Origin of the sequence: Aureimonas altamirensis, assembly GCF_023702225.1 — a bacterium.
Taxonomy (GTDB): domain Bacteria; phylum Pseudomonadota; class Alphaproteobacteria; order Rhizobiales; family Rhizobiaceae; genus Aureimonas; species Aureimonas altamirensis_B.
On sequence record NZ_JAMQCO010000006.1, the window covers coordinates 115,343 to 171,987 of the forward strand.

Genomic DNA, 56,645 nt, shown 5'->3' on the forward strand with positions numbered 1-56,645 from the left:
AAGCCTCCAGACCGGTTGCGAAACTATCGAATCCGTATGCGATGGCGCGGGTGTAGTCAGGGAGGCGATGCAGTTTCAAGCGGACGCGCACCACGATGCCCAAGGTGCCCTCGGATCCGATGAAGAGCTGCTGAAGGTCGGGGCCTATGGCCGCGCGCGCATAGCCGCCCAGTGTCACCAGCTCTCCGTCAGCCAGCACGACATCCATCCCGTAGACCATGTCTTCGATCTTGCCGTATCGCGTGGACAATTGTCCTGCGCCCCGGCATGCCACCCAGCCACCGACGGTGCTGATGCCGAAGGAGGAGGGCCAATGGCCCATGGTCATGCCGTAGGACTTCTGGATCGTATCCTCGAAGACGTCGCCGAACATCCCGGCTTCCACTTCGACGATCTGGCTGTCCGCATCGAACCCGACCAGACGGTTCATGTCACATACGTCCAGCACGATGCCGCCGCGTAGCGGCAGGGCTGCGCCCGTCACATTGCTGCGGCCGGCCGAGACGGTCAGCGGCAGGCGGTGGCGATGGGCAATGGCCATGACGGCCTGCACTTGCTCCACCGTCGATATTCGCACGAAGACACCGTCCACCGCCGCGGGCGTGCCGTCCGTTTCCGCGATCATGGTGCCGGCCCACCAGTCGCGTGTATTGACGACCAGATCGTCCCGCGTGGTCAAGACCTCGTCCGCCGCGTCACGCAACTCCGCAACGACGTCCGGCGAAACTTCTACGGCATTGCGGGCAAGGCCGGCTGAAGCGCCGATCGTCTCTATAGCCTTCGCGTAATGCGGTTGGGTCGGCGCTCCGACGACGTAGTTGCCGCGATTGTATCCGCGGCGCACCGCTTCCTTGCTCATCATATCAATATTCTCCCGTAAGGATCGATTTTTCTTTGTGTATCGCCGCCTCGTACCCGGCGATCTGACTGGCGATCTCGTTGGACGAGAGCTTCAGTTCCCGCCCGATGATCTGCCCAACACGCGCCGCCGCCCGGCCAGAGGCATCGCGGGCCATCAGACGGGCCCGCATACGTCGCGACAGGACATCGTCCACCGTCGCCGCCATCTCATGCCGCACGGCGTACAGGACTTCCGCTTCGGTGAAGGGAAGCCCTTCGACGATGGGCGTGGAGAGGTCCGCGTCCTCGGCCATAAGGTCGCTGACGAAGCGGGCTTCGGTGCCATAACGCTCTCCTAGATGGGCCTCCATCCCGCCAGAGGCGACAATGGCTTGCGCATCGTAGCCGGCTGCGCCCAGCAGCCAGGCCTTTCGGGACGTGCACTTGCGCCGCTCGCCCAATACCTTGCCCACGGCATCCACCGTCTGCTCCGCCATGTGACGCGCGGTCGTCAGCTTTCCGCCGACGATGGAAACCACGCCGTCTTTTCCGAGATGCACCGTATGGTCGCGTTTGACATCCATCGTGCTGCCGCTTGGCGAGGCCGAAACGAGCGGGCGGCAACCGGCGATGCTGCCGACGACGTCCTCCACATCGATGTCGATCTTCAGTGCCGAACGGGCGCCCTCAAGCAGAAAATCGAGCTCGGCGCGCGTGCAGTGAACATCATCGAGACTGCCTTGATAATCCTCGTCCGTCGTGCCGAGATAAGAAACGTTTCCCCACCTCGTGATGGTGGCTCGTCGGCTGCGCCCCGGGACGGGAATCGTCACGGTGCAGTCGTTGCGGACTTTCAGCCAGGGAATTGCGACGTGCACGCCCTTGGCCGGCCTGACATGGAGCGGCCTCTCGTCGTCGCTCGCTCCCATCCAGTCCCGCATCCAGACGCCGGTCGCCATGACCACGGCCTTTGCGCGGACACGTATTTCGCGGCCGGACGCGGTCTCGACGAGCGCGCCATCCGCCATTCCTCCATTGCGCGTCAGCGCCATGACGCGCGCATGGTTGAGAATAGCTGCGCCGTGGTGGGCGGCGGACCGCGCTAGCGCCAGTGTCAGCCGGGCATCGTCGACGCGGGCATCGAAATACATGAAACCGCCGCGCAACTGCTCGTCGCGAAAAGTCGGACAGTGAGACAGCACCTCTGCTGCGCTGAGCCGCTGATGAAGGATGCCCTCGCGCCACCCACCGGCCAGATCGTAACTCCAGAGCAGGCCCTCGAACGCCTTGGCCATTCGGGCATCGAAGATGCCGTCGCGCTCCAGGATCGGGAACAGGAACGGCAACCGTTGCACCAGATGCGCGGCGTTGCGGCGCAGCCTCTGCCGTTCCAGAAGGGAATGCCGGACAAGTCCGAGATTGCCCTGCTCGATGTACCGCAACCCACCATGGACCATCTTGGACGACTTGGATGAAGTGCCGGACGCGAAGTCGTCTTTCTCGATCAATGCGACGCGATAGCCGCGCAGCGCCGCATCGAAGGCGCAGTAGCATCCCGTAACGCCTCCGCCGACGATCAGGAGGTCGAAGGCCTCGTCGGCCAGCCTGTCTTCCTGCTCGGCGCGTACGATCCGCAAGGGCTCGGTGCGGGCAAGACCCTCGCGGTCACGGCGGGCGCGACGGCCGGGAAGTCGAAACATGGAATACCTCATCGGTCCGTCATCCGCCGCTGCGAGCCGGGGGCAGATGGTTTTCATAGGCGCCGGCACGGGTGCGGCCGATTTCGTCAGAGATGGCCGCTTGCCAACCGGCCCTGCGCGCGAGACGCTCGTCATCCGACAGGGAGGGCTCGAAGGTCTCGCCGCGTGGAAGCGTGGAACGGGCCTCCGAAAGATCGCTCCACATGAGGCCGCGCGCGCCGGCCATGAACGCCGTGCCACGCAGGCTTGCGCGCTCGGCGTCGGGCATTCGGCGCACGGGGACGCCGCCAAGATCGGCCTGCATGCGCAGCAACGGATCCGAAGATGACAGTCCGCCACCCGCAACCAGCTCGTGCATGCGTTTGCCGGCAACCAGTTCGTCCGCCTCCACGCAGGAGACGACAGAGTGGGCGATACCTTCCAGAACCGCATAGGCCAGTTCCTCGCGCGTGTGGGTCATCGAAAGCCCGGTCAGGGAGGCGCGGGCTGCCGGCTCCATGACTGGCTGCCGAAGTCCCGTCAGCGTCGGAACGAAGCGGATGCCACGCGCCCCGTCGGCCATCGCCGCCAAGGCGCTGATCTGGCGCGCATCGTCGAACCAGCGCATGTCGTTGCACAGCCAGTTGAGAGCGGATCCAGTGGTGGCCGCATAGGTTTCCACCGCAAGGTTGGAACGCCCGCCCTTGCGCCACGCGGTCATCGTGAACGTGGCCTCGAAAGCGCCGGGCCGCGCCGGGCGCTCCTGGCCGATGACAAGATCAACGAAGCTGCCGGTTCCGTGGACGCACATGGCCTGGCCACTGTCATGGCAGCCGAGGCCGACAAGACCCGCCAGTTGGTCGCCCATCGAGGCCATGATGGGTACGCGCATGCCAAGGATGTCGCGGCGGGTATGACCGAAGTCGTCGGCGTCTTCCCTGAGGACCGGAAGCAACTCTTCCGGAAACTCCTGCGCGCGAAGCCACTCGTCGATATAGCTATGCGTGCGGAGATCATATGCGCCGCAGGAGGTGGCGTTGGTCGGCGTCGTCACCACCTGCCGCACTTCGGAAAGATGCCACAGAAGCCAGCTGTCGACCGTTCCGAAGGCGAGGCGGTTTTTCTTCAATGCATCCGAAACGCAAGGCGTGTTGCGCATGTGACGCGCGGCCCACAGATAGATAGCGCGCGCACCGATGGGCCGTCCGGCGCGCTCGATCAACGCCCGATCCCAGTGCGGCGAGAGGGCCTTCAACTCTTCGGAGAAGCGGGTGTCCTGCCATACCATGGCCGGGACGAGAGACCGTCCGGTTTCCGTGTCCCAGAGGACCCCCGTCGCCCGTTGCGTCGTCAGCGCCAGGGCGGCGATCTCCAGGCCTTCGGCGGGAGCCGAGGCGATGACCTTCCGGCACATCGTCAAAGTCGTTTCCAGAAGCGCATCGGCGTCCTGTTCGACGACGCCGTGGCGCGGCGTCGTCACCTTGAGCGGGGCATAGGCGGGGGCGGTGACACCGCCATCCGCCCGCACCAGGGCAGCCCGTGTTCCGGACGTGCCTTCGTCTATCGCCAGTATGGCTTGCTGCAGCATCGTCATCTGGTCCCCTCAGTCGCCGGCAAACTGTGGCGCATCCGGCTCGTTGTCCGGATTAACGGAGGAGCGGGTCGGATCCCACCGGATGACGCTGCAGACGATGCAGGCCGCCAGCGGAACTGCCGACAGGATCAGGAACGTCGTCCCCAGCCCATACGCCTCCCTGAAGAGCGGGAAGACGAGTAGGCCGATGGCCGCGCCGGTTGCACCCATAGCGCCGATGATCCCGTTCGCGCCGGCACGCAATTCGCTTCGGAATGACAGGGAAGACAGGCTCTTTCCGTTGGCGCCGGGGCCGCCGGAGTGAAACAGGATGAAGAGCGAGGGAACGATCACCGCCAGCCAGACCGGCATCGTGTCGTGGAACAGTCCCATGATCACCAGCATGCAGAAGACGGCGCCGAAGCCGATGGCCGAAGCCCTGCGTAAGCCGAAAAAGCGTCCGATCGCAGGCGACATGAAGCCGCCGACGACTCCGAAGACGTTGAATACGAGCGTGCCCAGCATGGCGTTGATGAAGTCGGTGCCGAACAGCGATGCGCTGATGAGCGGCAGATACCAGCCCACGGCAAAATACTGGATCGACTGGCCGATCTGCACCGTCGCGGCCAGGATGGTGCGCGGCAGGTATACGCCCCGGAAGATCAACGCGATGTTGCGGAAACCGCGCTTTGCCTGGTTTATGACCGGCAGGCGCTCGGCCGGCGGAGCCGCGACGAAGCCGAGGCCGTAGATGCGGCTCATGGCCTTGGCAGCGTCGTCCAGCCTTTCCTTTCGCGCGAGCCAGACGGGGCTTTCGACCATGAAGACGAACTGCAGCAGCATGATCGTCAAGGCGAAGACGCCTGTCGCCGCGACGGAATAGCGCCAGATCGTATCGCCGACGTCCCAACTGTAGAACATCATCGCCAGCAGGATATTGGTGCACACCGCAAGGTACCAGATGCCTTGCCAGGTGTTCAGGCGGCTGCGCAGTCGGGCCGGGGTAAATTCGGCCAGCACGGCCATGGCGATGGCGAAATCGATGCCGTATGCCGCGCCGACGAAGAACCGGCCGAAGATGATCATCTCGTAGCTTTGTGCCGTTGCGACGAGCACGGCGCCGATCAGGGCCAGGAGCTTGGCGAAGACGAGCGGGCGCATGCGCCCCCAACGGTCGGCCATCCAGCCGCCGATCGGGTTGAAGACGATCGCGACCCAGGATGCGAAAGACGTCATCAGTGCCACTTCGCGGGCGTCCAGCCCCATATCCCGCGTCATCGGACCAAGGCCCGCGCTCAGCGCCGAGTTGGCGAAGGCGTCGAGAAACAGGCCGCCGAGCGCCAGCCACCAGATAAGGCCGGCGCGCCCGCGGATACCGTCGCTCTTGTCGATGAACGAAATAATGTCTTCGATGCCCCGCAGGGCATACTTGCTCCCGTGCATGTCACTACTCCTCCCAGAGTAACAGACACATCCACATAAGGGTCGGGGCAAGTTTCGGACGAGCGAAGACCATCATGCAGATGGTCTTATATCTTCGTCTGCAATTCGATCTTTATCCGCCTGCCGAAATCCTGTCAATCACCGCGGAGGCGGGTGCATCAACGTTCAGCCGCGGCAAGGATGGCTTCCTGCCGGATTTCCTCGGTAAGACGGGCGCGCAGGGAGGAGAATTCCGGGCTGGATTTCACCGTGTAGTGACGCGGATGGGGCAGGTCCACGGAGATGATCGACTTGATCCGGCCCGGGCGCGCCGACATGGTGACGACGCGCGAGCCGACGAAGATCGCTTCCTCGATGTCGTGGGTCACGAACAGGACCATCTTGTGCTCGCGCTCCCAGATGCCGAGAAGCAATTCCTGCATCAGGCCGCGCGTCTGGTTGTCGAGCGCGCCGAAGGGCTCGTCCAGAAGCAGGATCTTGGGGTCGTTGGCGAGGGCCCGGGCGATGGCGGTGCGCTGCTGCATGCCGCCCGAAAGCTGCTTGGGCCAGTGGTTCTCGAAGCCCTTCAGCCCGACATCGGCAATATACTGGGCGACGATCTCACGGCGCTCGGCCTCGGGAACGCGCTTTTCGCGCAGGCCGAAGCCGATGTTTTGCTCGACCGTGAGCCACGGAAAAAGCGTATAGGACTGGAAAACCATGCCGCGGTCCGGGCCCGGCCCACGGATTTCCACGCCATCCAGCGTCACGCGGCCGCTCGTCGGCCGATCCAGCCCGGCAACGATGCGCAACAGTGTCGACTTGCCGCAACCGGAGGGGCCGAGGATGGTGACGAAGTCGTTGGCCGGTACCGTCAGGCTGGTCGGTTGCAACGCCGTGACGGGCGCACCGCCCCGCACGCCGGGAAAGATGCGGCCGACGCCGTCGATGACGAGTTCGCTCATGCGAACCTCCAGGCGAAGACCCAACGGTTGAAGGATTTGAACAGGAAGTCTGAGATGAGCCCGATGATTCCGATGACGATGATGCCGAAGATGATCTGCCCCGTCGCCATGAGTGCCTGGCTGTTGATGATCATGTACCCGATGCCGGAGGATGCGCCGATCAGTTCCGCAACGATGACGTAGGTCCACGCCCAGCCAAGCACCAGCCGAAGGATCTCGGCGATGTCGGGCGCGTTGGCCGGCATCAGAACCCGTGCGACTACGCCCCTGTCACGGGCGCCCAGCGTGTATGCCGCCTCGACGAGATCCTGCCGTGTCGAGGCGACCGACCCCGCGACCATCAGCACGATCTGGAAGAAGGCGCCGATGAAGATGACCAGCAATTTCTGCGTCTCGCCGATACCCGCCCACAGGATCAGCAGCGGCACGAAGGCCGAGGCCGGCAGATAGCGCGCGAAGGAGACGAAAGGCTCCAGCAGCGCCTCGATGGGCTTGTAGGCGCCCATGGCGATGCCGATCGGCACGCCCAGCGCAGCCGCGACGGCGAAGCCGCCGACGACGCGCCACACCGTCATGCCGATATCGTATAGAAAGCCGCGTTGCATGAGGCTCCACCCGTCCGCCAGCATGGTGAGCGGATCGGCAAGGAAGGTGCGCGACACGAAGCCGCCCAGCGTGGCCACCGCCCAGAGGGCGACGAAGGCCACGAAGAAGGATATGCCGAGGACGACGCGCGTTGTGGCGCCGACCGGCTGAAACGGACGAAGCATCATGATCCTGACGGCGCTGAACCTGGCCTACTTTATGTACTGATCGTCGTAAAGCGTTGTGACATCCGGCTTTTCGCGGATGACGCCGATCTCCAGAAGCAGGTCTGCCGCGGCCTCGGAGAAGGTCTTGAACTCACCCTCGAAAAAGGTCGCATTGGCGGCCTTGTCCTGCCAGCGAAGATGCTGTGCCGAGCTGGCGAACTGCTCGGCCGTCTGGTTCACGTCGGCCCCCATGATCTCATAGGCCTTGTCGGGGTCCGCCGCGATCAGTTCCAGCGCCTCGAAGTAGCTGTCGGCAAGGGCCTTGCCGGCTTCGGGATTTTCTTCGAGGAAGGCCGGCGTACAGCCCACCGTGTCCATGACGGCCGGGTAATCGAGCGTCGTTGCGAGGATCTTGCCGGAATCGGGCGCGTCGCGCACCGTCGACAGATAGGGCTCGTAGGTCATGGCGGCGTCGTTCTGTCCGGCAACGAAGGCCTGGGCGGCGGGGCCGGGCTCGAGATTCACGATCCGTACGTCGCGCATCGTCATGCCGTTTTCCTTCAGCATCCAGGCCAGCAGGAAGTAAGGAGACGTGCCGGGTGCGGATGCGGCCACCGTCTTTCCTTCAAGGGCCTTGAAGTCGGCGATGTCTCCGCGGACCGCGATGCCATCGGCGCCATAGGACTTGTCCAACTGGAAGATCTGCGTTGCGGGAACGCCGTTGGCGCTCCACGCGACCCAGGTTTCCACCGTCGTCGCGGCGCACTGGATATCACCCGAAGCCATTGCGAGATGGCGGCTGGCTTGCGGGATCTTGGACAGGGTTACGTTTAGCCCATGCTTCTCGAAGATGCCGGCCTCTTTCGCCAGCGTGAGGGGTGCGAAACCCGTCCAGCCGGAGAAGCCCAGATTGACGTTCGTCTGCGCCATGGCTGGCGCAGCCGCCAGGGATGCGAACAGGCCTGCCAGAATTCCGTATCGCGCAACCATGGGTCCCTCGTTGGTGGATTGCATATGTCTACACATAACCAATGTCGCGGCTCCGGATTCAAATCAAGGCCACGGCGATCAAATTTGATCATTGGATAGGCGTGGACAAAAGATATGCACTTCACATTCGCTCGACCGCTTTTGCGATCCACGCTTTCAACCCCGCTGCCATCGCACTAGTGTTCGTCGTATCGAATGACAATTGCGCAGGTTGAACAGATGTTGACGTCCAGCAATTCCGGCACGGCTACGCTACGGCTCTCCGACCCTAACCTCCTGAAGCAGCAGTGCCTCGTCGATGGCGCATGGCGTGATGCTGCCGGCGGCGAAACGATCGCGGTGACGAATCCGGCCGATGGATCTTCGGTTGCCCATGTTCCCGTCCTGTCGGCCAGCGAGATCGAGGACGCGATCAAGGCAAGCGCCAGGGCGCAGAAGGGCTGGGCGGCGCTTGCCGCAAAGGAGCGCGCCGCGATCCTGCGCAAATGGTTCGACCTCATGATCGCGAATGCGGACGACCTTGCCGCCATCATGACGGCCGAACAGGGCAAGCCGCTGGCCGAGGCGAAGGGCGAGATCACTTATGCGGCGTCGTTCGTGGAATGGTTCGCCGAGGAGGCCAAGCGCGTCTACGGCGAGACGATACCGGCGCCGGCATCCGACAGGCGCATCACGGTCATACGCCAACCGGTCGGCGTGACGGCCGCGATCACGCCGTGGAACTTCCCGGCGGCCATGATCACCCGCAAGGCGGCTCCCGCGCTGGCGGCCGGGTGCAGCATGATCGTGCGCCCGGCGGACCTGACGCCGCTGACGGCGCTGGCGCTGGGCGAACTCGCGGTGCGGGCCGGCATCCCGGCCGGCGTGCTCCAGATCGTGACGGGCAAGGCGCGGGAGATCGGGGCGGTGCTGACCGCCAGCGAAACCGTGCGCAAGCTGTCCTTCACGGGGTCCACCGAGGTGGGGCGTCTTCTGATGGAGCAGTGTGCGCCGACCATCAAGCGCATGTCGCTGGAGCTCGGCGGCAACGCGCCTTTCATCGTCTTCGACGATGCGGACCTGGATGCCGCGGTGGACGGCGCCATGCTGTCCAAGTACCGCAATGCCGGGCAGACCTGCGTTTGCGCCAATCGGATCTACGTGCAGAAGGGCATCTACGATGCCTTCGCCGAGAAACTGGCCGCGAAGGTGGCCGCGCTCAAGGTCGGCAACGGCACCGAGCCGGGCGTCGCCATCGGGCCGCTGATCGAGGAAAAGGCCCTCCGAAAGGTGGAGGAGCATATCGAGGATGCGGTTTCGAAAGGGGCCACGCTTCTGTCGGGCGGCAAGCGGCTCGGCGGCCTGTTCATGGAGCCGGGCATCCTGACGGGCGTCACGCAGGACATGCGCGTATCGCATGAGGAGACGTTCGGTCCGCTGGCGCCGCTGTTCCCCTTCGATACGGAGGAACAGGTGATCGGCATGGCGAACGACACGATCTTCGGACTGGCGGCCTATTTCTACACGCGTGACTTCTCGCGGTCGGTGCGCGTGGCCGAGGCCCTGGAATACGGGATCGTCGGACACAATACCGGCATCATCTCCAACGAGGTCGCGCCGTTCGGCGGCGTCAAGCAGTCCGGCCTCGGCCGCGAGGGTTCGCACCACGGCATCGAGGAATATCTCGAGATGAAGTATGTCTGCAGTGCCGTCTGACGCCGTCCGGACGGAGGAGGGCGTCTCGCCATTCTCCTTCCGCACCGTGCCTGCGATGCTGGCCGAATGGGGCGGCGCACGCCGCCTCGGCGGCATGCTGGCGGACTGGCGGCCCGAGAGGAACCTGCTTCTGGTCACCGATGCCGGGCTGCACCGTGCCGGCGTGCTGGAGCCGGCCAGGCGCTCTTTGGCCGCCTCCGGTTTCCGCGTCACCGTCTTCGATGCCGTCGTCGCCGACCCGCCGGAAACCGTATTGCTGGCATGCGTCGACGCTGCGCGGGCGGCGGGCTGCGACATCGTGGTTGGTCTGGGCGGTGGCTCGTCCATGGATGTCGCCAAGCTGGCCGCCGTGAAGATCGGCTCATCCCAACCGCTTTCCGACATGTACGGCATCGACAGGGTCGTCGGCGCGAGGGTACCGCTGGTGCAGGTGCCGACGACGGCGGGCACCGGTTCGGAAGCCACAAACATCACCATTCTCACGACCGGCGAGACGACCAAGATGGGCGTCGTTTCCGCCCAGCTCTACGCGGATCTCGTGCTTCTGGATGCGGAACTGACGGTCGGGCTGCCACCACTGCATACGGCAGCCACCGGTATCGATGCCATGGTGCATGCGATCGAGGCCTATACGTCCCGCCACAGGAAAAACCCGTTGTCCGATGCGCTTGCACGCGAGGCCCTGCGGCTTCTGTCCGCCAACCTCGTCGATGCCTGCCGCGACGGGCAAAACCGGCCGGCGCGCGAGGCCATGCTGCTCGGCGCAAACCTTGCCGGACAAGCCTTCGCCAATGCGCCGGTGGCCGCGGTCCATGCGCTGGCCTATCCGCTGGGCGGGCATTTCCACATCCCGCACGGCCTGTCCAACGCGTTGATGCTCGGCCCCGTCCTGTCCTTCAACATGAAGGCGGCCGCGCCGCTCTATGCCGAACTTCATGATGTCGTGGCAGGAGCGTCCCGAGGCGATACTGCCGAGCGGGCGCGCGGGTTCGTCCAATTCATGGAAGAGCTGATGAACGCTTCCGGGGCGCCGCGCCGCCTGCGCGATGCCGGCGTAGCCGTGGAAAGCCTGCCCATGCTGGCGGCCGACGCGATGAAACAGACGAGGCTTCTGGGCAACAATCCCGTCGAGGTCACCGAGGCCGACGCACTGAACCTCTACCGGCAGGCGTTCTAGTAGCCGATGGCCGCGCCGGCCGTGGCGCGGCTGTCGATGGCGCCATAGTAGCGCGCCGTACCGGTGCCGGCCTCGATCTCGGCCAGGTCGCGTCCGCCCACGAGAATGCCGGCCGCTTCGCCCCAGATCGTCCAGTCCGGATCGATGCCGACTTCGTATCCCATGCCGGCCAGCAGCCTCAGCGTGTCCGGCGACAGGGCGTAGGGCTCGATGGTGACCTTGTCCGGCAGCCATTGATGATGGATGCGCGGCGCGTCGATCGCCTGCTGGATATCCATCCCATGGTCGATGACGTTCATGATCGCCGCCAGGGTGATGGTTATGATGCGGGAGCCGCCTGGACTGCCGATCACCATGAAGGGCCGCCCTTCATGGGAGACGATGGTCGGGCTCATGGACGAGAGGGGCGACTTGCCGGGCTCGATGGCATTCGCTTCGCCCTGCACGAGGCCATAGAGGTTCGGCACGCCGGGCTTCGAGGTGAAGTCGTCCATCTCGTTGTTCAGGAGTATGCCCGTCCCTGCGGCCACCTTGCCCGTGCCGAACGAGCCGTTCAGCGTATAGGTGACGGCAACCGCGTTACCGTCCTTGTCGATGATCGAGTAATGCGTCGTCTCTTTCGATTCCGTCGCCCCGGCAGGTCTGAGGTTTTCGCTCACGCCGGCGCGGTAGGGGTCGATGCGCGCGCGGATTTCCTCCGCATAGGCCTTGCTGGTCAGTTTTTCGACCGGGTTGTCGACGAAGTCCGGATCGCCCAGCGCCGTGTTGCGGTCCACGAAGGCATGGCGCATCGCCTCCACCATGAGGCGCGTCGTCTCCGCCGAGCCGTAGCCGAGATAGGAGATCGGATAGCCCTCGAGCACGTTGAGGATTTCACAGATGATGAGGCCGCCGGACGAGGGTGGCGGGGACGACACGATGTCGTATCCTCGATAGCTGCATTCCACCGGCTCCAGCTCCCGGACGCGATACTCTTCGAAATCGGGCTTGGCGAGGATTCCGCCGTTCGCCTGGCTGGCCTGGACGATCAGGTCGGCGATCTCGCCCTTGTAGAAGGCGTCCGCTCCGCCCTGCGATACGGCCTCGAGCGAGCCGGCAAGGTCGTGCTGCACCAGCCTGTCGCCGAGGCGGAGCGGCTCCCCGTCCTTCAAAAATATCGCCGCTGCGGCCGGATCCTGCGCAAGCATGTCGTTGCCGTCGGCAAGGGAGGCGATGTCGCCCGGCTCCAGCACGAACCCCTCTTGCGCAAGCCGCAGGGCCGGGGCGATCAAACGTTCACGCTCCCAGGTGCCGTATTTCTCGCGTGCGGCCTCGAAGCCTGCGACCGAGCCGGGAACGCCGATGGCAAGATACGTATCGGTGCTGGCGCCGGGGACCGGTTCGCCCGACGCGTCCAGATACATGTCGCGCGTCGCGGCTTTCGGGGCGCGCTCCCGGAAATCCAGGAAGGTCGAGGTGCCGTCGGCAAGGCGGATGGTCATGAACCCGCCGCCGCCGAGATTGCCTGCCGTGGGATAGACGACCGCCAGCGCATAGCCGACGGCGATGGCAGCATCCACCGCGTTGCCGCCCTGCCGGAGCACCTCGACACCCACCTGCGATGCAAGGTGCTGGGCGGTGACGACCATGCCGTCATTTCCCTCGACCGGCGCCGGCGAGGCGGCATGAGATTGCCAAGGATGGGCGACGGCGAGCGTCGAAACGAGAAGAAGCATCCTGAGTGGTGCAGGCATTCGATACCTCCCGGTTCGGCAATCAGCCACCGATTGCAGATCGGAGGCGAGGCCGCACGGCTTGTCAAGCGCCGGGGCAGGCGTGGTGCGCCCTTATGCGATCCTTATGCCGGCCCGGATACTTCCTGATCGAAAACTTATGCGGCTTGGCTCACATGGATTGCGGCCCTGAAAGGAGGGGCCCGCAATGTCCGATCTCTTCTATCTCGCCATCGGCATCGGCGCGTTCGTCGCGCTTGCGGCCTACGCCCGCGCGCTGGCATCGCAATGACCGGCTTCGACCTTGTCGTCGGCGGCTTCGCGGCCGCCTTCGTTGCCGTTTATCTCGGCTACGCACTGCTGCGGCCCGAGCGCTTCTGATCCAACCCGACCCAATCCGGAAAGCCAAACCATGACGCTTGTCGGCTGGTTGCAGATCATCGCCATTCTTGCCTCGTGCGTGATCTCCGCCCTCGTTCTCGGTCGCTCCATGGCCCGCGTCTTTGCGGGCGAGCGGACCCTCATGTCACCCATGCTGGAGCCCTTGGAGCGCGCCATCCATCGCATTGCCGGCATAAACCCCGCCAGGGAACAGGGCTGGCTCGCCTTCGCCCTGTCGATGCTGGCCTTCAACCTTGCAGGATTTCTGGCCCTGTATGCCCTGCTGCGGCTGCAGGGCCTTCTGCCGTTCAACCCGTCGGGCCTTGCGGGGCTGGACGCCGACCTTGCCTTCAACACCGCAGTCTCCTTCGTAACCAACACCAATTGGCAATCCTATGCGGGCGAGGCTGCGATGAGCGACCTCAGCCAGATGGCGGGGCTGACGGTGCAGAACTTCCTGTCCGCCGCAACGGGTATCGCGCTGGCGCTCGCGCTGGTGCGGGGGTTTGCGCGCGGCAGCGTCTCGACCATCGGCAATTTCCACGTGGATGCGATCCGCGCGATCCTCTATGTGCTCCTGCCGCTCGCCATCGTCACCGCAACGGTGCAGGTCGCCCTCGGCACGCCGCAGACGCTGGAGGGGCCGGTTGCCGCCACCACGCTCGACGGCGGTACGCAGATCATCGCGCGTGGGCCGGTGGCCTCCCAGATCGCCATCAAGCAACTAGGCACAAATGGCGGCGGCTTCTTCAACGCCAATGCCGCACATCCCTTCGAGAACCCGTCGCCGCTGAGCAACGCCCTGACCATCTGGCAGATGCTGGTGGTGTCTCTCGGCCTTGTCTTCGCATTCGGCCGCATGATCGACGACACGCGGCAGGCCCGCGTGCTCGTCGCCGTCATGGGCTTGCTGCTGATCGCCGGGGTCGGCGCCGCCTATTGGGCGGAAAGCGCCGGAACGCCCATGCTGGCTGCTGCCGGACTCGACCCCGCCGGGGGCAACATGGAGGGCAAGGAGGTGCGCTTCGGCATTGCCGCCTCGGCGCTGTTCGCCGCCGTGACGACCGGGCTGTCCGACGGCGCGGTCAATGCCATGCACGACTCCTTCACGCCGATCGGCGGTATGGTGCCTATGGTGCTCATCATGCTCGGGGAGATCCTGCCGGGCGGCGTCGGTTCCGGCCTCTACGGCATGCTGGTCATGGCCATCGTCGCGGTGTTCGTCGCCGGCCTCATGGTGGGCCGCACGCCGGAATATCTCGGCAAGAAGATTGAGGCCGGGGACATCAAGCTCGCCGTCCTCGCCATCGTCGTGCTGCCGATGGCGATGCTGGGCTTCGCCGCCCTATCCGCCGTCAATCCCGCTGCGCTGGCCACGCTCAACAATGCCGGGCCGCACGGCCTTTCCGAAATCTACTACGCCTATGCCTCGGCGGCGGGAAATAACGGCTCCGCCTTTGCCGGGCTGGGCGCGGATAATCCCTGGTGGAATACCACCCTCGCGCTGGCGATGCTGGTGGGCCGGTTCGCCTATGTCGTTCCGGTCGTCGCCATCGCCGGCCGTCTGGCCGCCAAGCCGAAGCTTGCGCCGTCGCCCGGCACTTTCCCCACACATGGGTTGCTGTTCGCCGGACTTCTGGCTGGCGTGATCCTCATCCTCGGCGGTCTGCAGTTCTTTCCCGCGCTGGCGCTCGGCCCGATCGCCGAACAGGTCCAGATGCTGTCCGGCAAGACCTTCTGACAGACGCCAAACGGAGTACCCTACAATGCCTTCGCAGGCTCGAACATCCATTCTCCAGCCGGACCTTCTGGCGCGATCGGCGCTGGAAGCGTTCCGCAAGCTCAATCCAGCCGCGCTGATGCGCAACCCCGTCATCTTCGTGACGGAAGTGGTCGCCTGCGCGGCAACGCTGCTCCTCATTCGCGACATCGCCGCCGGCAGCCCGATCTCATTTACCGGCCAGATCGCGGCATGGTTGTGGTTTACGGTGCTGTTCGCCAATTTCGCGGAGGCGGTTGCCGAAGGCCGCGGCCGCGCCCAGGCCGAGAGCCTGCGCCGCGCACGCACCGACACGGTGGCGCAACGCCTTGTTGATGCAAACGACCGATCCTGCGTCGAAACGGTTTCGGCGCTCGACCTGAAGCTCGGGGACCGTGTCCTGGTCGAAGCCGGCGGCCTGGTGCCCGGTGACGGCGAGATCGTCGACGGTATCGCATCGGTCAACGAGGCGGCTGTGACGGGCGAGTCCGCGCCCGTCATCCGTGAAGCCGGCGGCGACCGTTCTGCCGTGACCGGCGGAACGAGCGTCGTTTCAGATTGGATCGTGGTTCGCATCACCGCGGAGCCCGGCTCTTCCTTTCTCGACCGCATGATCGCACTGGTGGAGGGCGCGGAGCGCCGGAAGACACCGAACGAACTGGCTCTTACCGTCCTTCTGGTCGGTATGACGCTGATCTTCCTCGTGGCGGTCGTGACATTGGCCGGTTTCGCGTCCTATTCCGGCGTGCTCGTCTCGGTTCCGGTGCTGGTGGCGTTGCTGGTTACGCTGATTCCCACCACGATCGGCGGGCTCCTTTCGGCCATCGGTATCGCGGGGATGGACAGGCTGCTTCGGCACAACGTGCTGGCCATGTCCGGCAAGGCCGTGGAAGCGGCAGGCGACGTCGATACGCTGCTTCTCGACAAGACGGGCACGATCACCTTCGGCAACCGCATGGCGGCCGAAATCCTGCCCATGGGTGGCGCCTCGCCCCGCCAGGCAGCCGAGACCGCCAGCCTCGCCAGCCTTGCGGACGAGACCCCGGAGGGGCGCTCGATCGTGGCCCTGGCTCATGAGGCCCATGGCATTACAGCCGAGCATGCCGGCAACGCGACAAGCCGCTTCGTCGCCTTCAGCGCCGCAACCCGCCTGTCCGGCGTCGACATGGACGGACGGCGGATCCGAAAAGGGGCGGTCGATGCCATCCGTGCCTTCGTGGCCGAAGAGGGCCGCGCGACCGCTCCCAATGGTTTCGATGCGGCGGTGGACAGGATAGCCCGTTCCGGCGGCACGCCGCTGGCGCTGGCGGACGGCGGCCGCATCGTCGGGGTGATCCATCTCAAGGATGTGGTGAAGCCGGGCATCAAGGAGCGGTTTGCCGAATTGCGCCGCATGGGCATCCGTACCGTCATGGTGACCGGCGACAACCCCGTCACGGCAGCAGCGATCGCGTCGGAGGCCGGCGTCGACGATTTCATCGCCGAGGCGACGCCCCAGGACAAGCTGGCCTATATCCGGGCAGAGCAGGGGCAGGGACGGCTCGTCGCCATGTGCGGCGACGGCACCAACGACGCGCCGGCGCTGGCCCAATCGGATGTTGGCGTGGCCATGCAGACCGGCACCCAGGCAGCGCGCGAAGCCGGCAACATGGTCGACCTCGATTCCGATCCGACGAAGCTGATCGAGATCGTGGGCATCGGCAAGCAATTGCTGATGACGCGCGGCGCGCTCACGACGTTTTCGATCGCCAACGACGTGGCGAAATATTTCGCGATCATTCCCGCCTTGTTCGTCGCCGCGATTCCGGAACTCGGCGTCCTGAACATCATGGGGCTCGCCTCGCCGCAGAGCGCCATCCTGTCGGCGGTCATCTTCAACGCGCTCATCATCATGGCGCTCATTCCGCTGGCCCTGCGCGGCGTCGCCTATCGCCCGGCCGATGCCTCGTCGGTGCTGGCCCGCAACCTCGCGATCTACGGCATCGGCGGTATCGCCGCGCCCTTCGCCGGCATCAAACTCATAGACATGGCCGTATCGGCCATCGGTCTGGCATAAGGAGGCCGACCCATGATCGCGCAACTTCGCAGCGCCGTGACGCTTGTCGCGCTGTTCACGCTTCTCGTCGGCATCGCCTATCCCATGGCGATGACGGGCCTTGCCGGCGCTCTGTTTCCGTATCAGGCGGCCGGCAGCCTGGTGGAGCGTGACGGACGGATCGTCGGATCCACTCTCATCGGCCAGCCCTTTGCCGGGCAGGGCTACCTTCATCCGAGGCCGTCCGCGGCCGGGTCAGGGTATGACGCCTCGGCCTCGGGCGGCAGCAATCTCGGCCCCACCAGCGCGCGGTTGCAGCAAAGGATGGCTGCCGATACGGCGATGCTGCAGGCACGGTACGGCGCAGGCCCGCTGCCGGCCGACGCGGCGACGGCCTCCGCAAGCGGGCTCGACCCACATGTCTCTCCGGCTTATGCGCGAATGCAGGTTGCGCGCATAGCGGAAGCGCGCGGAATGGAGCCGTCGCGGGTGCTGCGCCTGATAGACGCGATGACGGATGGACGTACATTGGGCATTCTGGGAGAGCCGCGCGTGAACGTGCTATCGGTCAATCTGGCGTTGGACGAAATGGCGGCGGGCCGCGATGGTGGATGACGAGGGGCCGAAGGCGTCGGCCGACGCGCTGTTGGCCGACGCCGAGCGGGAGGGGCGGGGCAGGCTGCGCCTTTTTCTGGGCGCGGCTCCCGGCGTCGGCAAGACCTATGCGATGCTGCAGGCCGCGCGTGCCGCCGCGGCAGCCGGGCGTGATGTCGCCATCGGCGTGGTGGAAACGCATGGGCGCGCGGAAACGGAGGCGCTGCTGTCGGGCCTCGAGATCTTGCCGCGTAGGGGCATCGCCTATCGCGGACGGCTCATCCCCGAATTCGACCTGGACGCCGCGCTGAAGCGTCGGCCGCAATTGCTGCTGATCGACGAATATGCCCATTCCAACGTGCCGGGGAGCCGGCACCCGAAGCGCTGGCGCGACGTCCAGGATTGCTTGAAGTTGGGCATCGACGTCTGGACCACGATGAATATCCAGCATGTCGAGAGCCTGAACGATGTGGTCCAGCGCATCACCGGAGTCCGCGTGCGCGAAACCGTGCCGGACAGCCGCATCCAGATGGTGGACGAGATCGTGCTGGTCGATCTGCCTTCGGACGAGTTGATCCGGCGTCTGGGCGAAGGCAAGGTCTATGTCGAGGATACGGCAACCCGCGCCAAGCAGAACTTCTTCCGGCCGAACAACCTGACGGCGCTTCGCGAACTGGCGTTGCGGCAGGTTGCCGCCCGCGTCGACAGCGACCTGATCGAGCGGATGCAGGGCAGCGCCATAGAGGGGCCATGGGCGGCGGGCGAACGGTTGCTCGTCGCCATCGGGGCGGACGTCGCGGCCGAAGGGCTGGTGCGCGAGGCCGCCCGGCTTGCCGACCTGCTCGGCGCACACTGGTTTGCCGTCACGATCGACAGGCCCGGCCATCAAGCGAGCGACGATCAGCGCCGGTGCATAGACCGGGCGATGAAGCTGGCCGCCGATCTCGGCGCCCAGACGGCCAGCCTTGTCGGAGCGGACCTGCCGGGCACCCTCCTCAAATTCGCGCGGGTTCAGAACGTAACGCAGGTCGTGGTGGGCAAGGCACGCCGGCACGGGCCGCTGAGCCGCCTTTCGGCGCATTGGCCGCGCGCCACCCTTGCCGATGCCCTGGTGGGACGGGCCGAAGGCATTGCCGTTCACGTCCTGACCGGGGCGCCTTCGGCGACGGAGCCGCGGCGCCTGATGCGGCCGGCCTTAAGGCCGGCGGGCGGATACGTCGTCGCCGCGGCCTGTGTGGCGGCGGCGACGCTGGCGGGCCTTGCGGTCAGCCATGTCGTCGATCTGCCGAATCTTTCGATGCTGTATCTTCTGGCGGTGGTGATTCCGGCGATCCGCCACGGCGTGCTGCCGGCGATCCTGGCGTCGATCCTGTCGTTTCTGGCCTACAATCTCGTCTTCATCCAGCCGACGGGAACGCTGACGATCGCGCGGCCGCACGAATTTCTGGCGCTGGCGATCTTCCTGATCATCGCCGTCAGCATGGCGACGCTGGCCGGCCGCCTGCGCGAGCAGAACCGCTCCGCCGTGCGCCGCACGCGGGCGGCGCGCCGCCTCTACCAGGTCACGCAGCGCCTGTCCGCCCTGCCGGACCCGCAATCGGTGGGCGAAGCGGCGGTCTCCGAAGTTCATGCCGCGCTCGAGCGCGCAACCATCCTGCTGGGGCCCGATGAAGATGGCGGCGTCACGATCGTCGCCGCCTGGCCGCCGGAAGACAGGCTCGACATGCCGTCCCGCATGGCTGCGCTATGGGCTTTCGAGCACGATGAACCTGCGGGATCGGGTACGGAGACGCTGCCGGCCAGCAACTGGCTCTTCCGTCCGCTCAACGCCGATGGCCGGCGCGTCGGCGTTCTCGGCATCGAGACGGATGAGGCGATGGCGCCTCTGGACGGGGAGGGACAAGTCCTGTTCCAGACGCTGGGCGAGCAGGTGGCGGCGGCGCTGCATCGGGCGCGCCTGTCTACGGAAATCCGTGGCGCGCAGGCCGCTGCGGAAACGGAGCGTGTGCGCAATACGCTGCTTGCATCGATCAGCCATGATTTTCGTACGCCATTATCGTCGATCCTCGGTTCCGCCACCAGCCTTATCGATTATGGGAGCCGCATGGACGCCGCCACACGGGCCGACCTTCTCGGCCAGATCCGCGACGAGGCCGGCCACCTCGACGGGATGGTGCGCAACCTGCTCGCGATCACGCGGCTGGAGGCGGGCTCGCTCGACCTCCGGCGCGACTGGGTGGATATCGGCGATATCCTCAACCGGGCCGCCGCTGCCGCGCGCCGTCGGGGGGCGCTCCAGGAGATCGAGGTTCGCGTGCCGCCGGGCCTTCCGCTGGCCTACGCCGACCAAAGCCTTCTGGAGCAGGCGGTGGGCAACGTTCTCGGCAACGCGTTGCGCCATGCCGGCGCCAAGGCGCACATCGCCTTGCGCGCCGAGCAGGACGGCCGGGATATCGTCATGCGCGTGTGCGACGACGGCCCCGGCATCCCGCCGGAACTGGCCGAACGCATCTTCGAAAAGTTCGTCGTCGGCGGCGGCGCCCGGACTGCCGACGGCAGCGACGGGGCCGGTCTGGGGCTGGCCATCGCGCGGGGCGTCATGCAGGCGCATGGCGGAAACGCCATGCTGGACGTTGCCGATGCCGGCGCCGGGGGCGCGCGGTTCGTGTTGCGGATGCCGATCGACGAAAGGAGGGGCGGGGCATGAGCGGAATCCGAATCCTGCTGGTGGACGACGAACCGGCCATCCACCGCTTTCTGCGGCCGACGCTGACCGCCGCCGGGTACGAGATCGTGCCTGCGACCACTGGCCGGGAGGCGATGCTTCTGGCGGCAACGCAGCAGCCGGATCTGATGATCCTGGATCTGGGCCTGCCCGACATGGACGGAAAATCCGTCATCGCACAGCTTCGCGGCTGGACGGCGCTACCGATCGTCGTACTGTCGGCCCGCGACCGCGAAGCCGAGAAGATCGAGGCTTTGGATCTCGGCGCCGACGATTTCGTCAACAAGCCGTTCGGTGTCGGCGAACTCATGGCGCGGATCAGGACGGCGCTGCGCCGCGTCGCGGCGCGGCCGGAAGAGTCGCCAGTCCTGGAGCTCGGCGATATCGTCATCGACCTGCCGCGCCACCGGGTGGCCAATGCAGGGGTGGAGGTGAAGCTGACTCCGCGCGAATTCGAGCTGCTCGTCTATCTCGCCAGGCACCCGGGCAAGGTACTGACCCACAGGCAGATCCTGAGGCACGTTTGGGGCGTGGCGCACGAGGGCGACGTGCAGTATCTGCGCGTCTATATCGGCCAGTTGCGCGCCAAGCTGGAGGCCGATCCGGCGGCCCCGACGATCGTCATTACGGAGCCGGGCGTTGGCTACAGGGTGGCCGAGCCGGAGCCCGGCCACCCTTGAGATCGCGCCGTCAGGCGGCAGCGCGGCTGGCCTGCGGGGCCGCGCCGCGGTTGGCGAACATGGCCACCAGCACGACGGCAAGCCAGGCTGCCGCCAGGGCCCACCAGATGCCGCCGCTTATGAGCGCCATGCCGACAAGGCCGGCCTGCAGCGTATAGTAGGCCATCGGGATCAGCGTCATGCGGATGATGTCGCCCTCCCGGTCGGTCAGGCCGACGACAGCGGATGCCGCGACCACATTGTGCACGCAGATCATGTTGCCGGCGGCTCCGCCGACTGCCTGCAGCGTCACGACCGCGATGGTGCCGAGACCCGTCAGCCCGATCTGCTCCGCCGCCGAGAACTGGAACAGCGAGAACATCATGTTGGAGACGGTGTTGGAGCCGGCGATGAACGCGCCCATCGCGCCGATCAACGGTGCGAAGAGCGGCCACAGGGAACCGGTGACGCTGGAGATCGTCTCCGCCAGCACCAGCGGCATCGATTCCAGCTCGCCGCGCCCCGTGTTCAGGAACACCTGCACCATGGGGACGGCGATCAGCAGCGCGGGCGCCGCCGCCACCATCGTCCTGGCCGAGTTGCTCCACGCCCGGCCATAGGCCTTGCCGCTCATTCCGAAGATGAAGAAGGCGATGATCGACGTCAGGATCATGATCGCGCCCGGCGAATAGAGAAGCTGGGCGCTGGCGTTGATGCCCGAACCGAAGATGTCGGTCAGCGAGAGTGTCGCCGCCGACGACGTCAACGCGGCTTTCAGGGGTGCGATGGTGCGCGTTGCGACCAGCAGGACCGCGATGACCACGTAGGGCGACCAGGCGCGAAGAAGGCCGATATGCCGGCCTTCGCCGGTTTCCTCCGACCGGGCGTCCGCCGGAGCCAGCGTGCCGAACCAGTTTTCGTTCCAACCGGCGCGCTGCGGGAATTCGAACGTCGTCTTCGGCAGCAGGAAACCGCGCTTGGCAGCCGGAATGACGATCATGAGACCGATGAGACCGCCGAGAAGCGACGGAAATTCCGGCCCGAGCAGAAGCGCCACGAGGTAATAGGGCACCGTGAAGGCGAAGCCGCCGAACAGGGCGAACGGCCAGATCGCGAATCCTTCCTTGAAGGAGCGGTTTGCGCCGAAGAAGCGCGTCAGCATGCCCACCATGATGAGCGGGATGATGAAGCCGACCAACGCGTGGACGAGCGCGACGTTGGCTGCAACCTGCACGACGTATTCGGACAGGGTCAGCGGCGCGATGCTGTTGACGACGCCTTCATTGTTTGACAGGCCCGTTCCGACGCCGACCAGCATCGGAGTGCCGACGGCGCCGAAGGACACCGGCGTCGACTGGATGATGAGCGTCACCAGAACCGCCGCCATGGCGGGGAAGCCGATTGCCACGAGAAGCGGCGCAGCCACCGCAGCCGGCGTTCCGAAGCCGGAGGCGCCCTCGATCATGGAGCCGAAAAGCCAGGCGATGATGACCGCCTGAACACGCCTGTCCGGCGACAGGTCGGTGAAGCCTTGCCGGATAGCGCGGACCGCGCCGCTTTCCTGCACCGTCTGCAGGACGAGAATGGCGCCGAAGATGATGAACAGCAGCGTCAGCGCGGTGACGAGGCCGTTGATGGTGGCGCCGCCGATGACCGAAAGATCGAGACCCCATACCGCAAGCGCCAGAACGACGGTCACCAGATATGCGACCAGCATCGACAGCTTGGCCGAGCGCCGCATGATGACGAGTAGGACGAGAACGATGGCGATCGGCAGAAGCGCCATGATGAATAAGGCAGATTGCGGCAACAGAATCCCCTCCCAGGATTGAAATGCGAAATTCTCCTCGCAGAGTTTGGTTAGCGCTCCACGCTTCTTGAATTCACGTTTACTTGATCGTCCAATGTCCCCCGGGCGATCCGCTCCTCCAGCGGAAGGTCCTGACGGTCCAGTACGCCCTTGAGCGCATCCTCTCCGACAAGCCCCTCGATGCTGCCGCCGGACATATAGGCCGCCCGGCCCAGAAGATGCCCGGCCACCGGCACGGTCAGGAGAAGGAAGGCGATGACGAACAGGCCGATGAGCGTCGGGCCCAGGCCCTGCATGGAACACATGACGCCGAGGACGGTGAAGATGGCGCCCACGGTGCCGGCTTTCGTGGCCGCATGCATGCGCTGGAACGGATCGCGGAAGCGGATCAACCCGAGCGCCGCCGCAAAGACGAAGGCGACGCCGACCAGTTTGAGGATGACGGCGAGGAGGAGGAGCACGGTTTCCATCAGCGCCTCCGCTCCAGGAATGCGGCGAAGGCGCATGTCGCCACGAAAGAGATCAGCGCAACACCCACCGCCACGTCGAGGAACTCGCGCCGGCCGGACAGGCTGGCGGTCAGGGCGGCTATCGCGATGGCGATGCCCGTCAGCATGTCGACGGCGATGAACCGATCGGCAAAACCCGGTCCGCGCGCCATACGCCAGAACGTCATCGCCAGCGGCACGACGAGGGCGGCGATCAGGACGCCGTCCAGAATGCCGAGGATCTGGTCGAGCTGTTCGATCATGGCTCCATTTTCCGTATCCGGTCCTCGAAGGTCGAGACTATTCCCCTGACGACGCTTTCCGGATCGGGCGCGTCGAGAGCGTGGACATAGATCCATTTTCGATCGTCGCTGACATGCAGCGAGCAGGTGCCGGGCGTGAGGGTGATCATGTTGGCGAGCGTGGCGATGCCGAGATCCGTCTTCAACGTGACCGGAACCGCCACGATGGCCGAGCGCGTTTCCGGGGCGCGGGCGAAGGCGGCGCGCGCGACGGCCCAGGACGAGGTTACCAGCTCGCGGAAGAAGACCGCCAGGAGCACCGCTCCGGCGCCGGTTCGGGAGACCATGGAATTCGCCATCAGTCGAGCCTCGTCCCCATCACCGTTTCGATATAGTGCGTCGGATCGGCCAGTTGTTGCGCGGCGGCCTGGGCATAGGCCACGAAGGGCTGGGCGAACAGGCCAATGGCGACCGTCAGGGCGGCAAGGAGCGTGATGGCCGCGTAGAAGGCCGGCGGAATGGGGCGCTTGCGCCCGTGCCATTCCGGCGCCGGCTTCCAGAAGCCTTCGGCCCATATCTTGCTCATCGAGTACAGCGTCAGCAAACCGACGAAGAGCGCCAGTCCGGCGAGCCACCAGCCGCCGGCGCCGAAGGTGGCGTCGATGACCATGAACTTTGCCCAGAAGCCGGACAGGGGCGGGATGCCGCCCAGCGACAGCGCCGGTATCAGGAACAGAACGGCCAGCAGCGGGTGGGCCCTGAGGAGGCCGCCGCCCTTGCGCAGGTCGAAGCTGCCGGACCCGCGGTGGATCGCCCCCGCAATCAGGAACAGGTTGGCCTTAACGATGATGTGGTGGACGGTGTAGAAGATGCCGCCGGCAAGCGCCGCCGGGGTGGCGAGCGCCAGCCCCAGCAGCATGTAGCCGATCTGGCTGACGATGTGGAACGACAGGATGCGCCGCACGTCCCACTGCACGGCCGCTCCGAATACGCCGAACAGCATGGTGCCGGCCGCGATGACGGCCATGATCGGCGCAAGGCCCGACGTTTCCATCGGCAGGATCAGCGTGAAAACGCGGAAGCAGGCATAGACGCCGACCTTGGTGAGCAGGCCGGCGAAGATCGCCGCCACTGTCACGGACGCCGTATGGTAGGAGGCCGGAAGCCAGAAGAAGAGCGGGAAATAGCCCGCCTTGATGCCGAAGCCGCAGAACAGGAGGACGCCGACGATGACGAGCGTCAGAGAAGGCTCCTGGTCCCGCAGGCGCAGGGCTATGTCGGCCATGTTGAGCGAGCCCGCGACCCCATAGAGCATTCCGACGGCCATCAGGAACAGCAGCGTCGAGAACAGGTTGAGCACCGCGTATTTGAACACGCCGTCCAGTTGGGCCCGCGTGCGGCCGATGGCGAGAAGGCCCATCGCGGTGATGAGCATGATCTCGAACCAGACATAGAGGTTGAAGATGTCGCCGGTCAGGAATGCGCCGTTGACGCCTGCCAGCATGCCGTGGAACAGCGGATGGAAGCCGGCGCGCTCCTCCCGCTGGCGGATGTCGGCCGTGCCGAAGATCATCGTGGCCAGCGCCATCAGTCCGGTGATGGCGGCCATGGCCGCCGCGAGCCTGTCGGCGACGAAGGTGATGCCGAAGGGAGCGGCCCAGGCGCCGAACTGCACGGCGACGACACCCTCGGCGTCGACCCGCCGAAGAAGATACAGCCCGGCGGCGAATGTCAGCAGCGTGCCGACGCACGAAATGACCTTCTGGGCTGTCCTGAAGTTCCACAACAGGGCCGCAAGCGCGGCCGTGGCGATGGGCGCCAGGACCGGCCACAGAACGGCATTTGCGATGAACCAGCCGCTCACGCCTTGTCGCCCTTGCTGGTGAAGGGGTTGCCGAGGCGCTCGGCATCGGTGAGGTCGTCGGTATCGACCGTCCCGTTGGAGCGAAGAAGCTGCAGCGCCAGCGCCGAGGCGAAGGCCGTCAGGGCGAATCCGATGACGATCGCCGTCAGGATCAGCGCCTGCGGCAGCGGGTTGGCGGCGTCGAGCCCCAGTTCGGATACATCGGCCGGCATGACGGGCGGCAGGTTGCTGGCGATACGCCCGCTATACAGGATCACGAGGTTGACCGCCGCCGACAGGATGGCGACGCCGATGATGATGCGGATGACGTGGCGAGACAAAAGCATGTAGACCCCGCAGCCTGCCAGCGCCGAGATCGCCAGCGCGAAGATGAGGTTCATGCTTCGGTTTCCTCATAGAAGCGCAGCACCATGGCCATGATGCCGCCGATCACGACGAGATAGACGCCGATATCGAAGATCAGCGCCGTACCGGCGTGGAAACTGCCGATATGGAGCCACCAATGCGTGAGATAGGATTGGTCGGTGAAAAGGCCGGGCAACCCGCTGGCGATGGCCATGACGAGGCCGCAGCCCGTCAGGGCGATCGGATGGAAATGCAGGGCCTGGCGCGCCGACGTCGCACCGTTGGCCAGCGCCAGGACCGCGAAGCCCGAGGCCGCGACCAGCCCGCCGACAAAACCGCCGCCGGGAAAATTGTGCCCCCTGTAGAGGATGAACAGCGAAACGCCGAACATGATGGTGAAGATGATGCGCGAGAGCGCCGACAGAATAAGCGAATTCATGCGGCACGCCCTCCGTTGCGCCCGGCGCGGATACGCAGCATGCCCCATACGCCGGCGGCGGCGAAGCAGATGACGGCGATCTCGCCCATCGTGTCCAGCGCCCGGAAGTCCACCAGGATCACATTGACGACGTTGCGGCCGTAGGCCTGCGCATAGGAGGTCTGTCCGTAGAACTCCGACAGGGTCATGTCCAGCGGTACGCCCGTCATGGCGATGAGGCCGCAGAAGACGAGGCCGGCGAAGGCGATGGAAAGGACCGCGTCCCAGCGGCGCTCGGCGATGGTGCGCGACGCCGCCGTGCGGACGGGCATGCGCAGCAGGAGCGCTGTCAGGATAAGCACGACCAGCACCTCGACGGAGAACTGGGTGAGCGCGAGGTCGGGCGCGCCGTTCATCAGGAAGATCAACGCCGAGCCGAAGCCGATCATCCCCATGGACACGACGGAAGCCATCAGCGAGCGGACCTTGGCGGCGATGATGCCGCCGGCCACCATCAGCGCCAGGACGGCGGCCGGGGCAAGGCGGAAACCGTCCAGCGACAGGTCTGGCCGTGCGGGCGGGGCAACGAAAGCGAGCGTGCCGGCGGCAATGGCAAGAACAGCGGCCACGACGATCGCGGTATAGCGATGCTGGTCGCCATTCTGGAGGATGCGTGTGGAAGCACCGGCCAGCGTCAGCGTTCCGTCGAAGAGGCGGTTATAGCCGGCATCGCCCAGCAGGTTCGCCAGGAAGCGGCTGCGACCGATCGTGCGCAACGAAAGGGGCCAGGCCAGGAACAGGACGATTCCCAGGGCGACGACGGCCAGGCTGAGCATCAGCATGGGCGTGAACCCATGCCAAAGGTAGAGTGAGAAGGTGACGGGCGTGCCTGCGATCGCGCTGGCCGCGGCGTTGGTCAGCGGCGCGGCCATACCCGGAAACAATCCGAAGAACAGGCCGGCGGCGCCAAGCAGGAGCGGGCCGGCGACGAGGCCGGGCGACTCCCGATGATGGATCTTGGACGGGGTGTCGGGACCCATGAAGAACGGGCGCAGGGCCGCCGTCAGGCCGATCATGACGAAGGCTGCGTTGCCCGCCACCACGGCTGCCAGGAGCACCGCTCCGGCGCCATCGTCCAGCATCGCCTCGAAGATCGTTTCCTTGGCGATGAAGGCGAAGAGCGGCGGCAGGCCGGCCATGGCCAGAGCCGCGAGCACGCACGCGGTTGCCGTCAGCGGCAGCCCGCGGCCAAGACGATGCATGGCCATCACGTCGGGCTGGTGCGTGGCGTGGATGGCGGTGCCGGCACAGAAGAACAGGGCCGCCTTGTACAGCGCATGGGCCAGGATGAAGCCGACGACGGCGACGCTGGCGACCTCTCCGCCAAGACCGATCAGCATGACCAGGAGACCCAGGGAGCCGACTGTGGATTGAGCGAGGATCGCCTTGAAGCCGCCCTGCATCAGGGCCCGCAGGCCGGCGACGAGAAGCGTCAGCGCCCCGAAGAACACGAGCAGGGGGCCGAAGGCCGGCATGGACGACATCGGCGCGTCCAGCCGGGCCAGCAGATAGACGCCCAGCTTCACCATGGTGGCCGAATGCAGGAAGGCGGAAGCCGGTGTCGGCGCGGCCATGGCATTCGGCAGCCAGAAGTGGAACGGGAATTGCGCGGACTTGGTGAAGGCGCCGATCAGCACCAGCACCAGAATGGCCGGAGCCAGCGGCGAGGCCGCCAGCTCGGGCCCGCGTGCGGCAATCTCCGACAGCGACCACGTATCCAGTGTCAGCCCGATCAGGAGGATGCCGCCGAACAGGGCCAGGCCGCCGCCGGCCGTGACGATGAGAGACTGCAGCGCCGCCTTGCGGGCGTCCTTCTTGCTCGAGTCGAAGCCGATGATGAGGTAGGAGAAAAGGCTCGTCAGCTCCCAGAAGACATAGAGGCCGATGAGATTGTCCGACCAGACGGTGCCCAGCATCGCGCCCATGAACAGAAGGATGAGGCCGATGAAGCTGGCGCGGCGCGTGGCCGGCGCGTCGCCGAAATAGGCGTTGGCATACAGGACGACCAGCGTCCCGATACCGGTGACAAGCAGGGTGAACAGCAACGAGAAGCCGTCCAGCCTGAATGTCAGGGCGACATCGAGCGACGGAACCCATGGGATCGTCTCCACCACCTCGAAACCGTTGCCGATGCCGGGCAGGTATGTGGCGAACCATGCGAACAGGGCAAACGGGACGAGGGCAGCCATCGCGCCAAGGCGCGCGCCCGTCAGCCGGAGGAACCAGAAGCTTGCGCCAGAAACAACGAACAGCAGAGTTAAGCTTATGGCCACGTGTGGACAGTTCCCGGATTCATTGCGTTGCGGGATAGCGGGCACAAGCGCGCCGCGTCAACGCACTCACGAAGAATCTATGCTTTCGTCAAACTCGGATGCGGACGATCGAGCCGGTACGAGCCTTATTTCGACCAGATGTCGCTGTCGATCCGACCTTGCAACTCGGGATAGTCATCCGCGACGAAGACGGGCGATTTCCCGGCCGCCCGCTGGCGGAAGTAGTCGCGCGTCAGTTTGGCGACCGTGCCGGACAGAAGCATGATCGCGATGAGGTTGATGGTCGCCATCAGGCCCATCGACGCGTCGGCCGCATTGAAGACGGTGGCGACGCTTTCATAGGCGCCCCATACGACCATGGCCAGAACAGCGAGGCGCAGGATCGTCATCGGCACCTTGCTATCGGCCCGCAGGAAGGTCATCGCGTTTTCGGCGTAGGCGAAATTGCCGATGATCGAGGTGAAGGCGAAGAAGAAGATCGCGACGGCGATGAAATACAGGCCGAAGGCGCCGAACTGGTCCTGCAGGGCACTTTGCGTCAGCGTGGCGCCCTCGATCTCGCCGCCGAACTGATACACGTCGGACAGCAGGATCATGATGGCGGTACAGGTGCAGATGACGATGGTGTCGATGAAGACACCGAGGGCCTGCACGAATCCCTGCGATGAAGGATGGTGCGGCTGGGGCGTCGCCACCGCCGCGATGTTGGGCGCCGAGCCCATGCCCGCCTCGTTCGAGAACAGACCGCGCTTCACGCCGTTCAGCATGGCCGCGAGAACGCCGCCGGTAATGCCGCCCGCCGCTTCCTGCAGGCCGAACGCGTGCCCGAAGATCAGCGCGATGACGCCCGGCACTTCGGAAATGTTCAGGATGACGACGACGATGGCGAGCAACAGGTACAGGCCCGCCATGACGGGCACGACCACCTGCGCGACACGGGCGATCTGCCGGATGCCGCCGAAGATGACGATGCCGGCCAGGATTGCGACGGCGACGCCGACCCACAGCTTGTCGAAGCCAAATGCGCCCTCCATGGCGTCGGCGATGGAATTTGCCTGTACGGCATTGAAGACGAGGCCGAAGGACAGGATCAGGAAGACGCAAAAGAGGCTGCCCGCCCAGCGGGCCCCGAGCCCGCGGGCGATATAGAAGGCGGGTCCGCCGCGATACTGCCCTTCGGAGTTCTCGACCTTGTAGAGCTGGGCCAGCGTCGATTCCGCGTAGGCCGTGGCCATGCCGAGGAGCGCCACGATCCACATCCAGAAGATGGCGCCCGGACCCCCGAGCGACAGGGCTACCGCGACACCGGCGATGTTGCCGGTGCCGACGCGCGAGGCAAGCGAGATGGTCAGCGCCTGGAAGGGGCTGATGCCATGCCTGTCCGTTTCCTCCGACTTCGCGATGACGCGGAACAATTCCGGAAAATGGCGAATCTGCAGGAAGCCCAGACGAACGGTGAAGTAGATGCCGACCGCCAGCAGGCCATAGACGAGAACGTAATTCCACAAAACGCCGTTCACGGCATCGATCAACGCGGTCACCTGAGCATCTCCCCGATAGATTCCCCACATTGGGAATTGTGGCGGAAATGCGCAAAGTCCAGTCTACGGGCGGGCCACCTCGCGGCGGAAAAACGACAGAAGCGCATCGGCGCCGACGATCTCCGACGCCAGCATCGGCAGACGGCTAAGGAGGCGCTGGCCGGCTGCTTCTTCCATCTGCTCGACATAAGGGCGTTCGCTGGCCCGGCGCGCCGCGATGAAGGGTTCGGCCCCGGACGGGGCGAGGCGGTTCAGGATGAAGCCTGCAACGGGGATGCCGGCGCGTCGCAGGCGCTCGTCGAGTTGCAGGCTTTCGAGGACGGGCAGCCGCTCCGCCGCCAGGACGATCAGAAACGCCGTCAGCGCGCGGTCGGTCAGGGCCTTGCGCATGGCCATGAACATGTCGCGACGGCGAACGAGGACACGGCGGATCGTCTGCTCCCGCGTTTCGCCATCCTCGTCGACGGCATCGGCCCGGAATTGGCCGAGCGCCTGCCGGAACCGGTCCGCACGGTCTCTGCGGCCGAGCAACCCCTCGGTCCATGCGGCCATCTGCTCCGGCAGCTCAAGGAGGCGCGAGGTGTGGCCCGAGGGCGCCGTATCGAAAATCACCACGTCATGGGTTGCCAGGCCTGTCTGCACGATCTCGGCCATCTTCTCCAGCAAGGCCGCTTCCGCCATCCCCGGCGCGTCGCGCGCCAGTTCCAGGTGGCGGCGCATCGGCTCTCGCAAACGTTCGGGCAGGAGAGGGCGGAGTGTTTCCGCGACCGATGCCAGATGGGCGTCCACCGTCTCGCCGGGATCGATCTCCAGCCCGTCCAGCCCGGCCGCAAGGCGAACCGGCCGGGGGCCGACGTCGCGCCGCCATATATGCCCGAGATTGTGCGCCGGGTCGGTCGACGCAAGCAGCACGCGGCGGCCGTCATCGGCAAAGCCTGCGGCGAGCGCCGAGGCCAGTGTGGTCTTTCCGACGCCGCCCTTGCCCCCCAGGAAGATGAGTCTGCGGCCTGCCAGCGCCGTCAGCAGCATCGGAGCCCATCGAGCGGAGAACGTGGCAGCCCCATGCGACGGTGCCAGTCGTGATAGCGGTCCAGTATTTCGGGAAGCAACTCCAAAGTGTAGTAGGTCGCCGGGTTCGGCACACCGAGCGCCTCGCTCATGGCCAGCATCATGAAGAGGTCTTCTTCTTCGCGCGCGGCGCGCGCGAAGGTGCGACGGTAAGGTGCGACATAAAATTCCCGCAGGCCCTCGGAGACGGCGGAAAAGAAGGTTCGCTTCATTCCGCCGCCTGCGCCGCCTGGGCTTCCCGCTCCCGCTTCATCGCTATGACCGCCTCGAAGGTAACGAACATCGCCGCAGCCAGGACCGCGAGGTTGAGCGTGACCAGCAGCCATTGCCCGTTGGCGACGAAGGTGCCGAGCTGGATGAAGAGCGCGAAGATGGACACGGTCAAAAGGAAGACCAGGGGAATCAGGACATAGATCACCGGGCGCCGGAGCCGCATCAACATGACCGCAATGATGGACAGGGTCAGCCCTGCCAGAAGCTGGTTCGTGGTGCCGAAGAGGGGCCATATCAGCATCCCGCCGGCACCGCCCGAACCTGCGCCGAAGGCGAGGGCCAGACAGCAGGCGAGGGCGATGAGCGTCGCCCCGGTGCCGCTTTTCAGCGGCGCGGCATTGGTGATCTCCCCGACTTCCTGGACGACGTAGCGCTGCAGGCGCAGCCCGGTATCCATCGTCGTGCCGGCAAACAGGGCCGCCATGACGGTCAGGATCGTGGCCGAAATGCCGACGTCCAGCCCTAGGCCGTTGGACAGGATGTTTGCGCCGCCCTCCACGAAGGCATTCACGCCGCCGGCGGAGAACTGGGTGTAGACGCCCTTCCATGCTTCCAGCGAGGCGAAGCCGGCGGTGGCGCAGACGATGGCGGCCAGGGCCAGCATCCCTTCCCCTACGGCGCCGAAATAGCCGACGAAGCGGGCGTCGGTTTCCTTGTCCAACTGCTTGGACGAGGTGCCGGACGAAACGAGGCCGTGGAACCCGGACACGGCGCCGCAGGCGATGGTGACGAAGAGCAGAGGAATGAAGCTCGGGGTGCCCGGCGGAACGTCGGTGTTGAATGCGGGCACCACGATGCTCGGTCCCGCCAGGACCGTCGCGCCGTAGAGCAGGATCAGGCCGACGAAGAGTTGCAGACCGTTGATGTAATCGCGTGGCTGGAGCAGCACCCATACCGGCAGCAACGAGGCGATCCCGGCATAGACGAAGAGCAGGAGGATCCATTGCGTCGTCGGGTTCATTCCGAAGACGCTGTCTGGGAGGCTGATGGGCACGGCCTGACCGACCCAGATGAGCGCATAAAGCACGATGACGCCGATGACCGAGGGCCACAACAGCCCGACATGGTGCCGGTAGATCAGTTGGCCGATGGCGAGCGCCACGGCGATCGCGCCCCAGATCGGGATGACCGATGTCGGGAAGTTGACGAGCAGCCCCGCAATCACCACGGCGAAGACGGCATTGACCATCAGCAGCAGCAGGAAGATGACCAGCATGAACACGTTGCGTGCCCGCGTGCCGAGCACGTTGGCGGTCAACGCGCCGATCGACTGACCCTTGTTGCGCACGCTGGCCCACAGGGCGCCGAAATCATGCACCCCGGCAAAGAAGATCGTGCCCAGCACGACCCAGGCGAAGGCTGGAGCCCAGCCCCAGATAACGGCGATGGCCGGCCCGACGATGGGCGCTGCCCCTGCCACGGACGTGAAATGGTGGCCCCACAGGACGAACCGATTGGTGGGTACGTAATCGACGCCGTCCTTCATGGAATGGGCTGGCGTCACGTAATTCGGATCGAGAGCGTAGATCTTCTCGGCGATGAATTTCGAATAGACGAAATAGCCGATGGCAAAGCACACCAGGCCGATCACGATCAATAATGTCGCGCTCAAGAAACCCTCCCTCGATCAAGGGCTCAGGCCCGGCATGCTTTGGCCGGTACCTGAATCCCTTTCGCTAGGTCTGTTTCAGAATTTCAGCAGGGGCAATGCGTTTGACGGAAATCTCAAGCGATTGTGAAATGGCGTTGACCGCGACCTGCGATCGTTTCGACGACGCGGCAGGGGGCGTTACCGCGCGGCGGGCTCATGGATGGGGCAACGATTATACTTTGCCCGGAAGGCCGACGAGTGCCTGTAGGCATCGCGCCTGGCCCGGTTTATATTGCCGAGGGGGCGGTGCGCCGACAGCCCGGTCCAGACGCTGAACCGCATCTCGCCGTCTACCGCCTTCACCTTGTCGTCGGACCAGCTATCCTGCGGGCCGGCTTCGATGCGCGCGACGGTGACGAACGGGGCCTCGTCTTCGGCCCAGGCCGTCGTGGGATCCTCGACGGGCTGCCTGTCGAGGTCGCGGCAAAGCTGAACTCGAAATTCCCATACCGGGGCGCGCGTCTTCATTTCGGCCTGCACCGTCTCGCGGATGCCGTCGGGGCGACCGTCGGTATCGACGATATTGCCTTTCAGCGCCAGGAGGTCGTCGGATACGGGCGCAAGGCTGAACTTGGCGATGTAGTCGCCGTAGCGAAACGGCGTCACGCTGTAATACGTCTCGCCGAGTGGATCGACATTCGGCGCTCCACCCAGCGAATTGATGGCGGCGCTTTCCACCCCTACCGACTTCAACGCGGCGCTGACGCCGCGCAGGATCGTGGACAGCGTCTTCTTGGTGCCGTCCAGCCGGTCGGTCGTCAGGGCAAGACCTTTCAGGCTCCGCAGGAACTGGTCGGCCGTCTTTGCCTGGAAAACCTTGCCGTTCACCATGACGAAATCCTGGGTTTGTCCTTCGGCTTCCGGCAGGCGGTCGCCGGCCACGCCGACGACTTTCATCGCCAGGCCGCGCGGCAGCGAGATCGCGTCGTCGAGGATGTCGCCGGCATTGGTGGAAAGCCTCAGGAAGACATCATACGCACCCGGCGTCGCGAAGAGGCCCTGGGCAAGCTCCGGCGGCAATCCCTCCGGAACGGTCATCCGCCCCTCTATGATGCCATGCGCCTTGGCGTGCACCGCACGCACGGCATGCCCGTAGTCCGTCGCGGTCGTCTCCAGGACATGGTCGAACGTCCTGTTGATCGCCGCAACCGTGTCGTCCTCGTCGGGACGGATCTGCTCGACATCGTCGCTGTAGGGAACGGGCGGAGAAAGTGTCATGAACGCCTCCTGTCTGACATGGTTCTAAACAGGGCCCCAGACGCATTCGTTCCGGCCGCAAGGTGAAACCCAAGGTGTCAATCGGTGGCAGAATCACGATAGTGTCAGGCCATGATTCTTGTGGGGGGGACGATACGGATGGTTGAGGAAACCGGCGACAGGCGGCCGCTGGCCTCGCGGCAGACGGCGTGGGCCGGTTCCCTTGCGCGCCTTCTCCTGAAAACGCCGATAACCCCCAACACGATCTCCGTTGCCGGAGTAGGATTTGCGCTGGCGGGCGGCTTCGCCCTGTCTGCCGCGCCGCTTCATGGGTGGTTGTTCCTGCTGGCCGCGCTGATGGTGCAGTTGCGCCTTCTCTGCAATCTCATGGATGGGATGGTCGCGGTGGAGGGGGGGAGGCACTCTCCCTCCGGCGCCCTCTACAACGAGGCTCCGGACAGGCTGGAGGATGCTGCGTTCCTGATCGGTTGCGGTTACGCCGCGCTGATGCCCGAACTCGGCTATCTTGCGGCGCTGGGCGCGGTGGGTACCGCCTATATCCGGGCCTTCGGAGCCTCGCTCGGGTTCGGGCAGGATTATCGCGGGCCCATGGCCAAGCAGCATCGGATGGCCGCGCTGACGGCCGGATGCGTCATCGGGTTTTTCGAGATCAGCTTCCTTGGTACTCTCTACGCGATCCAGATCGCACTGGTGGTCATCCTGTTCGGCACGGCCGTCACCTGCATCCGGCGGCTGCACCGCATATCGGCGCTGCTGCACGAGCGGCCTCGATGATCGGAGCACTGGTCGTCGGGCTGGCGCGCTTTCTGGTGGGCGGGCGGCCGGAATGGGCAGGCTCCCTGCCATCGGGCCGCTCGCGCATTTATTTCGCCAACCATGGCAGCCATCTCGATACGGTGCTTCTCTGGGCGGCGATCCCGGAACATTACAGGCCGCGCACCCATCCTGTCGCGGCGGCGGATTACTGGGGGCGCAATCGCCTGACGCGCTTCGTCTCGCTCGGCGTCCTCGGCTCCGTGCTGGTGGACAGGCGCGGCGGCGCCGACGTACTCGCGCCGCTGGAGGCGGAGCTTGCCAAAGGCGACTCCCTGATCCTTTTCCCGGAGGGAACGCGCGGCGCGGAACGCCTGCCCGGTCCGTTCAAGAGCGGCCTGTACAGGCTGGCGCAGGCCTATCCGCAAGCGGAGCTCGTACCCGTCTATCTGGAAAACCTGTCCCGTGCATTTCCGCGCGGGGCATTCCTGCCGGTTCCGATCTCCTGCCGGGTGCGCTTCGGCGTGCCGCTGGAGCGGATCGGGGGCGAAGACAAGGACGCGTTCCTCGCGCGTGCACGCGGCGCGGTCGTGGCGCTGGCGGAGGACCGGTGATGGACAGGACGCTTCTGTGGTTGCTGCTCGGCCTCGTCATCCTCCTTTCGGTGGCGACGGGGGTCGGGCGGCTGCTCGCGCGGCGCGCCAGCGAACCAAGCGCCATCGCCACGATGGATAATCTGAACAAGCGTATCCGCGCCTGGTGGTCGATGGTCGCCGTGCTGGCGATCGCCTTCTTCTTCGGCAAGGCGGTCACGCTGGTGCTGTTTGCGCTGACGTCTTTCTATTGCCTGCGCGAGTTCATCTCCCTGACGCCGACGCGGCCGGCCGACCATGCGGCGCTGGCGGCGGCCTTCTACGTTTTCCTGCCGCTGCAATACATCCTGATCGGTATCGACTGGCAGACGCTCTTTACCATCGCCATTCCGGTCTACGCCTTTCTCGCCCTGCCGGCGCTGGCCGTTCTGAGGCACGAGACGGACGGCTTTTTGGAGCGCAGCGCCAAGGTGCAATGGGCGCTGATGCTGACCGTCTATTGCATCAGCCATGCGCCGGCATTGCTGCTTCTGAAGATACCGGGGTTCGAGGGGCGCAACGTGCTGCTGCTGTTCTTCCTGATCTTCGTGGTGCAGGCGAGCGACGTTCTGCAATACGTGTTCGGCAAGCTGTTCGGCCGCCATCGGATCGCGCCGGTCGTCAGCCCCAACAAGACGTGGGAAGGCTTCGTCGGCGGCGGCGCGACCGCCACTCTTCTGGGCGCCGGCCTGTGGTGGGCGACGCCGTTCGCCCCGCTGCAGGCGGCGGGGCTGGCCCTGGCCATCGTATTGGCCGGCTTCTGCGGCGGGCTGGTATTATCGGCCGTCAAGCGGTCGATGGGCGCGAAGGACTGGGGCACGATGATTTCGGGCCATGGCGGAGCATTGGACCGGATGGACTCCGTCACCTACGCCGCGCCGCTGTTTTTCCATCTCGTCAACTTCTACTTCGTGCCGTAAGGCCGGCCGCAGCGTCTACGGAAGAAGAGAGGCGATGCGATGCTTGGCGTGCGGCGGCGAGCAGGGTCGGGAAATCATCGGGCGGCATGCCGTCCGCCAGCATGGAGCGGAAGACGGCGTAGGCATCTACACGGCTGCCATAGCTGCGCAACGTTTCGTCGTCGTTGACCCACCCCAGTACGATGATGCGGGCGGTGCTGTCGAAGCGATAGAACAGCCTAAATTGTTGAAAGAATTTTGCGCGAAACCAATGCCTTCGTGACGGTCCCAAAGTGTCGCCCTGCCGGAAACGAGCTCCGCCGGGATCGTCGGGAATGTCCTGCGTCATCAGCTTCAGGATCGCAGCCAGACGTTTCGAACAGTTCTTTCGCTCGTATCCGAAGGGCTGCCGCGCCTTGGACGCGGAAACCTCTTCCAGCAGAAGTTCGAGCTGCTCGATGAAGACGGGGTGTGCGAAGATGGACCAGCCATTGACGATCAACGGTCGTCGATCAGAGGCGGAGCTCATTATTCGTCTTCGGCAGGCAGCGGCTCATCCAGGTCGATCTCGACGTGGCCGACAAGCGACTTCATCCTGTCGAGTAATCCGCCATCCAGAGCCACTATATGCTCCGGATGTGCCTCCATATCGCGCTGGATAAGATCAAGGAAGGCGCGCATGGCCGGGTCGCATTCGTCATCCCGCGCCGCTTCGATGTAGATGCGGCCGCCTGCATCGGCCCGGTAGCGGATGCGGTCGCCCTTGCGGAGGCGCAGTTGCCGGCGCACTCCGCTCGGAACGGTCGTCTGGTACCGGTCGGTCAGCCTGGACTCTTCCTGCAAGCTCATGACATCAATCCCGACAATCTCACCACAATCAGGTAATGCACTTGCATTGCCGCGTCAATCTGCGTCGCTCAATCCCAGCTGAGCGCACCGCCATTCTGGTATTCGATCACGCGGGTCTCGAAGAAGTTCTTTTCCTTGCCGAGGTCCATCGCCTCGCTCATCCACGGGAACGGGTTTTCGGTCGGCGCGAAGACCGCCTCGAGACCCAGTTGCGCGCAGCGGCGATTGGCGATGAAGTGCATGTAGCTTTCGCATTGGCCGGAATTCAGCCCCAGCATGCCGCGCGGCATCGTATCGCGGCCATAGGCGGCCTCCAGTTCGGCGCCGCTGCGGATCATGTCCCGCACTTCCTGCTGGAAGGCGTCCGTCCACAGATGCGGGTTCTCGACCTTGATCTGGTTGATGACGTCGACGCCGAAATTCAGGTGCAGGCTCTCGTCGCGCAGGATGTATTGATATTGCTCCGCGATGCCCACCATCTTGCCACGGCGACCCAGCGACAGGATCTGTGCGAAGCCGGTATAGAACCACATCCCCTCGAAGACGACGTAGAAGGCCACGAGGTCGCGCAGCAGGGCGCGGTCGGTTTCCTCGGTGCCGGTGCGGAAGGCCGGGTCTTCGAGGCTTTGCGTATAGGCCAGCGCCCAGGCCGCCTTGTCGGTGATGGACGGCACCTCGCGGTACATGTTGAACAACTCGCCTTCGTTCAGGCCGAGGCTTTCGACGATGTACTGGAAGGTATGGGTATGGATCGCCTCTTCGAAGGACTGGCGCAGCAGGTATTGCCGACACTCCGGATTGGTGAGTTGGCGATAGATGGCAAGGACGATGTTGTTGGCGACCAGCGACTCGGAAGCCGCGAAGAAGCCGAGGTTGCGCTTGATCATCCGACGCTCGTCGTCGGTCAGCCCGTCCGTCGATTTCCAGAGCGCGATGTCCGCCTGCATGGACACTTCGGTCGGCATCCAGTGATTGTTGCAGGCCGCCAGATACTTGTCCCATGCCCATCGGTATTTCATGGGCAGCAGTTGGTTGACGTCGGCGCGGGCGTTGATCATCCGCTTTTCGTCGACGGCGACGCGGCCGCCCGCGCGGTCGATCTGGCCGAGGCCGGTGGTGGAGTCCGCAGTTGCGGACTCCGGTCGTTCGATGAAGTCGAGCATGTTCTGTCTATCCCGGGTGTCTGTCGGATTTCAGGTTACTGGCAGGCTTCGCAGTCCGGATCGTCGATGGCGCAGGCCATCGGCGCGGACACCGCCACGGCATTCAGCTTTCCGTCGCTGCGCGTCAGGGTCGACTTCTCGACATGGCTGGCCGAGCGCGTGCGCAGGTAGTAGGTCGTCTTGAGGCCGGAGTGCCAGGCAGAGCGATAGAGCGCATCCAGCGCCTTGCCGGATGGGTTCGCCAGATAGAGATTCAGCGACTGGGCCTGGTCCAGCCATTTCTGGCGGCGCGCCGCGGCCTCCACAAGCCAGCGGCTTTCGATCTCGAAGGCCGTGGCATAGAGGTGCCGCAGGTCGTCGGGCACCCGCTCGATGGGCCCGAGCGAGCCGTCGTAATATTTCAGGTCCGATATCATGACGTCGTCCCAGAGGCCGCGGGCCTTGAGGTCGCGGACGAGATAGGGGTTCACCACCGTGAAATCGCCCGACATGTTCGCCTTGACGAAGAGGTTCTGGTAGGTCGGCTCGATCGATTGGGAGACGCCGCAGATATTCGAGATGGTGGCCGTGGGCGCGATGGCCATGCAGTTGGAGTTGCGCATGCCCTGGTTGCGAACCTTGCGGCGAAGCGCATCCCAGTCCAGCCGTGCCGAATCATCGAAGGTCGCGCCGCGCGCCTCGGCGAGGAGGCCGAGCGAGTCGATCGGCAGGATGCCCTGCGACCAGAGCGAGCCCTCATAGGTCTCGTAGCGCCCGCGCTCCGCAGACAGGTCGCTGGAGGCGGCGATGGCGTGCCACGAGATCAATTCCATGCTTTCGTCGGCAAAGCGCACCGCGGCCTTGCTGGCATAGGGAATGCGAAGCGCCTGCAACGCATCCTGAAAGCCCATGAGGCCGAGGCCGACGGGGCGGTGCCGCAGGTTGGATCGGCGCGCCTCCGGTATTGTGTAGAAGTTGATGTCGACAACATTGTCGAGCATTCGCATCGCCGTGCGCACCGTGTCGGCGAGGAGGTCCGCGTTCAGCCCCTCGTCGGACAGGTGCGCCACGAGGTTGACCGAGCCGAGGTTGCAGACGGCCACTTCGTCGGCTGACGTGTTCAGCGTGATTTCCGTGCACAGGTTGGACGAATGGATGGTTCCGGCATGGCGTTGCGGCGAACGGATGTTGCACGCGTCCTTGAAGGTGATCCATGGATGCCCCGTCTCGAACAGCATGGTCAGCATCCGCCGCCACAAATCGACGGCGCGGACCTTGCGATGCACCCGCAACCGGCCGCTGGCGGCATCGCCCTCGGCGGCCTCGTAGGCGGCCTTGAACTGCGCCCCGTACAGATCGTGAAGGTGCGGCACCTCGTCCGGAGAGAACAGTGTCCATTCGGCGTCGGCCTCGACCCGCTCCATGAACAGGTCCGGCACCCAGTTGGCGGTGTTCATGTCGTGCGTCCGGCGGCGGTCGTCGCCGGTGTTCTTCCGCAGGTCGAGGAACTCCTCGATATCGACATGCCACGTTTCCAGATAGGCGCAGACCGCGCCCTTGCGCTTGCCGCCCTGGTTGACGGCGATGGCCGTGTCGTTGGCGACCTTCAGGAAGGGCACGACGCCCTGGCTCTTGCCGTTGGTGCCGCGGATATGCGCGCCGAGGCCGCGCACCGGCGTCCAGTCGTTGCCGAGGCCGCCCGAATACTTCGCCAGAAGGGCGTTGTCGCGCACCGCCTTGAAGATCTGGCTGAGATCGTCGCCGATGGTGGTGAGGAAACACGAGGATAATTGCGGGCGCGGCGTACCCGAGTTGAACAGCGTCGGCGTCGACGCCATGAATCGGAAGCTGGACAGAAGCTCGTAGAACTCGATGGCGCGCGCCTCCCGGTCGGTTTCGCGCAGGGCGAGGCCCATGGCCACCCGCATGAAGAAAGCCTGGGGCAGTTCGAAGCGGGTATCGTCGCTGTGCAGCAGATATCGGTCGTACAGCGTCTGCAGCCCGAGAAACTGGAACTGCCGGTCGCGTTCCGGTTTCAGCGCCGCGCTCAGGGCGGCGATATCGTAACGCGCAAGCTCCGGATCGATCAGCCCTGCCTCGACGCCATGGGCGAGGTAGCGCGGAAAATAATCGGCATAGGCGTCCTGCATGTCGGCGGCGGTGGCGTGCGTCGGCACACCGTTGACGAAGCCGAGGGCCTCCGCTCGAAGCTTGTCCATCAACAGGCGCGCGCTGGCGAAGGCGTAGTCCGGATCGGTCTCCACCAGCGCCCGGGCCGCCAGGATCGGGGCGTCCGACAACTCGCCGCGCGAGATGCCATCATAGAGGTTGCGCCTGGTTTCGCTGACGATCCGCGCCGCGTCCGCGCCCGGCAACCCTTCGACCGCCTCGGCCACCACCGCCGACAGGCGGTCCATGTCGAGCGGCGTGGCGCCGCCATCCGGCTCGCGCACCATGATCGCCGGCGCGGCAGGCGCGGCTTGTGTTTCCAGCCGCGCCCTGGCCCGCTCTTCCCGGTAAAGGACATAGGCGCGGGCCACCTTGTGATGGCCGCCGCGCATCAGCGCCAGCTCCACCTGATCCTGCACGTCCTCGATGTGGATCACATGGTCGCGGCCGGCGCGGCGCTGGACGGCCGAGGCGACCTGGTCCGTCAGTTCGTCGACGATGTCGTGCACCCGCGACGAGCCGGCTGCCTCGCGTCCTTCGACGGCCAGGAAGGCCTTGGTGACGGCGACGCTGATCTTGCCCGCGTCGAAGACGTCGCTCTGGCCGTTGCGCTTGACGACGCGGAGGGGACTGGCCTGTACCTGGGCGCCTGTTCGGGCGGTCGGGAATTCTGCGGAAAGTGACATCGGCTGTTCCTGTCGGATAGGATGGACAGGCCAGGCGGACACGTGGTGCATACCGGCGCTGCAAGACGCCGGGCAAGCCACACGATCCGCCGGGACACCCCGCCCAGGGAAAGGTTCGTCGCCACGGCAGGTCTCCTGACTTACGGGTCTTCGCCCGGCACCCGGCCTTCCCGGAGCGAGGCTCCAGTGGCGCGAATGGGTGCAGGCTACCCGTCTACAGTTGCGGGGGCAGCTTCGGATTGACCACTCGCGTGGGGAACCGAATTCCCTCTTAGCTTCCATATCTTGTGGCTATGGAAGACCGTGACCACAAGAGATTGTTAGATGGGGCGATTCCTGTCAACCCGTCCGCATCGGTTTTCCACCGCGGAACAGTCGCTCTGCAACTTCCTGATTGTGGTTCCTCGCGCGGTGCGGCATTGAGTGCGTCATTGCAACAAACTCCAGGTTCCGATGGCGATCACCCAGAAGCAGTTCTATGCCCGCACATTCGCTTTCCTGGCTGCAGCGCTGCTTTTGCTCCTGGCGATCGTCGGCGGCTCCCTCTACCTGACGCGGCAGACGCAGGAGAATTTCGACAAGGTCGTGATGACACGCTCGGTGCGCAGCGCTGCGGCCGATCTTCTGGCTCGCGTCACCGATGCCGAAACGGGGCAGCGCGGCTATCTCCTGACGCGGGACCAGCGTTACCTCGAGCCCTATCGCCAGCAGATCGGGTCCATCGCCTCCAGGGTCGAACGTCTGCAGGAGGCGCTCGACCAGTTGATGGGCGGTCGGGTGGACCTCTCGGAACTGCGCCAGCGCGTCACCGCCAAGACGGCGGAACTGGATTCGACCGTCTCGCTTGCGCTCGGCGGCCAGTACGACGAAGCCGTCGCGGAGGTTGCTGGCGGCACCGGTTTTTCCCTCATGGAAGAGATTCGGCAACAGCTCGGCATGATCCTCGATCAGGCGGAAACGCAGCTACGGGCCGGCATAGAGCGGCAGGAGAACATAGGGTCCACCCTGCGCCACGTGACGGTGATCGGCGCGCTCGCCATCATTCTCATGGCCGCGGCCGCCGCCTGGACGATCCTGCGTTATACGCGCGAAGTCGCCGAGGCCCGCGCCGAGATAGAGGCCGCGAATGCGGCCCTGGAAGCCCGGGTGGAGGAGCGGACGACCGATCTCATCAAGGCGAACGAGGAGATCCAGCGCTTCGCCTATATCGTGACGCACGACCTGCGCGCGCCGCTTGTGAACATCATGGGCTTCACGAGCGAACTGGAGGCTACCTTCGCACCGGTGCGCGACTACATGGCCAGTCTGCCGCCCGGCGAGGACGCGCTGCGCCGGCAGGCCGAGGAGGCGATCGACCAGGAAGTTCCGGAGGCCATTTCCTTCATCCGCTCGTCCACCCGCAAGATGGACGGCCTCATCAACGCCATCCTGAAGATATCGCGGGAAGGGCGGCGCAGCCTGAAGCCCGAAAAGGTGGATCTTCGCGCGCTGATAGAAACGGCGACGAATGCCGTGCACCACCAGGGCGCCGAGAACGATGGCGAGATCGAAACCGACGTAAAGGCGACATCCATCGTCACCGACCGCCTCTCGCTTGATCAGATGCTCGGAAACCTGCTTGATAACGCAATCAAGTATCGGGAGCCGTCGCGACCGCTGCGGATCATGGTGCGCACACGCAAGGATTCCTTCGGCCGCATCGTCATCGAGGTGGAGGACAATGGGCGAGGCATTTCGCCGGCTGACAACGAACGGGTCTTCGAGCTCTTCCGGCGGTCGGGAAAACAGGATACTGCGGGTGAGGGGATCGGGCTCGCGCATGTGCGGACGCTGGCGCGCAACCTTGGGGGCGACATCGGCCTCAAATCGGAACTCGGTACGGGCTCGACCTTCACGATCGTCCTGCCGGCCAATCTTTCGAACGTGAAGCGGAGCATGAAATCGTGAGCAGGACCGCAAAGCCTGTCCAGATCGTGATGATCGAGGACGACGAGGGCCATGCCCGGCTGATCGAGAAGAACATCCGGCGCGCCGGCGTCAACAACGAGATCCTGCCGTTCGGCAACGGCACGGACGCGCTGTCGTTCCTGTTCGGCGCCGACGGCTCGGGCGAGGACAGTGCCGGACGGCACCTTCTCATCCTGCTCGACCTGAACCTGCCGGACATGGGCGGGGTCGACATCCTGGAAAAGGTGAAGGCGAACGCGCACACCAAGCGCTCGCCCGTGATCGTGCTGACGACGACCGACGACAGCCGCGAGATTCAGCGCTGCTACGATCTCGGCGCCAATGTCTACATCACCAAGCCGGTCGATTACGAAGGCTTCGCCAACGCCATCCGGCAGCTCGGCCTGTTCTTCTCGGTCATGCAGGTACCGGAAACGGAATGACGATGGCCGCGGGCGGGAGCCAGCCGGCCGAAGCCGGCGTCACAGTTCTGTACATAGACGACGACGTCGCGGCCGGCCGTCTCGCCCAGCGAATGCTGGGCCGCCACGGCATAGCCGTTGTGCACGCGTCCGATGCCGCAACGGGTGTGCAACTCCTGAACGAACGCGATTTTTCTGCCGTCATCCTGGATCATGACCTCGGCTCGGGGTCCGGGCTGGATATCCTGAACGACATGAGCGGCATGGAAAACGCGCCGCCCGCGGTCTACGTGACGGCATCCACCGAGCTGTCCATCGCCGTGGACGCGTTGAAGGCCGGCGCGGTGGATTACGTGGTCAAGACGGTCGGATCGGAGTTCGAGCTGCTGTTGGCCAGCGCCATCCGCGCTTCGGTGGAAAAGGCGACGCTGAGGCGCGCCAAGGAAAGAGCCGAGCAGGAGGTGCGCGAGGCCCGCGACCGCGCCGTGGCCATGCTGGCCGAGGTGAACCACAGGGTGGCCAACAGCCTGGCGCTCGTCGGCTCTCTCGTGCGCATGCAGACCAACGGCACCGAAGACCCCGCCATACGGGAGGCGTTGACCGAGGTGCAGGCCCGCATCACGGCGATCGCCAATCTGCACCGCAGCCTCTACACATCCGAAGATGTCCGCAGCGTCGATCTGCAGACCTATCTCGGCCGGCTGGTGGGCGAACTCACCATGTCCATGGCCGACGACCTGCACAAGACGCCCATCCGCTTCGAGGCCGATCCGATCAACGTTTCACCGGACAAGGCCGTGTCGATCGGCGTGATCACGACCGAACTGGTGACGAACGCGATCAAATACGCCTATCCTGACAAGAAGGGCGATATCCGTGTGCGGTTGGCGAAGATGGATGAGGGGATGGCCGAACTGTCGGTCGAGGATGACGGCATCGGCTGGCGCGGCGAAGGGCAGATCCAGGGCACGGGCCTCGGCGCGCGGATCATCGTAGCGCTGACGCGCAGCCTGGACAGCAAGCTGATCTACGCCGAAGTCGGCGCCGGCACGCGCGCCGTCGTCGCCTTCGATACAAGGCAAGGCGAACCGAAAAGCTGACGCCGCCGACAAGACGAGGGGACGACACGCGTGCAGACCGTTCGACACAGCCCGGCCCGTGCGGCGGCCCTGTTATCCATGGTCCTTCTGGCCGGTTGCGCCGGGGCCCCGGGCGGTGTTCTGGCGCCCGTGGCCGTCGACCCCGCCGTTTACGGAGCGACCAAGGTGGACATGCTCGTGGCCACCACGCGCGAAGCGGTCGAAGATCCGGCCTATCTCTATTCCGGCGAACGCGGGCCCGAGCTGAGCCTCACCGACATTGACATCTCCATCCCGCCGGATGGAAGCAGGCGTATAGGCGAGGTGCAGTGGCCCCGCCGCCTGCCGCCCAACCCGGCAACGGATTTCGCGACGCTCAGGGCGGAACGGCTGTCCGTCAGCCAAAGCCGCAGATGGATGCATGACAATCTGGGGCCCAGCCGCAACGTCATGGTCTTCGTTCACGGATTCAACAACCGCTTCGAGGATTCGGTCTACCGCTACGCTCAACTCATCCATGACTCCAGGTCGGAGGTTACGCCGGTCCTGTTTACATGGCCGTCCCGCGCCAGCGTCTTCGGCTACAATTACGACAAGGAGAGCACCAACTATTCCCGCGATGCGCTGGAGCAGTTGATGAAAGCCCTGTCGGACGACAGGCATGTCGGCGAGATCACCATCATGGCGCACTCCATGGGAACGTGGCTGGCCGTCGAGGCGCTTCGCCAGATGGCCATTCGCGACGGGCAAATCGCTCCGAAAATCACCAACGTCATCCTGGCGTCGCCCGACATCGACATCGACGTCTTCCGCAAGCAATGGCAGCAATTCGGCGACCACCGTCCGAAATTCACCATCTTCGTCTCGACGGACGACAGGGCCTTGGCCGTCAGCCGGATCATCTCGGGCAATCGCGGCCGGCTGGGCGCGGTGAACCCGGCGATGGAGCCCTACCGCACGGAGTTCGAACTGGCAGGCATCGACGTCTACGACCTGACCGGGCAGGGCGGGGCGGATTTCCTCAACCATTCGCGCTTCGCCACGAGCCCGCAAGTGGTGCAACTGATCGGCCAGCGCCTTGTCAACGGCCAGACGGTGACGGATTCGCGCGTCGGCCTGGGCGAGGCGATCGGCGCGGTGGCGGTAGGCGCCACGCAGGCTGTGGGGCAGACGGCCTCTGCCGCCTTAAGCGTACCGATCTCGGTGGTGGATCCAACGACGCGCCGCAACCTCGGCGATCAGTTCGACGCTGCGGCCCAGGCAACCGGGGGCACGCTCGACGCCGTCCGCCCGGACTTGCGCTGAACTGCATCACCACGGCCGCATCCGCCACAGGACGCCGTCGCGCCGCACGATGCCGTGGTGGAGCGCTGCGGCCACATGGATGGCGATGAGCGCGATCAGGACCGTCCTGGCGGCAATGTGCAGGGACTGCGCCATGCCGGACAGAGCGTCCGAACGGGGTACGAATGGCGGGATGCCCAAGGCATCCAGCACTTCGATCGGATAGCCGCCCGCCTTGACGTAGGCGTAGCCGCTCAGCGCCATGACGACCAGCAGCGTATAAAGCGCGGCATGGGTGGCGCGGGCTGTGGCCACCTGCCATGCCGGCATCGAGGCGGGCAACGGCGGCGCGGGGCGGGCAAATCGATAGGCCAGCCGGCATGCGACCAGCAGAAGGATCAGGACGCCGGTATTCTTGTGAAAGACGTACAGCATGTCCCGAAGGCTTCTCGACACGTCATTGCCGGCCATCACGAAGCCGGCGGGGATCGTCGCGAAGACAAGCAGCGCCACCAGCCAGTGCAGCACCCGCGCCGGGCCCCGGTAGGACGATACGCCCTCATCCATCGCACCTGCCTCCTCCCTGCAAGTCCCGTCGAATTCGTGGCCGGGGCCGATGGTCCGCGCATTCGCCGACGCCGTCAAGCGCTTGACAAGTCAGGGTTTCCGCGATGAGCCTTGGTCGATGGAAGATGCCACGCGACACGGCTGCACGGAAATCGCATATCGGCAGGCGGCGGCGCGGGCCGTGCTTATCCGTTTCCTGTCGGCCAGCCTGCCGCTGCTGGCCCTGGCGCTCTTGCTGGCGCATGTGCTGGCGCCAGGTCGACCGGGTATCGTGACGCTGATCGTCATCGTGCTCCACGGTGCGGCCACGGGCGTGGCCGGATACGGCCTTTGGTCTGCCTATCCTTATGACCGGCTGGGCGGGGGCAACCTGGTCACGCAGTTGCGCGCCGCGATGGCCGTTTCGCTCGCGGCGTGTCTCGCGCATCCGGTCGCGGATGACGCACGATGGATCGTGGTGGCCGTGGCGACCGTCAGCCTGCTGCTGGACGGCATCGACGGATGGCTGGCGCGCCGCGACGGCCTGGTCTCACGGTTCGGCGCGCGGTACGACATGGAGGTCGACAGTTTCCTGGCGCTGATGCTCTGCCTGGTCGCCTGGCGCTCCGCCGGCTCGGGCGCGGAGGTGCTGCTGCTGGGCCTGCCACGCTATGGCTTCCTGCTGGCCGCGGCCTTTCTGCCCTTCCTGCGAGGGGCCTTACCCCAAAGCTTTCGGCGCAAGGCCTGCTGCGTCCTGCAGATAGCCGCGCTCATCCTCCTCGTTGCGCCGTGGCCCGCCGGCCTCGTGGTCGATGGGCTGGCGCTGCTGGCCGGCGGATGCCTCTATGCGTCCTTCGCCGTCGATATCGCCCATCTCCGGCGTCGTCGCGCCTGATGGCTCTCTACGCGATCTGGTCCATTCTCGGCGTCTGCCTTTTCCTCATGCAACCGCGTGGCGGGCGCCGTGCGGCCGCGCCGGTCGTCGCCCTGGCGCTCATGTCGCTGCTGGCTCTCGACCTTGCGGACCGGGCGGTCACGGCCGCCTACGGGCGCCCCTTCAACCCGTTCGTCGACATCCATCTGGCGGAGGCGGGCGCACGCCTCCTTGCCGGCATCCTGAGCCTTCCCCTTTTCCTCGTGGTCGGGCTGGCCGGCATCGTCGCACCGGTTTGCGCGTTCCTGCTGCTGTGGGCCGGCCTCTCGCTGGCGGCCCGCTATTCGCGGCCTACGCGCGGTTTGCGTGCCGGGGCGGCGCTGACGGGCCTTGCCGCCATGATCGCCCTCATCGTCATGCCCGGGGGTGCCGCCGCGATCGGATCGAGGGTTGCGGAACTGTCGGCCTTTCGGGCGCAGATGCTGGCGTTCGACGGCGCGGCGCGGGATGATGCCCGACCGTTGGAGGCGGCTTCGCTGGACGGGCTGGAGCGGCGCGACGTCATCCTGGTGTTCGTCGAAAGCTATGGGCGCACCAGTGTCGACAATCCGCGCTTCGCCGCCGCACACGATGCCGTACGCGCCGCCGCGCAGGCTGCAGGCGAAAAGGCCGATATCGCGACGGTGTCGGGCTGGCTGACCGCGCCTATCTCCGGCGGGCAAAGCTGGCTTGCCCATGCAACGCTGGCATTCGGGCTTCCTGTCGGCGATCAGTGGCGCTACGAGCGGCTTCTGGCCGGCGGCAGGCGATCGCTTTTCCAGATCGCCGCGACGGCCGGGTATCACACGGCGGCCTATATGCCGGCGATCACCGGGCCATGGCCGGAAAGCCGCCGCATCGGCTTCGAACGCCTGTTTGCGAGCGGCGATCTCGGCTATCGCGGGCAGCCCTTCAACTGGGTGACCATGCCGGACCAGTTCACCCTCGAGGCTTTCGAGCGGCTTTCGCAAGGGCTGCCGGAACCGCGTTTCAGCCAGATCGTGCTGATCTCCTCTCACGCACCATTTACGCCCATAGCCCCCATCCTGCCGCGCGAGCAGATCGGCGATGGGCGCATATTCGACCGATGGGCCGGTTCCGGGGATCCGCCCGATGTCGTCTGGCGCGACCGGGAGCGTGTCCGCGACCAGTACCGCGACGCCCTCGGCTACTCCTTGTCCGTTGCATTCGAATTCGCAATCCGGAACGCGGCGGACGGCAGGCTGGTCATCGTGGCGGGCGATCATGCCCCTGCCGGTTTCATCTCGCAGATCGACTCCCTCGACGTCCCGATACACGTCTTCGGCCCCGACCGTCTTCTGGCGCGCATCGGCTCGTGGCGGTGGGCCCCGGGCCTGACGCCGGACCCGGCGGCGGCGGCGTGGCCGATGGAGGCATTCCGCGACAGGTTCATCGGGGCATTCGGTGTCGGGATGGGGCCGTCCTGATGTCGCCCGGCAAAGTGGCCTTCGCCATACCCGGCGCGCTCGACCGGCGCACAGGCGGAACGATCTACGATCGACGGGTCGTCGAAGCGATGTCGAAGCAGGGATGGGCGGCGCGCGCCATTTCGCTGCCGGGCGCCTTTCCCGATCCATCCGCAGAAGACATGCGCGCGGCGCTGTCCCTGCTGCGGGCCGTGCCGAGCGATGAAATGCTGATCGTCGACGGCCTTGCCTTCGGGGCTCTGGATACGGCAGAGCTTGCACGGCTGCGGCGGCCCTCGATCGCCATGGTGCATCATCCGATCGGGATGGAGGCGGGTTTGGCGCCGGATCTCGCCCGGATGCTGATCGCGCGGGAGCGGGCCAATCTCGGCCACGCGCGGCATGTCATCGTGCCGAGTGCGCATACTGCCGACATTCTGCGCGGGCGCTTCGCCGTTCCGGCCGACAGGATGACCATCGCACGCCCCGGCCTCGAGCCAATGGCGCTCGGAAAACGGCGTGCGGTGCATCCTCCCCTGATCCTTTCGGTCGGCATTCTCGCCCGTCGCAAGGGGCATGACGTTCTTCTGGCCGCGCTTCGCGCTGTAGCCGACCTCGACTGGCAGGCCGTGCTCGTCGGCCGGGAGCACGATCCCGAAACGGTCGCCGAGCTTCGGGCATTGCAACAGGAGCCTGGGCTGGCAGGCCGGGTGCGCATCGCCGGGGAGGTGCCCGACGACGAACTGGCGCACCTCTACGGCGCCGCGTCCATCTTCGCGCTCGCCACGCGTTACGAGGGGTTCGGCATCGTCTTTGCAGAGGCGATGCGGTCCGCACTACCCATCGTCTCCTGCCATGTCGGCGCAGTTCCGGAAACGGTGCCCGAGGAAGCCGGACTGCTGGTGCCGTCGGACGATCCGCTTGCCTTTGCCGCGGCGCTGCGCCGGCTGCTCGAAGATCAGCCTCTGCGCCGTGCCATGGCCGAAGCCGGCCACCGCCATGGGGCTGCCCTGACGGGTTGGGACGAAACCGCCCGCATCGTCGCCGGCGTCGTTTCGCGGAGCGGTGGCTAAGCTGCGAAGCGCCGGGCACCGGCGACGCACAGGACCACGCCGAGGGTGGACAGCAACATGGCCGGGCTGACGGCTTCGCCCAGCAGCAGGCCGGCCAGCGCCAGGCCCATGAAGGGCTGCAGAAGCTGCAACTGGCCGACTGCGGCCACGCCACCCTGCGCAAGGCCGCGATACCAGAAGACGAAGCCGATCAGCATCGAGAAGAGCGACACGTAAGCGAGGCTCGCCCAGGCCCCCGGCGATACGCCGGAAAGGCTGGCAGGCCACCGCATCGCGCTCGCCACGAGCATTGGCGGCAGGGCGAGGGCCAGCGCCCACGAGATGACCTGCCAGCCGCCCATGCGACGGGCCAGCCGGGCCCCTTCCGCATAGCCGAGTGCGCACAGCACGATGGCCGCAACCATGTAGCCATCGGCCGAAGACAGGCCGGAAAACCCCTGCATGAGTGCGAAACCGACGACGAAGGCACTGCCCAGGCACGAAAAGAACCAATAGGCCGGCCGTGGCAGCTCGCCCGCCCGGAATACGGCGAAGATCGAGGTGGCGAGCGGCAGCAACCCGACGAAGACGATGGAATGCGCCGACGTCACCTGGCCCAGCGCGAGCGCGGTCAGGAGCGGAAAGCCGATGACGACACCCAGGGCCACGATGGCCAGCGAAGCGATATCGCCTTTTTCCGGCGCGCGCGCATGAGCCAGGGCAAGCAAGGCGCAGGCGCACAGCCCGGCGATGGATGCCCGCGCCGTGGTCAGGAACAGCGGGTCGAAGGCCGATACCGCGATCCGCGTCGCCGGCAGCGACCCGGCAAAGATCGCGACGCCTATGAAACCGTTGAGAAGGCCTTGCAACCGATCGCCGCCCATGGAGAACCCCCGTTTGCCCATGCCGCCCTCAATAGCGGGGCTGGCCAATGCGGCACAGGCACAATACGGTACGATTTTGCAAAACTGTATTGGTTCGAAAGGCAGCACGGATGGCGGGCGGACAAACGGCGAAGGTCATGGAATCGGTGCGCGCGCGCATCGACGGACGCAGCCTTCCTGCGGGCGCGCGGCTGCCGTCGGTGCGGGCGGAGGCGAAGGCGTCAGGCGTTTCCGTTTCGACCGTCGTGGAGGCTTATGAGAGACTGGTGGCGGAAGGGCTCATCCTTTCCCGGCCGGGATCGGGCTTCTATGTTGCGGCATCCGCCGCACCGCTGATCCTCAAGGCGGTGGCTCCACGGCGGGACAGGGCGATCGACCCCTTCTGGATATCGCGCCAGTCGCTGGAGGCGGCGCCCGGAACGTTGATGCCCGGATGCGGATGGCTGCCTGCGGACTGGATGTTCGAAAGCGGCTTGCGCCGCGCCTTGCGCAAGATCGCGCGCGGCGATGCCGTGGACCTTGCCGAGTATGGCTCGCCGCTCGGCTCGGAGCGGCTGCGCGCGCTGCTCGCCCGGCGCTTGCTCGGTCTTGCGATTCCGGCCGCGAGCGACCGGATCATGCTGACGGAGTCGGGCACGCAGGCGATCGACCTCGTCTGTCGCCTGCTGATCGAGCCTGGCGACGCCGTTCTGGTGGACGATCCCTGCTACTTCAATTTCCATGCGCTGCTGCGGGCGCATCGCGCGCGTATCGTCGGCGTGCCCTACGGCCCGGACGGACCGGATGCCGCGGCGATGGAATCCGTCATCGCGCGTGAGCGGCCGCGCCTCTACATCACCAATTCGGCGATCCATAATCCAACGGGCGCAACGCTTTCCCCGGCGACTGCGCACAAGGTGCTGACGCTTGCGGACAAGGCCCGGATGACGATCGTGGAGGACGACATCTTCGGCGACTTCGAACAGGAGCCGGCAACGCGGCTCGCCGCGCTGGACGGACTGGACCGCGTCATCTGCATCGGCAGTTTCTCCAAAAGCGTGTCGGCTTCGGTCCGCTGCGGTTATGTCGCGGCGCGGGCCGACTGGCTGGACAGCCTGATCGACATGAAGATCGCGACGAGCTTCGGCGGTGGGCGGATGGCGGCCGCATTGCTTCTTGCAACGCTGTCCGATGGCGCTTACCGCCGGCACATGGAAGACGTGCGCCGCAAACTCGGCCGCGCCATGGACCGGACCGTCGCGCGGCTGGAAGCGCTTGGACTGACGGTAGACCTGCGTCCGCGCGCAGGCATGTTTGTCTGGTGCCGCCTGCCGCACGGGGTGGATGCAGGGCGCATCGCAGCGCAATGCCTTGGCGACGGCATCGTGCTGGCCCCCGGCAACGCCTTCAGCGTTACCGGGGGCGCATCCCGGTTCATGCGGTTCAATGTCGCCCAATGTGGCGACGACAGGATATTCGCCAGCCTCGAAAGGGCGTTGCCGGCCTATTCGGGGTCAGGCGCGGTCGCGTAGAGCGCCGTGGCCGGTGCGCTTGTCAGCAACTGATAAGCCTCGAACTGGGCCAGCACATCGGCCTGTATCTCTTCCCGCTTGAACCCCATGACGTCGTAGCCACGGCTGTTGTCGGAAAAGAACGTCCGCGCAAGCCATACCTGCGAGCGTTTCCGCTCGGGCCGGGTCACCTCGGCCGCCGAGAAGGCGATGGCGAGATGCGTTTCCGGATGGACACCGTACAGGAAGTTACGCGTCGCGTTGGAAGCGACCGTCAGCACGGCGCCGCCGTCCTCCGGCGAGCGGGTGACATCCGCATCGACGCCGCGCGCGTTGAGGGCATCCTTCACATCCTGAAGGGCCGGTTCGACCGTTTTGTCGATGAACCGGACGACATCATCCCTCGACGGCTCCGCCAGCATCCACTGCAGGCGCTCCTGCCAGTTCATGCTGCGTGCCGGAATGGCCGGCTGTGCGTGCTGGCGCATGGTCGCCCGGGCGACGTCGGCCTTCATGCCCTTGATGAGGCCGAAGGCGAGCAGCAGCAGGATGACGGCAAAGGGGAGGGCGCTGATCAGCGTCATCGTCTGCAGTGCTGTCAGTCCGCCGGCCAGAAGCAGCAGGGCTGCGACAAGACCTTCGAGCCCGCACCAGTAGATCCGCTGCCAGAGCGGCGTCTCGTTGGTGCCGCCGGAAGCGATCGTGTCGACGACCATCGATCCGGAGTCCGACGAGGTGACGAAGAAGACGGCGACGAGGATGACCCCGAGCGTCGAGGTCAGGACCGTCAGCGGCAGGTATTCGAAGAACTGGAACAGCGCCACCGAGATATCGGCGCCCACGGCGGCGGAAATGGCGCCGTTGGCCACGCCCATGTCGAGGCTGATCGCTGTGTTGCCGAAGACCGCCATCCAGAAAAACGTGAAGGCCGAGGGTACGAAGAGTACGCCGACGATGAACTCGCGCACGGTCCGCCCGCGCGAGATGCGGGCGATGAACATGCCGACGAACGGAGACCAGGATATCCACCAGGCCCAGTAGAACAATGTCCAGTTGCTGACCCAGTCGCGCGGCTCGTAGGCGTAGAGCGTGAACGTACGTTGCAGGATCGTGTCGAGATAGGTGCCGATATTCTGCACGAAGGCGCGGAAGATGAATTCCGTCGGGCCCATCACCAGAACGAAGAGCATCAGGATGACGGCGACGATCAAATTGCCTTCCGACAGGCGGCGGATGCCGACATCGAGGCCCGAGACCACCGATAACGTCGCCAAAGCCGTTACGACGGCGATCAGGATGACCTGTATCGTCGGGGTTTGCGGCACGTCCAGGAGATAGTTCAGGCCGGCATTGATCTGCAGCACGCCAAGGCCGAGCGAAGTGGCGATGCCGAACAGGGTGCCGCAGATCGCGAAGATGTCGACGGCATGGCCCAACGGTCCGTTTATCCGCTCCTGCAGCAGCGGATAGAAGCCGGATCGGATGGTCAGCGGCAGGTTGTAGCGGAACGAGAAGTAGGCCAGCGAAAGACCGACGACCGCATAGATGGCCCAGGCATGCACACCCCAGTGGAAGTACGTGATGGCCATGGCCTGCCGCGCTGCCTCGATGGTGCTCGGCTGGGCTTCGGGCGGCACGGAGTAATGCAGGATCGGCTCCGCCACCGCATAGAACATCAAGCCAATGCCCATGCCGGCGGCAAACAGCATCGCAAGCCATGTCAGATAGGGATAATCGGGGTCCGCATCGTCATTGCCCAGCTTGAGATCGCCGAAGCGGCTCACCGCGAGGTACAGCGCAAAGAAGAGGAAGATGCCGACGGACAGAAGGTAGAACCAGCCGAACGTATCCAGCACCCAGCTTTGCGCGGTCGTGAAGATTCTGTCCGCGTCGGTGGGGAAGACGATGCCGATCATCACCATGACGATGATGATCGCGCTGGAGATGAAGAAGACCGGTTTGTTGATGGTCGAAGTCTGGGAGCTCATGCCGATGCGGAAATCCTGTATTCTGGCCCACGCCAATTGCGGCAAAATGGGGGCCGGCCAGAGGACACCTAGGGCGCATCGTAAACTGACAAGGGCGCAGGCCGCATGGCTGCATCCCCAAACCGGTCACCCGGTCCAGTTCACGTGTTTGGCAAGAAGCGCGACTGCAAGCTCCGATCGACCCTCGCGCAGGGCGTTCAGGATCGCCTTGTGGTCCCGGTCGGTGGGGGCCTCCCATTCCGCCCGCCAGCCGGAGAAGAGAAACCGCGCGCTCGCGGCCTGCAGATCGTCGATGGACCGCAGAAGGCGCGGCATGCGGCAAGGCTCCGCCAGCGTGCGGTGGAAGCGGCGGTTGCACTCTTCCCACACATGGACGTCGCCGGCCGCCTCCGCGGCCTGGTTTATCTCTTCGGCGCGATCCAGGATGGCGCGGGTCAGGTGAGGGATCGCGTGCCGCAGGGCAAGCGCCTCGAGCACCGCCCGCATTTCGGCAACCTCGCGTATCTCGGCCTGGGTAAAGCCGGCCACGCGCACCCCGCGGCGCGGCGTGCTTGCCACGAGGCCGCGCGCTTCCAGCCGCCGGAAGGCCTCCCGCACCGGCACATGGCTGGCCGAGAATTCTTCGGCCACGCGCTCCTGCCGCAGCTTCTCGCCGGCGCCCAGCACCCCGGAAACGATGCGCTCGGCCAGCGTCCGCTCGATGCGCGCAGCTATGGTTTCACCGGGGCGAGTCGTCATGCTTTGTAGATAAATGGCAGGAATGCGGTTGTCACCTTGGCGGCAGTGAAATAGGGCATCCTTTCTGGGTTGTGCCTGCAGTGGTTCGGGCCGCCGGCTTAGGGGAGTAGGCATGGAAGGTTTCGAGCAGACGTTGGGGGCGGGGACACTCCTGTCCATCGTGGCAGCGGCGATCGCGCTGCTGCTCGTCCTGATCATAAGGTTCAATATCCACGCCTTCATCGCGCTGATCCTCGTCAGCCTGCTGACGGCTCTCGTCGCGGGTATCCCGCCTGCCGCCATCGTCCAGACATTGACGCAGGCCTTCGGGTCGACGCTCGGCGGTGTTGCGCTGCTGGTTGCGCTGGGCGCCATGCTGGGGCGCCTTCTGGAGATTTCCGGCGGCGCGGAATCGCTCGCCAACGCATTGGTGGCCCGGTTCGGAGAGAAGCGCGCGCCGCTCGCCCTCGGCATCGCATCCCTGATCTTCGGTTTTCCGATCTTCTTCGATGCCGGTCTGGTCGTGATGCTGCCGGTCGTCTTCACCATCGCGCGCCGTCTCGGCGGCGGCCTGCTGCTCTACGGCATGCCGGTGGCGGCGGCTTTCTCGGTGATGCACGTCTTCGTCCCCCCGCATCCGGGCCCGGTCGCGGCATCCGAACTGCTGGGGGCGGATGTCGGCATGCTGATCGTGGTCGGCCTGCTCGTGGCCGTGCCGATCTGGATTGTCGCAGGGCAGATCTTCGGCCAGTGGATCGGACGCCGCATCGTGCTGCCGGTGCCCGACATCCTGTCCGGCGGGCCGCGCGAAGAGCGGGCCGGGCCGGCGCCGAAGCCGTCCACCGTGATCCTGCTGTTGCTGTTGCCGCTGTTGCTGATCTTCCTGAACACGGGCCTGGATTATGCACGCGCTGCCGGCTGGGTAGACGGACAGGCGACGTGGTTCGCGCTGGCGCGGACCATCGGCGCGACGCCCGTTGCACTGTTGATCTCCGTCCTCGTCGCCGCGTACGTCATCGGCATCCGGCGCGGTCAGGACGGCAAGAAGATCGAGGGTATTCTGGATTCCGCCCTTGGCCCGGTGTGCTCGATCATCCTGATCACCGGCGCGGGCGGCATGTTCGGCGGCGTGCTGCGTGCGTCCGGTATCGGTGACGCCCTGGCCTCGGCGCTGGACGGCATTGGCCTGCCGCTCTTCGTGGCCGGCTTCATCATTGCCACGGCGCTTCGTATCGCACAAGGGTCGGCCACCGTTGCGTTGATCACCTCGGCCGGCCTTGTCCAGCCTGCCGTGGCTGCGGCAGGCTACGGCAGTGTCGAACTTGCGGCCTTCGTTCTGTCGCTGGCTGCCGGCTCGGTGATGCTCAGCCACGTGAACGATTCCGGCTTCTGGCTGGTGGGTCGTTTCTTCGGGATGGACGTCAAGACGACGCTGAAGACCTGGACCGTGATGCAGACGATCGTCGGCCTGATGGGTTTTGCGATCTCCGGCCTGATCTTCTGGCTCGCCTGATCCACGGGCGGGCGGGGCCCGCCGCCGCCCCACATTAGAAACCG

At 65.5% G+C, this 56,645-nt stretch carries 49 protein-coding genes and 1 riboswitch (1 of these 50 cut by a window edge); of the genes, 20 read left to right on the forward strand and 29 right to left on the reverse strand.

From position 1 onward, the window contains the following. The 7 genes from NDN16_RS11620 to NDN16_RS11650 form a co-directional block, all read right to left on the reverse strand. Positions 1-862: the 5' portion of an FAD-binding oxidoreductase gene (locus NDN16_RS11620; RefSeq protein ID WP_251113746.1), read on the reverse strand. 692 nt of this gene lie to the left of the window's left edge; only the first 862 of its 1,554 coding nucleotides appear in the window; the start codon lies at positions 860-862; its stop codon lies off the left edge, out of view. 1 nt (position 863) lies between these two features. Beyond that, entirely contained in the window at positions 864-2,540 is a 1,677-nt protein-coding gene (locus NDN16_RS11625; RefSeq protein ID WP_251113747.1) for a glycerol-3-phosphate dehydrogenase/oxidase, read from the reverse strand. A 19-nt stretch (positions 2,541-2,559) separates the two neighbouring features. Further along, positions 2,560-4,113, reverse strand: a complete 1,554-nt coding sequence (locus NDN16_RS11630; protein ID WP_251113748.1) for an FGGY family carbohydrate kinase — start codon at positions 4,111-4,113, stop codon at positions 2,560-2,562. 9 nt (positions 4,114-4,122) lie between these two features. After that, a complete protein-coding gene (locus NDN16_RS11635; RefSeq protein WP_251113749.1) occupies positions 4,123-5,535 on the reverse strand; it encodes an MFS transporter in 1,413 nt (470 codons plus the stop codon). A 158-nt stretch (positions 5,536-5,693) separates the two neighbouring features. Further along, on the reverse strand, positions 5,694-6,479 hold the full coding sequence (locus tag NDN16_RS11640; protein ID WP_251113750.1) for an ABC transporter ATP-binding protein: 786 nt from the start codon (positions 6,477-6,479) through the stop codon (positions 5,694-5,696). Continuing rightward, complete coding sequence (locus NDN16_RS11645; protein ID WP_251113751.1) at positions 6,476-7,249, reverse strand: ABC transporter permease; 774 nt, start codon at positions 7,247-7,249, stop codon at positions 6,476-6,478. The genes NDN16_RS11640 and NDN16_RS11645 overlap by 4 nt, the downstream gene beginning before the upstream one ends. Positions 7,250-7,276: 27 nt before the next feature. Then, positions 7,277-8,221 carry an ABC transporter substrate-binding protein gene (locus NDN16_RS11650; RefSeq protein WP_251113752.1) on the reverse strand — a complete coding sequence of 315 codons (945 nt, stop codon included), beginning with the start codon at positions 8,219-8,221 and terminating at the stop codon, positions 7,277-7,279. Positions 8,222-8,440: 219 nt separating this feature from the next. Between NDN16_RS11650 and NDN16_RS11655 the strand changes: the two genes are divergently transcribed. After that, complete coding sequence (locus NDN16_RS11655) at positions 8,441-9,916, forward strand: NAD-dependent succinate-semialdehyde dehydrogenase (protein WP_251113753.1); 1,476 nt, start codon at positions 8,441-8,443, stop codon at positions 9,914-9,916. After that, a complete protein-coding gene (locus tag NDN16_RS11660) occupies positions 9,897-11,093 on the forward strand; it encodes an iron-containing alcohol dehydrogenase (protein ID WP_251113754.1) in 1,197 nt (398 codons plus the stop codon). Before NDN16_RS11655 ends, NDN16_RS11660 begins: the two co-directional genes overlap by 20 nt. Here the strand turns inward: NDN16_RS11660 and ggt are convergent. Continuing rightward, positions 11,090-12,808, reverse strand: a complete 1,719-nt coding sequence (gene ggt / locus NDN16_RS11665; RefSeq protein WP_251113900.1) for a gamma-glutamyltransferase — start codon at positions 12,806-12,808, stop codon at positions 11,090-11,092. The two genes, NDN16_RS11660 and ggt, sit on opposite strands and share 4 nt — an antisense overlap. A gap of 285 nt (positions 12,809-13,093) precedes the next feature. On the opposite strand from ggt, the gene NDN16_RS11670 reads away from it, so the two are divergent. From NDN16_RS11670 to NDN16_RS11695, 6 genes are read left to right on the forward strand one after another with little or no spacing between them, the layout of a single operon-like run. Then, positions 13,094-13,186: a potassium-transporting ATPase subunit F gene (locus NDN16_RS11670; RefSeq protein WP_251113755.1), complete on the forward strand. Its 93-nt coding sequence runs from the start codon at positions 13,094-13,096 to the stop codon at positions 13,184-13,186. Positions 13,187-13,217: 31 nt separating this feature from the next. Continuing rightward, positions 13,218-14,927 (forward strand): potassium-transporting ATPase subunit KdpA, encoded by a 1,710-nt coding sequence (gene kdpA / locus NDN16_RS11675; RefSeq protein ID WP_251113756.1) that lies wholly within the window; start codon positions 13,218-13,220, stop codon positions 14,925-14,927. A gap of 25 nt (positions 14,928-14,952) precedes the next feature. Beyond that, complete coding sequence (kdpB, locus tag NDN16_RS11680; protein ID WP_251113757.1) at positions 14,953-17,001, forward strand: potassium-transporting ATPase subunit KdpB; 2,049 nt, start codon at positions 14,953-14,955, stop codon at positions 16,999-17,001. A 12-nt stretch (positions 17,002-17,013) separates the two neighbouring features. Then, on the forward strand, positions 17,014-17,595 hold the full coding sequence (gene kdpC / locus NDN16_RS11685) for a potassium-transporting ATPase subunit KdpC (RefSeq protein WP_251113758.1): 582 nt from the start codon (positions 17,014-17,016) through the stop codon (positions 17,593-17,595). Next, positions 17,585-20,281 carry a sensor histidine kinase gene (locus NDN16_RS11690; RefSeq protein ID WP_251113759.1) on the forward strand — a complete coding sequence of 899 codons (2,697 nt, stop codon included), beginning with the start codon at positions 17,585-17,587 and terminating at the stop codon, positions 20,279-20,281. Before kdpC ends, NDN16_RS11690 begins: the two co-directional genes overlap by 11 nt. Beyond that, positions 20,278-20,979, forward strand: coding sequence for a response regulator (locus NDN16_RS11695; RefSeq protein ID WP_251113760.1), 702 nt, complete (start codon positions 20,278-20,280; stop codon positions 20,977-20,979). Before NDN16_RS11690 ends, NDN16_RS11695 begins: the two co-directional genes overlap by 4 nt. Positions 20,980-20,989: 10 nt before the next feature. Here the strand turns inward: NDN16_RS11695 and NDN16_RS11700 are convergent, their stop codons facing one another. From NDN16_RS11700 to NDN16_RS11760, 13 genes are all read right to left on the reverse strand, one after another. Beyond that, on the reverse strand, positions 20,990-22,768 hold the full coding sequence (locus tag NDN16_RS11700; RefSeq protein ID WP_251113761.1) for an L-lactate permease: 1,779 nt from the start codon (positions 22,766-22,768) through the stop codon (positions 20,990-20,992). Positions 22,769-22,818: 50 nt separating this feature from the next. After that, on the reverse strand, positions 22,819-23,238 hold the full coding sequence (gene mnhG / locus NDN16_RS11705; RefSeq protein ID WP_251113762.1) for a monovalent cation/H(+) antiporter subunit G: 420 nt from the start codon (positions 23,236-23,238) through the stop codon (positions 22,819-22,821). Beyond that, a complete protein-coding gene (locus NDN16_RS11710) occupies positions 23,238-23,519 on the reverse strand; it encodes a monovalent cation/H+ antiporter complex subunit F (RefSeq protein ID WP_251113763.1) in 282 nt (93 codons plus the stop codon). The genes mnhG and NDN16_RS11710 overlap by 1 nt, the downstream gene beginning before the upstream one ends. Next, positions 23,516-23,857, reverse strand: coding sequence for a Na+/H+ antiporter subunit E (locus NDN16_RS11715; protein ID WP_285292622.1), 342 nt, complete (start codon positions 23,855-23,857; stop codon positions 23,516-23,518). Before NDN16_RS11715 ends, NDN16_RS11710 begins: the two co-directional genes overlap by 4 nt. Beyond that, a complete protein-coding gene (locus tag NDN16_RS11720; protein WP_251113764.1) occupies positions 23,857-25,362 on the reverse strand; it encodes a Na+/H+ antiporter subunit D in 1,506 nt (501 codons plus the stop codon). The genes NDN16_RS11715 and NDN16_RS11720 overlap by 1 nt, the downstream gene beginning before the upstream one ends. Next, positions 25,359-25,742: a sodium:proton antiporter gene (locus NDN16_RS11725; protein ID WP_251113765.1), complete on the reverse strand. Its 384-nt coding sequence runs from the start codon at positions 25,740-25,742 to the stop codon at positions 25,359-25,361. Before NDN16_RS11725 ends, NDN16_RS11720 begins: the two co-directional genes overlap by 4 nt. Then, positions 25,739-26,146, reverse strand: a complete 408-nt coding sequence (locus tag NDN16_RS11730) for an MnhB domain-containing protein (protein ID WP_251113766.1) — start codon at positions 26,144-26,146, stop codon at positions 25,739-25,741. Before NDN16_RS11730 ends, NDN16_RS11725 begins: the two co-directional genes overlap by 4 nt. After that, on the reverse strand, positions 26,143-28,458 hold the full coding sequence (gene mbhE / locus NDN16_RS11735) for a hydrogen gas-evolving membrane-bound hydrogenase subunit E (RefSeq protein WP_251113767.1): 2,316 nt from the start codon (positions 28,456-28,458) through the stop codon (positions 26,143-26,145). The genes NDN16_RS11730 and mbhE overlap by 4 nt, the downstream gene beginning before the upstream one ends. Before the next feature lie 125 nt (positions 28,459-28,583). Then, entirely contained in the window at positions 28,584-29,999 is a 1,416-nt protein-coding gene (locus NDN16_RS11740) for an alanine/glycine:cation symporter family protein (RefSeq protein ID WP_251113768.1), read from the reverse strand. Positions 30,000-30,062: 63 nt separating this feature from the next. Beyond that, positions 30,063-31,028, reverse strand: a complete 966-nt coding sequence (locus NDN16_RS11745) for an ArsA family ATPase (RefSeq protein ID WP_251113769.1) — start codon at positions 31,026-31,028, stop codon at positions 30,063-30,065. Further along, complete coding sequence (locus NDN16_RS11750) at positions 31,019-31,279, reverse strand: cory-CC-star protein (protein WP_251113770.1); 261 nt, start codon at positions 31,277-31,279, stop codon at positions 31,019-31,021. Before NDN16_RS11750 ends, NDN16_RS11745 begins: the two co-directional genes overlap by 10 nt. Beyond that, a complete protein-coding gene (locus tag NDN16_RS11755; RefSeq protein WP_251113771.1) occupies positions 31,276-32,952 on the reverse strand; it encodes a carbon starvation CstA family protein in 1,677 nt (558 codons plus the stop codon). The genes NDN16_RS11750 and NDN16_RS11755 overlap by 4 nt, the downstream gene beginning before the upstream one ends. A 177-nt stretch (positions 32,953-33,129) precedes the next feature. Then, a complete protein-coding gene (locus NDN16_RS11760) occupies positions 33,130-34,209 on the reverse strand; it encodes a catalase family protein (RefSeq protein WP_251113772.1) in 1,080 nt (359 codons plus the stop codon). Positions 34,210-34,347: 138 nt separating this feature from the next. Between NDN16_RS11760 and NDN16_RS11765 the strand changes: the two genes are divergently transcribed. The 3 genes from NDN16_RS11765 to NDN16_RS11775 are packed head-to-tail and all read left to right on the forward strand — an operon-like array spanning position 34,348 to position 36,514. Then, positions 34,348-34,983: a CDP-alcohol phosphatidyltransferase family protein gene (locus NDN16_RS11765; RefSeq protein ID WP_251113773.1), complete on the forward strand. Its 636-nt coding sequence runs from the start codon at positions 34,348-34,350 to the stop codon at positions 34,981-34,983. Beyond that, positions 34,980-35,576 carry a lysophospholipid acyltransferase family protein gene (locus NDN16_RS11770; protein WP_251113774.1) on the forward strand — a complete coding sequence of 199 codons (597 nt, stop codon included), beginning with the start codon at positions 34,980-34,982 and terminating at the stop codon, positions 35,574-35,576. The genes NDN16_RS11765 and NDN16_RS11770 overlap by 4 nt, the downstream gene beginning before the upstream one ends. After that, positions 35,576-36,514: a phosphatidate cytidylyltransferase gene (locus NDN16_RS11775; protein WP_251113775.1), complete on the forward strand. Its 939-nt coding sequence runs from the start codon at positions 35,576-35,578 to the stop codon at positions 36,512-36,514. Before NDN16_RS11770 ends, NDN16_RS11775 begins: the two co-directional genes overlap by 1 nt. Here the strand turns inward: NDN16_RS11775 and NDN16_RS11780 are convergent. From NDN16_RS11780 to NDN16_RS11795, 4 genes are all read right to left on the reverse strand, one after another. Further along, positions 36,492-37,022 carry a type II toxin-antitoxin system YhaV family toxin gene (locus NDN16_RS11780; RefSeq protein WP_251113776.1) on the reverse strand — a complete coding sequence of 177 codons (531 nt, stop codon included), beginning with the start codon at positions 37,020-37,022 and terminating at the stop codon, positions 36,492-36,494. The genes NDN16_RS11775 and NDN16_RS11780 overlap by 23 nt on opposite strands. Next, positions 37,022-37,342 (reverse strand): type II toxin-antitoxin system PrlF family antitoxin, encoded by a 321-nt coding sequence (locus NDN16_RS11785; protein ID WP_251113777.1) that lies wholly within the window; start codon positions 37,340-37,342, stop codon positions 37,022-37,024. Before NDN16_RS11785 ends, NDN16_RS11780 begins: the two co-directional genes overlap by 1 nt. Positions 37,343-37,410: 68 nt before the next feature. After that, on the reverse strand, positions 37,411-38,505 hold the full coding sequence (locus tag NDN16_RS11790; RefSeq protein WP_251113778.1) for a ribonucleotide-diphosphate reductase subunit beta: 1,095 nt from the start codon (positions 38,503-38,505) through the stop codon (positions 37,411-37,413). Positions 38,506-38,540: 35 nt separating this feature from the next. Beyond that, positions 38,541-41,339 (reverse strand): ribonucleoside-diphosphate reductase subunit alpha, encoded by a 2,799-nt coding sequence (locus NDN16_RS11795; RefSeq protein ID WP_251113779.1) that lies wholly within the window; start codon positions 41,337-41,339, stop codon positions 38,541-38,543. A gap of 108 nt (positions 41,340-41,447) precedes the next feature. After that, positions 41,448-41,660, reverse strand: a riboswitch (cobalamin riboswitch). A gap of 132 nt (positions 41,661-41,792) precedes the next feature. Between NDN16_RS11795 and NDN16_RS11800 the strand changes: the two genes are divergently transcribed. The 4 genes from NDN16_RS11800 (at position 41,793) to NDN16_RS11815 (ending at position 46,092) form a co-directional block, all read left to right on the forward strand. Next, positions 41,793-43,286 carry a sensor histidine kinase gene (locus NDN16_RS11800; RefSeq protein WP_251113780.1) on the forward strand — a complete coding sequence of 498 codons (1,494 nt, stop codon included), beginning with the start codon at positions 41,793-41,795 and terminating at the stop codon, positions 43,284-43,286. Between the two features lie 29 nt (positions 43,287-43,315). Continuing rightward, positions 43,316-43,729, forward strand: a complete 414-nt coding sequence (locus NDN16_RS11805) for a response regulator (RefSeq protein WP_251113902.1) — start codon at positions 43,316-43,318, stop codon at positions 43,727-43,729. After that, complete coding sequence (locus tag NDN16_RS11810) at positions 43,726-44,808, forward strand: sensor histidine kinase (RefSeq protein ID WP_251113781.1); 1,083 nt, start codon at positions 43,726-43,728, stop codon at positions 44,806-44,808. Before NDN16_RS11805 ends, NDN16_RS11810 begins: the two co-directional genes overlap by 4 nt. Positions 44,809-44,886: 78 nt before the next feature. Beyond that, positions 44,887-46,092 (forward strand): alpha/beta hydrolase, encoded by a 1,206-nt coding sequence (locus tag NDN16_RS11815; protein ID WP_251113903.1) that lies wholly within the window; start codon positions 44,887-44,889, stop codon positions 46,090-46,092. 6 nt (positions 46,093-46,098) lie between these two features. Here NDN16_RS11815 and NDN16_RS11820 read toward each other — a convergent pair whose 3' ends face one another. Next, complete coding sequence (locus NDN16_RS11820) at positions 46,099-46,638, reverse strand: cytochrome b (protein ID WP_251113782.1); 540 nt, start codon at positions 46,636-46,638, stop codon at positions 46,099-46,101. Positions 46,639-46,756: 118 nt separating this feature from the next. Between NDN16_RS11820 and NDN16_RS11825 the strand changes: the two genes are divergently transcribed. The 3 genes from NDN16_RS11825 to NDN16_RS11835 are packed head-to-tail and all read left to right on the forward strand — an operon-like array spanning position 46,757 to position 50,030. Continuing rightward, a complete protein-coding gene (locus NDN16_RS11825) occupies positions 46,757-47,512 on the forward strand; it encodes a CDP-alcohol phosphatidyltransferase family protein (protein WP_251113783.1) in 756 nt (251 codons plus the stop codon). Next, positions 47,512-48,978, forward strand: coding sequence for a sulfatase-like hydrolase/transferase (locus tag NDN16_RS11830; protein ID WP_251113784.1), 1,467 nt, complete (start codon positions 47,512-47,514; stop codon positions 48,976-48,978). The genes NDN16_RS11825 and NDN16_RS11830 overlap by 1 nt, the downstream gene beginning before the upstream one ends. Then, positions 48,978-50,030 carry a glycosyltransferase family 4 protein gene (locus NDN16_RS11835; protein ID WP_251113785.1) on the forward strand — a complete coding sequence of 351 codons (1,053 nt, stop codon included), beginning with the start codon at positions 48,978-48,980 and terminating at the stop codon, positions 50,028-50,030. Before NDN16_RS11830 ends, NDN16_RS11835 begins: the two co-directional genes overlap by 1 nt. On the opposite strand, the gene NDN16_RS11840 is transcribed toward NDN16_RS11835, so the two are convergent. Then, a complete protein-coding gene (locus tag NDN16_RS11840; RefSeq protein ID WP_251113786.1) occupies positions 50,027-50,914 on the reverse strand; it encodes a DMT family transporter in 888 nt (295 codons plus the stop codon). The genes NDN16_RS11835 and NDN16_RS11840 overlap by 4 nt on opposite strands. A 68-nt stretch (positions 50,915-50,982) precedes the next feature. Between NDN16_RS11840 and NDN16_RS11845 the strand changes: the two genes are divergently transcribed. Then, on the forward strand, positions 50,983-52,404 hold the full coding sequence (locus tag NDN16_RS11845; protein ID WP_251113787.1) for a PLP-dependent aminotransferase family protein: 1,422 nt from the start codon (positions 50,983-50,985) through the stop codon (positions 52,402-52,404). On the opposite strand, the gene NDN16_RS11850 is transcribed toward NDN16_RS11845, so the two are convergent. Further along, positions 52,377-54,371, reverse strand: coding sequence for a BCCT family transporter (locus NDN16_RS11850; protein WP_251113788.1), 1,995 nt, complete (start codon positions 54,369-54,371; stop codon positions 52,377-52,379). The two genes, NDN16_RS11845 and NDN16_RS11850, sit on opposite strands and share 28 nt — an antisense overlap. A gap of 126 nt (positions 54,372-54,497) precedes the next feature. Next, positions 54,498-55,109 carry a GntR family transcriptional regulator gene (locus tag NDN16_RS11855; protein ID WP_251113789.1) on the reverse strand — a complete coding sequence of 204 codons (612 nt, stop codon included), beginning with the start codon at positions 55,107-55,109 and terminating at the stop codon, positions 54,498-54,500. Positions 55,110-55,221: 112 nt separating this feature from the next. Here NDN16_RS11855 and NDN16_RS11860 point away from each other — a divergent pair, with 112 nt between their 5' ends. Continuing rightward, on the forward strand, positions 55,222-56,601 hold the full coding sequence (locus tag NDN16_RS11860) for a GntP family permease (protein WP_251113790.1): 1,380 nt from the start codon (positions 55,222-55,224) through the stop codon (positions 56,599-56,601). The last annotated feature ends 44 nt before the right edge of the window (positions 56,602-56,645 follow it).

Bases quoted from the DNA above. Each gene is read 5' to 3' on its own strand.
- NDN16_RS11815 (WP_251113903.1), top strand. From the start codon at position 44,887: ATGGTCCTTCTGGCCGGTTGCGCCGGGGCCCCGGGCGGTGTTCTGGCG.
- kdpC (WP_251113758.1), top strand. From the start codon at position 17,014: ATGATCGCGCAACTTCGCAGCGCCGTGACGCTTGTCGCGCTGTTCACG.
- ggt (WP_251113900.1), bottom strand. From the start codon at position 12,808: ATGCTTCTTCTCGTTTCGACGCTCGCCGTCGCCCATCCTTGGCAATCT.
- NDN16_RS11810 (WP_251113781.1), top strand. From the start codon at position 43,726: ATGACGATGGCCGCGGGCGGGAGCCAGCCGGCCGAAGCCGGCGTCACA.
- NDN16_RS11795 (WP_251113779.1), bottom strand. From the start codon at position 41,339: ATGTCACTTTCCGCAGAATTCCCGACCGCCCGAACAGGCGCCCAGGTA.
- NDN16_RS11855 (WP_251113789.1), bottom strand. From the start codon at position 55,109: ATGACGACTCGCCCCGGTGAAACCATAGCTGCGCGCATCGAGCGGACG.
- kdpA (WP_251113756.1), top strand. From the start codon at position 13,218: ATGACGCTTGTCGGCTGGTTGCAGATCATCGCCATTCTTGCCTCGTGC.
- NDN16_RS11630 (WP_251113748.1), bottom strand. From the start codon at position 4,113: ATGACGATGCTGCAGCAAGCCATACTGGCGATAGACGAAGGCACGTCC.
- NDN16_RS11825 (WP_251113783.1), top strand. From the start codon at position 46,757: ATGGAAGATGCCACGCGACACGGCTGCACGGAAATCGCATATCGGCAG.
- NDN16_RS11645 (WP_251113751.1), bottom strand. From the start codon at position 7,249: ATGCTTCGTCCGTTTCAGCCGGTCGGCGCCACAACGCGCGTCGTCCTC.
- NDN16_RS11725 (WP_251113765.1), bottom strand. From the start codon at position 25,742: ATGAACCTCATCTTCGCGCTGGCGATCTCGGCGCTGGCAGGCTGCGGG.
- NDN16_RS11830 (WP_251113784.1), top strand. From the start codon at position 47,512: ATGGCTCTCTACGCGATCTGGTCCATTCTCGGCGTCTGCCTTTTCCTC.
- NDN16_RS11655 (WP_251113753.1), top strand. From the start codon at position 8,441: ATGTTGACGTCCAGCAATTCCGGCACGGCTACGCTACGGCTCTCCGAC.
- NDN16_RS11835 (WP_251113785.1), top strand. From the start codon at position 48,978: ATGTCGCCCGGCAAAGTGGCCTTCGCCATACCCGGCGCGCTCGACCGG.
- NDN16_RS11745 (WP_251113769.1), bottom strand. From the start codon at position 31,028: ATGCTGCTGACGGCGCTGGCAGGCCGCAGACTCATCTTCCTGGGGGGC.
- NDN16_RS11635 (WP_251113749.1), bottom strand. From the start codon at position 5,535: ATGCACGGGAGCAAGTATGCCCTGCGGGGCATCGAAGACATTATTTCG.
- NDN16_RS11625 (WP_251113747.1), bottom strand. From the start codon at position 2,540: ATGTTTCGACTTCCCGGCCGTCGCGCCCGCCGTGACCGCGAGGGTCTT.
- NDN16_RS11800 (WP_251113780.1), top strand. From the start codon at position 41,793: ATGGCGATCACCCAGAAGCAGTTCTATGCCCGCACATTCGCTTTCCTG.
- NDN16_RS11640 (WP_251113750.1), bottom strand. From the start codon at position 6,479: ATGAGCGAACTCGTCATCGACGGCGTCGGCCGCATCTTTCCCGGCGTG.
- NDN16_RS11695 (WP_251113760.1), top strand. From the start codon at position 20,278: ATGAGCGGAATCCGAATCCTGCTGGTGGACGACGAACCGGCCATCCAC.
- NDN16_RS11765 (WP_251113773.1), top strand. From the start codon at position 34,348: ATGGTTGAGGAAACCGGCGACAGGCGGCCGCTGGCCTCGCGGCAGACG.
- kdpB (WP_251113757.1), top strand. From the start codon at position 14,953: ATGCCTTCGCAGGCTCGAACATCCATTCTCCAGCCGGACCTTCTGGCG.
- NDN16_RS11850 (WP_251113788.1), bottom strand. From the start codon at position 54,371: ATGAGCTCCCAGACTTCGACCATCAACAAACCGGTCTTCTTCATCTCC.
- NDN16_RS11760 (WP_251113772.1), bottom strand. From the start codon at position 34,209: ATGACACTTTCTCCGCCCGTTCCCTACAGCGACGATGTCGAGCAGATC.
- NDN16_RS11650 (WP_251113752.1), bottom strand. From the start codon at position 8,221: ATGGTTGCGCGATACGGAATTCTGGCAGGCCTGTTCGCATCCCTGGCG.
- mnhG (WP_251113762.1), bottom strand. From the start codon at position 23,238: ATGGAAACCGTGCTCCTCCTCCTCGCCGTCATCCTCAAACTGGTCGGC.
- NDN16_RS11710 (WP_251113763.1), bottom strand. From the start codon at position 23,519: ATGATCGAACAGCTCGACCAGATCCTCGGCATTCTGGACGGCGTCCTG.
- NDN16_RS11780 (WP_251113776.1), bottom strand. From the start codon at position 37,022: ATGAGCTCCGCCTCTGATCGACGACCGTTGATCGTCAATGGCTGGTCC.
- NDN16_RS11805 (WP_251113902.1), top strand. From the start codon at position 43,316: ATGATCGAGGACGACGAGGGCCATGCCCGGCTGATCGAGAAGAACATC.
- NDN16_RS11860 (WP_251113790.1), top strand. From the start codon at position 55,222: ATGGAAGGTTTCGAGCAGACGTTGGGGGCGGGGACACTCCTGTCCATC.
- NDN16_RS11660 (WP_251113754.1), top strand. From the start codon at position 9,897: ATGTCTGCAGTGCCGTCTGACGCCGTCCGGACGGAGGAGGGCGTCTCG.
- NDN16_RS11820 (WP_251113782.1), bottom strand. From the start codon at position 46,638: ATGGATGAGGGCGTATCGTCCTACCGGGGCCCGGCGCGGGTGCTGCAC.
- NDN16_RS11750 (WP_251113770.1), bottom strand. From the start codon at position 31,279: ATGAAGCGAACCTTCTTTTCCGCCGTCTCCGAGGGCCTGCGGGAATTT.
- NDN16_RS11670 (WP_251113755.1), top strand. From the start codon at position 13,094: ATGACCGGCTTCGACCTTGTCGTCGGCGGCTTCGCGGCCGCCTTCGTT.
- NDN16_RS11770 (WP_251113774.1), top strand. From the start codon at position 34,980: ATGATCGGAGCACTGGTCGTCGGGCTGGCGCGCTTTCTGGTGGGCGGG.
- NDN16_RS11785 (WP_251113777.1), bottom strand. From the start codon at position 37,342: ATGAGCTTGCAGGAAGAGTCCAGGCTGACCGACCGGTACCAGACGACC.
- NDN16_RS11775 (WP_251113775.1), top strand. From the start codon at position 35,576: ATGGACAGGACGCTTCTGTGGTTGCTGCTCGGCCTCGTCATCCTCCTT.
- NDN16_RS11715 (WP_285292622.1), bottom strand. From the start codon at position 23,857: ATGGCGAATTCCATGGTCTCCCGAACCGGCGCCGGAGCGGTGCTCCTG.
- NDN16_RS11840 (WP_251113786.1), bottom strand. From the start codon at position 50,914: ATGGGCAAACGGGGGTTCTCCATGGGCGGCGATCGGTTGCAAGGCCTT.
- NDN16_RS11730 (WP_251113766.1), bottom strand. From the start codon at position 26,146: ATGAATTCGCTTATTCTGTCGGCGCTCTCGCGCATCATCTTCACCATC.
- NDN16_RS11790 (WP_251113778.1), bottom strand. From the start codon at position 38,505: ATGCTCGACTTCATCGAACGACCGGAGTCCGCAACTGCGGACTCCACC.
- NDN16_RS11690 (WP_251113759.1), top strand. From the start codon at position 17,585: ATGGTGGATGACGAGGGGCCGAAGGCGTCGGCCGACGCGCTGTTGGCC.